Below are 55,804 nucleotides of genomic sequence, written 5' to 3' on the forward strand. Positions count from 1 at the left end.
CGCTGCAACCAGCCGAGCTCCGGCCTGCTGATGTTCGGCATCGGCGAGATAGACCTCACGCGCCTCAGCGTCGGCAAGGTCCATGATGAAACCGTCATTGAAGCCCTGCCCGGCTCCCTCGGGCGAAGTGTTGGGGCCGAACTTTGCCGAAAGCAGCCCGGGAATGCGACCGACCAGGGCGCCCAGCCCCGCATAGATGGCGGCGCGCTCGGCCTGTGGCACTTCAGGGCGGAAGCGGAAGAACACGCAGTGGCGGATCATGTGAGAGCTTTCAGAAGCAGATCGGACAGGGTTAGCCAACGAACTTGTTGTTGCGCGGAAAGCCGTTTGGCGGCTGGCGACCGGCGGCGGCGCGATCGCCGATCCAGTCCGTCAGCTCTTCGGCTGGCTTGGTGAAGGTGCGGCCCGAGCTGTTGGTCCAGGTGAGGCCCGTGGCGGCAAAGAAGCATTTGAGGTCGGAAATGCCGCCATCCTTGTAGCGCTGCAGGCGCACGCCGCGGCCGCGACTCATGGTGGCGAGCTGGCTGAGCGGGAACACCAGCATCTTGCGGTTCTCGCCGATCACTGCCACGCGGTCGCCTTCGCAAGGCACGAGCAGTCGCGCTTCCTCGGGCGCAGTGACATTGAGGATCTGCTTGCCCTTGCGGGTATTGGCGATCATTTCGTCTTCCGAAACGATGAAGCCATAACCGGCGGCGGAGGCGATGATGCGCTTGGTGCCGGGGCGATAGAGGAACAGGTCGAGGATATCCTGGCCTTCCTCGATATCGACCATGATGCGCACGGGTTCGCCCTGACCACGGCCGCCGGGCAGCTTGTCGCCGCCCAGGGTATAGACCTTGCCGCCGGTGGTCAGCAGCAGGAGTTTGTCGGTGGTCTGGGCATTCAGGCTGAGCTTGAGGCGATCTCCGGCCTTGAAGCCCTTCTCGTCGACCTCGGCATTGTGGCCCTTGAGGGCACGAATCCAGCCTTTTTCGGAGAGCACGACGGTGATCGGCTCGCGTTCGATGAAGGCTTCGGTGACTTCGGCGTGGTCGGCGCTAGGCATGTCGCCGAACATGGAGCGACGGCCCCCGAGCGGATGCAGCGCGCCATTGGCGTCGAACATCGGATAGGCTTTTTTGAGTGCCTCGACCTGCTTGGAGATTTCGCCCCATTGGCGCTTGTCGGAGGCCAGCAGCAGCTCGAGACGGCCCTTTTCATCGGTCAGGTCGCTGTGCTCCTTGCGAAGCTCGATTTCCTCCAGCTTGCGCAAGGAGCGCAGGCGCATGTTGAGGATGGCCTCGGCCTGGTTGTCGGTGAGCGAGAAGGTGCTCATCAACATGGGCTTGACCTCATCCTCCTCGCGGATGATGCGGATCACCTCGTCGAGGTTGAGATAGGCGATGATGTAGCCTTCGAGCACTTCGAGGCGGTTGGCGATCTGTTCGAGACGATGGCTGGTGCGGCGCTGCAGCACGATTTTGCGGTGATCGAGCCAGGCGCGCAGGGCATCGCCGAGACTCATGACGCGGGGCACGGTGCCCTTGTCGAGCACGTTGAGGTTGAGCGGGAACCGCACCTCGAGATCGGTGGTGCGGAACAATTGCTCCATCAGGATATTGGCGTCGACCGTGCCGGCGCGCGGCTCCAGCACCAGGCGGATGTCGTCGGCGCTTTCGTCGCGCACGTCCTTGAGCAGCGGCAGCTTTTTGGCAAGCAGGAGTTCGGCGATCTTTTCGACCAGGCGCGACTTCTGGATGCCGTAGGGAATCTGGGTAACGACGATCTGATAGACGCCGCGGCCCTTTTCTTCTTTTTCCCAGACGGCGCGCAAGCGGAACGAGCCGCGGCCAGTTTCGTAGGCATTGACGATCGCAGAGCGGGTTTCGACCAATTGCCCACCGGTGGGGAAATCGGGGCCGCGCACCAGATCGTCGGCGCTGAGCGGGCTCGACAGGTCCTGATGGATCAGTTCCTCGGTGGTCGCGGCGGGATTGTAGATCAGCTTGAGCGCGGCATTGCAGAGCTCGACGAGATTGTGCGGCGGCACAGAGGTGGCCATGCCCACGGCGATGCCGGTGGAGCCGTTGGCGAGCAGGTTTGGGAAGTTGGAGGGCAGGACGACGGGCTCTTCGTCCTCGCCATCATAGGTGGGTTTGAAATCGATGGCGTCTTCGGTGATGCCTTCGAGCAGGCGCGTGGCCACGTCGGTCATGCGGCTTTCGGTGTAGCGCATGGCGGCGGCGCTATCGCCGTCGATATTGCCGAAATTGCCCTGGCCATCGACCAGCGGGTAGCGCAGGGCGAAATCCTGGGCGAGGCGGACCAAGGCGTCATAGATCGACTGGTCGCCGTGCGGGTGGAATTTACCGATTACGTCGCCGACGATGCGGGCCGATTTCTTGTAGCCCTGGTTCGGATCGAGCTTGAGTAGGCGCATGGCATGGATGATGCGGCGATGGACCGGCTTGAGGCCGTCACGGGCATCGGGGAGCGCGCGCTGGGTGATGGTGGAGAGCGCATAGGACAGATACCGCTCTTCCAACGCCGCGCGCAGATCGACGATGCGCTGATCGTCGGCGGGAGGAAGGGTATCGGATGCGGCCATGGGGAGAGGTCTCGTGAGAACGAATCAGGATTGGACTATAGCGGACGGGGCGTTGAGATACACGCCAAACGCCCGGATTATGGGGAGTTTCCCCCATTCTAAAGCGAGTTTGGACGGCTCAATCGTGGTGCTTGGTCAGGCTGACGATCAGTGCGTCGCGCACTGAAGGGGCCGCGATATCGCGAGGGCCCCAGACGTGCATCTCGAGGAAATGGCCGGTGAGGCGGAAGGCATTGCTGATGTCGTCGGGGGAGGCGTTGCCGCGGTGGGTGAGGCAGGCGGCGAGTGGCAGGAGGCGGTCGAGGTAAGGCTGGGCGGCGCCGCGGGAGACGGCGCGGCCGGATTTGGGGGAGACGTGGGTCAGGTCGGTGGTGACACCGGTGGCGGCGCAGCTGGTGAGATCAAGGCCGAAGCCCAGTTCGTCGAGCACGGCGAGTTCGAAGCGGGCGATGGCGGCGCCGTCGGGGGCCGAATCCAGCAGGTTAAGGGCCATGCCGAGGAGGCGGTCGTGGGGATCGCGTTCGGGGAGCAGGTGAAGGAGTTCGCAGATCAGCTGGCTGGCGTAGAGGCGGGTCCGGTCGGCAATGAGGTCGGCGGCCCGGGCGGTGAGCAGTTCGGTTGAAAAGGTGCCGAGGTGATCTTCGAGGCGGGCGCGCCAAACCAGTTGGACAGTGTTGCCGGGCTGGAAGATGGCGGCGGTCTTGGGGGCGCGGCCACCGCGCACGAGGCCGAGCCAGCGGCCGCGGCCAACCACCATGGCCTCGGCGATAAGGCTGGTTTCACCGTGGCGGCGCACACCGATCAGCAGGCCTTCGCCGGTCCATTCCATTCAGTCTTGCTCGAGCGTTCCGTCAACGCCCGGCTCCTCATCCAGCCGGTTCCACAGTGCTTTTAGGACCTCGGCGGCAATTGCGATCTTGCCCGCATCAAGGTCTGCGGCGAGGTCGTCCACCCACGGCCTCTGCACCTTGGCCGCCGCGGCCATGATCGCTTTTCCGTCGGCGGTAAGCTGGACGAGCTTGGCGCGCCGATGGCGCGGATTATCCTCAAAGGCGAGCAAGCCCTGGTCGGCCAATTCATTGACGATCCGCTGCACACCCTGCCGAGCCAATCCCATATCGCCGGCAAGGTGGGCGACCGGCTGCGGGGCGCTAGACATGGCTACCGCCCCGAGCACTTGCCACCGTGCGCTGGTCAGACCCAGAGGGGAGACCAGCTTGTCGCCCGCAGCAACAAGCCTTCCATTGGCACGGAAGATTTCCAGAAACAGACCACTCAAGGCCATCGATGTTGCATGCGCTGCATCGGATTTCATATTGACAATATATTACCAATAAGACAACTTGTTGTCAATTAAATACTCTTGGGGACGGTATCGAACTGCCCAAGTGCCACTTTAACGGATGGAGACACCATGAAGACGCCCTCACAACTACACTACGGCTCGATCTATCGCATCGACAAGTTCAGCGTGCCAGACGCCGCGCGCCAGCAATTCCTCAACCAGCTCAACGAGACCAAGGATTTCCTCGATGGCCAGGCCGGATGCCGACAAAACCTGGTGCTGGAGGTTCAATCAGGGTCCGACCGCTTCAACTTCGTTACAATAGTGGAATGGGACAATGTCGAGGCTTTCCAGAACGCCAAGGCGGCAATGCAGGAGGAGCGCCGTGCCAGCGGGTTCAACCCGCAAGAGTTTATCGCCCGGTTGGGAATTGAGGCCGATATGGCCAATTACGGACCAGTCGGGACGATATGAGGGGCGGCACACCGGTCAACAGGCTTTCGCCGGTCCATTCCATCTATTCTTCTCCCCATCGGGGAGAAGGTGGCGCGAAGCGCCGGATGAGGGGGAGCGTGGGGCACTCACAGGGTTTATGGGTGTGGAGAGATTCCCCCTCACCCAGATCGGCTGTGCCGATCCGACCTCTCCCCGATGGGGAGAGGAATAGGAAGAGCAGCTCGCTCAATTCTTTCCGTGTGGGTATTCAAGCCCCATTTCGCGGTAGCGTTCGGGGTCGTCGCCCCACTTTTCGCGGACCTTGACGAAGAGGAAGAGGTGGATGGGGACTTCGTACATCTCCATCAGTTCCTTGCGGGATTCCTGGCCTATGGTTTTGATGGTCTGGCCGCCGGCGCCGAGCACGATCTTTTTGTGAGTGTCGCGGGTGACGTAGATGACCTGGTCGATCTTGTAGGAGCCGTCCTTCTGGATCTTGAAGCTCTCGGTCTCGACGGTGGAATTGTAGGGAATTTCGTCGTGGATGCGCAGGAACAGCTTTTCGCGCGTAATCTCGGCGGCGGTGATGGCCATGGTGAGATCGGTCAGGTGATCCTCGGGGAAATGCCAGGGGCCGGGCGGGATGTGCTTGACGCACCAATCCATGAAGTCCGGCACGCCGTCGCCCTTGAGCGCCGAAATCATGAAGGTGGCTTCGAAGCGCAGCTTGGCATTGATGGTCTCGGAGAGCTTGAGCAGGTGCTCGCGCTTGACCGCATCGACCTTGTTGAGGATGAGAATTTTGGGATGGTTGACGTTGGCCAGACCTTCCAGAAGAGATTCCAGATCCGGGCCCAAACCCCTTTCGGCATCAAGGATAAAGGCGACGATGTCGGCATCCCCTGCCCCACCCCAGGCGCTATCCACCATGGCGCGATCGAGCCGCCGCTTGGGCGCGAAAATGCCGGGCGTGTCGATGAAGACGAGCTGGGCCTTTTTGTCCTCAAGGGTGACGACGCCGCGGACCTGGCTGCGGGTGGTCTGCGCCTTGTGGGTGACGATCGAGACCTTGGTGCCCACGAGAGAATTGAGCAGCGTCGACTTGCCGGCATTGGGCGCCCCGACGAGGGCGATAAAGCCACAGGAGGTTTCGACGAGAGGTAATTGGTTCATGCGGGGGTTTTCCAGACGTTTTGAGCGATGAGGAAGGCCTCGGCGGCCTTGTGTTCGGCAATCTTCTTGGACGGACCGCTGGCGCTGAGCGGGGGAAACTCGCCGAGCGCTACGGTAATGGTGAATTCGGGCGCGTGGTCGGGGCCGGTGCGGGCCGACTGGATATAGGCGGGCGGTTCGAGACCGCGGGCCTGGGCCCATTCCTGCAGCGTGGTCTTGGCATCGGCGCGGTCGGGCTGGCCTTCAAGCAGCTGGTCGCCGAACATGCGCTCGACGAACTCATAGGCCTTGCCCAGACCACCATCGCAATAGATGGCCCCGATGACGGCTTCGGCCACGTCGCCCAGAATGGCTTCCTTTTCGGCGCCGCCGGTGCGTGCTTCGCTGGTACCGAGGATCATGGCCGCGCCGAGATTGAGCTGGCGGGCGATGATGGCGCAGGTTTCCTTGCGCACCAGGGTGTTGAGGGTGCGCGAGAGTTCGCCCTCATTGGCCTTGGGCAGGCGGCGATAGAGCATATCGGCGACGACGAGGCCAAGCACGCGGTCGCCGAGGAATTCGAGGCGCTGGTAGGAGCGCTCGATGCGCTTGGCGGGCGAGAGAGCGCTGGAATGGGTCAGCGCGCGGTCAAGCAGGTCCGGGTCGGCAAAGCGATAGCCTAGCCGTTGTTCCAGACCTGAATGGGACCGGGCGCGCTGGCTCACTGCCCGGTAACGCGTGGGGTGTAGTTGTTGACGTTCTGGAACATACGGTCCCAGCGGACGTTGGCGGGCCACTGCCAGATCTGCCAGGGTGGAATATTGTTGGTGATGGAGAAGAAGGTGGCTTCGGCTTTCGCGATCAGGTTGGTGGCGGGGACATAGCCAACCGACTGCAGCACGCGGCTATCGGCGGAGCGGTCCCGATTGTCGCCCATCATGAAGAAATGGCCGGCGGGGACGACGTATTCCTGGGTATTGTCGAGCTGAGCGTCGTCGGAGATTTCCTGGATGATGTGGGTCGTGCCTTCCGGGAAGGTTTCCTTATAAACGGTCACTTGGCGGTCGTCGCCGGTGCTATCGGTATCGATGATGGTGCCGACCTTCTCGCGCTCGACCATGACGTCGTTGATGTAGAGACGGCCGGCCTTCATCTGGATGCGATCGCCGGGAAGGCCGACAACGCGCTTGATGTATTCGATGTTCTGCGGCACCGGGCGGAACACGGCGACGTCGCCGCGGTTTGGGTCGCGGCCAAAGATGCGCCCATTGATGGGGAGTTCAAAATCCAGCAGCGTGAAATCGCCGTAGCGGCCGAGCGAGAACGAGTGCTTGCCATAGCCCCAGACCCACTTATTGGCGACGAAGTAGTCGCCGATCATCAGGGTCTGCTGCATCGAGCCGGTGGGGATCGAGAACGGCTGGTAGAGGAAGGAGCGCAGCACGATGGCGATCAGCAGCGCCTCGACCACGACCACGATGGTATCCCACCACTCGTTAGTCGCGGACTTCTTGCTGGTTTTTGGTGCGGACTGGCTCATTGATATCCCCGAAACGGTGCTTGCAGACGGTTAGAGCGTTGCGGGGGTCTGGTCAATTGGCAGCGCTTCGATGATCACGAACGCTTGCGCGAGGCCGGCGTCGTCGGTGATGGTCAGGTGAATGTGGGGAACATGGCCGGGCGGCACAAGGCGGGCGAGCGCTTTGGCCGCGCCATTGGTCAGATGCATGGTCGGTTTGCCCGATGGCAGGTTTACGACGCCCATGTCGCGCCAATAAACGCCAAAACTAAGGCCGGTGCCGAGGGCCTTGGAGCAGGCCTCCTTGGCGGCGAAGCGCTTGGCATAGGAGGCGGCGCGCTGGGCGCGGCGATCGGACTTGCGGCGCTCGATCTCGGTAAAGCAGCGCTGAGTGAAGCGCTCGCCGTAGCGTTCGAGCGTTTTTTCCACGCGGCCGATCTGGCAGAGGTCGGAGCCGAAGCCGATGATCATTTGACCCCCTGAATGCCGCGACTGCCGGGTTTGACGGGGGGGATGGCGGCGAGTTCGGGTGGGAGCTGGTCGGCGGGGTAAGCGGGGACCTTGAACTGGATCAGTGAGACCAGCGGCACACCGACATCGGCTTCGCCGCCGGAGCGGTCGATGAGGCAGGCGGCGGCGATGACGTTGGCGCCGATGGCACGCAGGGCCGCGACGCATTCGCGGATGGACAGGCCGGTGGAGACGATATCCTCGACGACGATAACCTTGTCATCGGCGGAGATTTCGAAGCCGCGACGCAGCTCGAACTTGCCGTCGACGCGCTCGGTGTAGAGCGCGGGGACATTGAGGTGGCGGGAGGTTTCGTAGCCGGGGATGATGCCGCCGATGGCGGGGGAGACGACTTTGGTGACGTCGCCGTAGCCTTCGGCATGGATTTTTTCGGCCAGTGCCTTGCAGAGCTTTTCGGTCTGGGCGGCGTATTGGAAAACCTTGGCCTTTTGCAGGAAGACCGGCGAGCGCAGGCCGGACGACAGGATGAAGTGACCCTCCAGCATGGCGCCGCAGTCGCGGAAGATGGCGAGCACTTCGTCTTTATTCATTGTCGTCTCTCCGTTCGACCTGACCGTCCCATTCCAGCGTCGAAATCATGCCGGCTTCGCGCACGCCGGCACGTTGGACGGAGGAAAGGCCGGGGCTGCGCTTGAGCGTTGCCAGAACATCGGTCAGTTGCGCAAGGTCGCGGACCTCGATTTCAAAGATCATCTGGTGGAAATCGGGCGAAATCATCCGCATCACTAGATTATTGATGTTGGCGTCGCAGGCGGCGATGGCGGAAGTGATCTGCGCTAGTGAGCCGGGCTTGTTGACGGACTCCATGGTGATGACGGTGGCATAGAGCTTGTCCTCACTGCTCGGATGCCAGCGGACATCGACCCAGGCGACGTCCTGGTCGTGCATCTCGTTGAGGGCGTCCGAATGGATCGGATAGACCAGCATGGGCATATCCGGCTGCATGATGCCGACGAGGCGATCACCGGGAACGACGCCCTCGCTGGAGACCTGCACCTCGGTGTGGAAATCGAGCTGGCGCATGGCCAGCTTGGCGCGCGGACCGGGCTTCTGGCCGCCGGGAACCCGGAAGCGAAACAGGTCGGTCGAGCGCAACGCGAACCAGCCGTCGGCGGTGTCGGCGACGGGTAGTTCCAGCTTGCGGCGGCGCTTGCGCAGGCCCTTGATGCGCGCCAGCTCATTGGCCAGTGGCTCGCTGCCGATCTTGCCCTCGCCAACGGCCATCAGCAGTTCGCGGCGGCTGGTGACGCCGAGCGACTCGGCGAGCGCTTTGGCCTCGCTGTCGTCGAGGGAAACGCCTTCGCGCTCTAGCATCATCGAGAGGACGTGCTCGCCCAGAGCAAAAGCGCGCTGATTGGCGGCGTTGCGGACCGAGCGGCGGATGGCGGCGCGGGCCTTGCCGGTGGCGGCGATGCCGATCCAGTTGCTGGGGGGCAAGTGGTTCTGGTCGCGGATGATTTCGACTTCGTCGCCGCTGCGGAGCTGGGTGACCAGCGGCAGGATAGCGCCGTTGATCTTGGCGCCGACGGTGGTGTCGCCGATATCAGTGTGCAGGGCGTAGGCGAAATCGATGGGCGTGGCGCCGCGTGGCAGCGCAATGAGGCGGCCGCGCGGGGTGAAGCAGAACACCTGGTCCTGGAACAGCTCCAGCTTGGTATATTCGAGGAAATCCTCGGTGGATGAGCCGGCGGTCAGGTGGCCGATGGTGGTGCGCAGCGAGCCGTAGGCTTGGGATTCGTTCTCAAGGCGATTAAGATCGGCGGAGGCGCCGTCCTTGTAGAGGGCGTGGGCGGCGATGCCGTATTCGGCGATCTTGTCCATTTCCTCGGTGCGAATCTGCAGTTCGGCGCGCTGGCGGCCGGGGCCGACGATCGTCGTGTGAATGGAGCGGTAATCGTTGTGCTTGGGGACCGAGATATAGTCCTTGAAGCGGTTGGGCACGACTTTCCACTTGGTGTGGACGACGCCGACAGTGCGGTAGCATTCCTCGACCGAGCCGACGATGACGCGGAAACCGATCATGTCGGAGAGTTGTTCCAGCGCGATGGATTTGCGCTCGATCTTGTTGAAGATGGAATAGGGCGACTTCACGCGCGCCTTGACCCGGGCCGAGATGCCTTCGGTAGCGAGGCGTTCACTGAGTTCGGTCGAAATTGTCGAGATGGTTTCGCGATATTCGGCCTGCATCTCGTCGAGACGCTCGGTGATGGCATTGTAGTGATCGGGCTGCAGGATCCTGAAGGAGATGTCCTCAAGCTCGTTGCGCATGTCCTGCATACCCATGCGGCCGGCGAGCGGGGCATAGATATCCATGGTTTCCTGGGCAATGCGGGTGCGCTTTTCGGGCGGCATGTATTGCAGGGTGCGCATGTTGTGGAGGCGATCGGCGAGCTTGACCAGGAGGACGCGGACATCCTGGGAAATGGCCAGCAGCAGCTTGCGCAAGTTCTCGGCCTGGGCCTCCTCGCGGGAGACCAGGTTGAGGCGCTCGATCTTGGTCAGGCCATCGACGATGGCGCCGATCTCGGGGCCGAAGAGCTGGTCGATTTCGGCGCGGGTGGCGTCGGTGTCCTCGATGGTGTCGTGCAGCAGGCCCACGGCGATGGAGGCGTCATCGAGTTTCAGCTCGGTTAGAATGGCGGCAACTTCAAGGGGATGGTTGAAGTAGGGGTCGCCCGAGGCACGCTTTTGCGAGCCATGCTTCTGCATGGCGTAAACATAGGCTTTGTTCAAAAGGTCTTCGTCGACGTCCGGGTTATACGCCTGGACGCGTTCGACGAGTTCGTACTGACGCATCATGGGATTGGGTGCCGCTCACTCTTGGAACGAGCTTAGCGCTTTGGGAAAACAGTGGGAAGGGCGGGAATTGAGTTAGCCGCCCTGTGGGGTGTTACGGGTGGATTGTAGCTAACCGGTCACCCCCTCCCTGCCTCCCCCATCAAGGGGGAGGTGTCTCTCCACACTAGTGACTCTATGGAGTTCAACACGCCAGACGGCACCTCCCCCATGATGGGGGAGGATGGGTGGGGGTGCGCGGAGCAACCGGCCAAAAACAAAACACCCCCGGCCGAGGCCGAGGGTGTTGATTTCAACAGACTGCAAAAAATCAGTCGTCGCGACGTTCCGGTGGCGCGAGGCTTTCGATGCCGCGCAGGAGTTCGTCTTCGCTCATGGTGTCGAAGCTCAGCGAATCGTCGTTGCTGTCGTTTTCGATCATTGGCGCGGCGTGCTGTTCGGGCTCATCGACCTCGACATATTTCTGCAGCGAGTGGATCAGATCCTCGTGCAGGTCATCGGGGGAAATGGCGCCATCGCCGATTTCGCGCAGGGCGACAACGGGATTCTTGTCGTTATCGCGCGACACGGTGATCTGGGCGCCGGACGAAATCATGCGCGCGCGATGGGCGGCCATGAGTACGAGATCGAAACGGTTTTCGATCTTTTCAATGCAGTCTTCAACGGTGACGCGGGCCACGGACGTCTCCACACTTTGGGGGATGAAGGGTTCCCTTACACGAGGGAGCCGACAGACACAAGGTTTGGCTTAACCGGTGATGATGCCCCTGCCCTGCGTCAGAGGCGTGACACCCTATCGCGGAGTTAACTTGCGTAGAATGGTTCAAATGTGCCAATACCAATAGCCAGTTAAAGTCTTCTGCGGAATTTATTACGGCACAAGGCATTGTTGCCATTGAGTTTTTGGACCCGCAGGGCCGTTTAGGAGTTCGTATGGCGATCGATCCCCGCGAAAAAATCGTGTTATTCATCGATGGGGCCAATCTGTACGCGACCTCCAAGGCCATCGGCGTGGACATCGACTATCGCCGACTTCTGGCCGAATTCAGCGCTAAGGCGTATCTGCTGCGGGCCAATTATTACACCGCGCTGGTCGAAGACCAGGAATACTCGTCAATTCGCCCGCTGATCGACTGGCTGGATTATAACGGCTTCACCGTAGTGACCAAGCCTGCCAAGGAATTCACCGACGCCAGTGGCCGCCGCAAGATCAAGGGCAATATGGACATCGAACTGTGTGTCGATGCCTTGGAGCTGGCCCCGTTCTACGATCACATGGTGTTGTTTTCGGGCGATGGCGACTTCACTGCGCTGGTGGCGGCGCTGCAGCGCAAGGGCAAGCGCGTGACCGTGGTGTCGACGCTGACCAGCTCGACGCCGATGATTTCCGATGACCTGCGGCGGCAGGCGGACTTTTTCATGGATGTCGCGGAACTGGCGAAATCTGTGGGGCGGCCGCCGAGCACGCGGCCGGTGGTGGCGCCGGTCTCGCCTGTAGCGCCTGTGGTTCCGGACGAGGAATAAACTTTCCTCTTCGCGGCTTCTACGATTTGATACTCCATCCACCCACGGACTTGATCCGCGGGTCTCTCGCAACACAATGCGAATGGAGAAAGGCCCGCGGATCAAGTCCGCGGGAAGGGCCGGTGGTGGGAAAGCGGGTTGGCTCGTTAATGTCTCAGGGTGACATGCAAGCGTTGCGAGCCTCTAGCCACGAGAGTAAGTCCCCTACTCCCGCGCACCATTCTTCATGATGCGGGATTTGTCGCGATTCCAGTCGCGGTCGCGTTCGGTTTAGCGCTTGTCGTAGTTCTTCTTGCCCTTGCCGATGCCGATCAGGACCTTGGCGCGGCCCTGGTCGTTGAAGAACAGCTTGAGCGGCACGATGGTGTTGCCGGCACGCGAAACTTCCTCGCCCAGCTGGGCGAGTTGCTTCTTGGAAACAAGGAGTTTGCGCGGACGCCTTTCCTCGTGGTTGAAGCGATTGGCCTGCAGATATTCCGGGATATGGGCGTTGATCAGCCACAACTCGCCCTTTTCGGGCGAGGCATAGGACTCGGTGATCTGCGCCTTGCCCAGGCGCAGGGATTTGACCTCGGTGCCGGTCAGCACGAGACCGGCTTCCATGGTCTCGCCGATGGCATAATCGTAGCGCGAGCGGCGGTTTTCAGCCACGAGACCGTGGCTGATGACGCCGTTCTTGGCTTTGTCGTTCTTGGGACCGGCCATACTCTACCTAGATCAGCCCCGCATGGGCCATTGCAAAATCCATCGCGTCGCGAGTCGCCTTGCCAATCGGCACCAGCGGCAGGCGCAGTTCGTTGGCACACAGGTTCAACCGGTTGGCGACGTACTTTGCCGGCGCCGGATTGGGCTCCATGAACAAGTCCTTGTGCAGGTAGGCCAGCTTGTCATTGATGGCGCGCGCACCGACGAAGTCACCGGCCAGCGACAGCTCCTGCAGCTGCGAGCACAAGCGTGGCGCCACGTTGGCGGTCACCGAGATACAGCCATGGCCGCCATGGGCGTTGAAACCCAGGGCGGTACTGTCGTCGCCGGACAGCAGGATGAAGTCCTTGCCCAGCTTGTTGCGCTGCGCGGTCGTCCGCTCAAGGCTGCCGGTGGCGTCCTTGACGCCAACAATGTTGTCATGCGCTTCGGCCAGACGCGCAATGGTATCGACGGTGAGATCGACGATGGTGCGGCTCGGGACGCTATAGAGAATGATCGGAATGCCCACGGCGCCGGCGATGGCCGAGAAGTGCTGGAACAGCCCTTCTTGGTTGGGCTTGTTGTAGTAGGGCACGACGGACAGCACGGCATCGGCACCGGTCTCTTCGGCGAAGCGGGCCAGCGCGACGGCTTCTGCAGTGGAATTGGAGCCGGCCCCGGCGATCACCGGAACGCGCTTGTTGGTGACTTCGACGCAGATTTCGACGACGCGGCGATGCTCCTCATGGGACACGGTGGGGCTTTCGCCCGTCGTTCCCATTGGCACGAGGCCATGGCTGCCTTCGGTGATCTGCCAATCGACAAAGGCCGAGAAGGCTTTCTCATCCACCGCTCCGTTGACGAAGGGGGTCATGAGCGCCGTGATAGAGCCTCTCAGCATGGTCGGAAAATCCTCATTGAATATGCCACAGTTCAGCCGTGGCGGGATGGCAGAACCCAGTGATGGGCCGCCGATTAACGCGGCGCACCATACTTTTTGTTGGACGCCATCACAAGGACAAGCACGCCACAGCCAGCACGGATCATCGGCGCGAAACCTATTGTTCACCTAGATAGGGTAACTTTGGGTTAACCGCAAGGATGGGGCCCTTGCTGGATGACGTAACGAGTACCAGCAGGACGGCACTATGGACACTCGCCTTCGGGCCAGCGTGTTCGCTGCGGTTTTGGGCTTCCTGAGTATTGCCCCACTCACGCATGCGGTCACTGACGACCCTGTCGACATGACCACCACCGGCTCGATCAGGGCCGCGAGCGTCGTTGTGCCCGACGCTGCGGGATCGCCGGAATTCAGGGCGGCGCTGGCCGTGTTGGATGGTGGCAAGGCGGCGGATGCCTATGTGCTGGCGCGGGCATTGCCCAATGACACCGAGCGCCGGGCGCTGCAGTGGGCGGCGATCTATTTTCATGGCGGGGACATTGATTATTCCAGCATTGCGCGCTTTGCCGCGGATGCGCCGGGCTTTGCCTCGGCCGAGATCTACAAGACGCGGCTGGAGCAGTCGCTAACCAAGGCGAAGCCGGCGGGCGCAGAGGTCATTGCGCAACTGGGTGGGGCGGTGCCCAATACGGTCGATGCGCAGATCATGCTGGCGCAGGCCTATGTCGCCAGCGGGCAGACGGCGCGGGCCACGACGCTAGCGCGCAGCCTGTGGGTGGATAATTTCCTGACGGTGGAACAGGAAAAACTGGCGCTGGATAGCCTGGGCGGCCTGTTGGATCGCGACACGCATTGGGCGCGGGCGGTGCACCTGATGATGAATGATCGGGCGGCGGCCAGCGAGCGGCTGTTGCCGTTCCTGACGGCGGCGCAAAAGAGCTTGGTGGTGGCGCGGGCGGCGGTATCGCGCAACGACGCGGACGCCAAGAAGCTGCTGGATAATGTCGATCCGGCAATGCAAAGCCACCCGGTGTTCATTTTTTCGCGGGCGCAAAGAGCGCGGCAGTTCGAGCTGTGGGACAGCGCGGTGGACTGGCTCGCCAAGGCCAAGGGCGAACTGCCCGACGCCGCCGAGTGGTGGTATGAGCGGCGGACGCTGACGCGGGCACTGCTCAATGTGGGCAAGCCGGAACTCGCCTACAAAGCGGCGGCGGGGTACACGAACGGGCCTGAGGGCCGAATGGTTGAAGCGCATTTCCACGCGGGCTTCATCGCCCTGTCCTTTCTCAAGGATGCGGCGAGCGCCAAGGCGCATTTTACCCAGATGGCGTCGCATTCGACGCTGCCCGATACGGTGTCGCAGGCCAATTACTGGCTGGCGCGGGCCGATCTGGCGCTGGGCGATGCCATTGGCGCCAAGGCGGCGTATGCCGCGGCGGCGGAGCATGGCACGGTTTATTACGGTTTGCTGGCGCGGACGGCTTTGGGCGAAACCGGGGCGGGCATCAGGCCCCTGCCCGCCTGGCAGGATAGCGAGACACTGTTTTCGGCCAACGAGGTGGTGCGGGCCGTGAAGCTGCTGGCGGCCAATGGGCACGGCATCTGGGCGGTGCCGCTGTTGCGCAACCATGCGGCGGGGCTGAAAAGCGGCGGCGAATTGCTGCTGGCGGCGCGGCTGGCCCAGGAAATCGGCGCGCATCATCTGGCCATCGCCATAGCCAGTGATGCTGACAAGCAAGGCTTTGCCCTCGACCTGTTCAGCTTTCCCAAGGATGGGTTGGCGGCAGACGTTCCCCTAAACGCTGATCGGGCGGCGGTTTACGCGATTACCCGGCAAGAATCGATGTTCCAGATCGATGCGGTTTCGGTATCGGGAGCGATGGGGCTGATGCAATTAATGCCGGGCACCGCCAAGGACACGGCCCGCGATGTCGGCGTCGACTACTCGGCGGCGCGGCTGACCAGCGATCCGGCCTACAATGCGCTGCTGGGATCGACCTATCTCGGCAAGCAATTGCAGCGCTATGAGGGATCGCTGCTATTGGCGGCGGCGGCCTATAATGCCGGGCCGGGCAATGCCAGCAAATGGATTGCCGCCTATGGCGACCCGCGCGCCGACAATGTCGATCCGGTGGTCTGGGTTGAGCTGATCCCGTTCCAGGAAACGCGCAAATATGTGCAGCGGGTGCTGGGGAATTATCTGGTGTACCGGCAGCGGCTTGGCGACACCGGGATGACGATGACGCAGGCGTTGCGGACGATTGAGTGAAGGTGGGTTCCTCGGCTGGCTGAACGGTCTGCTGCTTCGCCTATTTGCTTAATTCACCGTGGCTTTATCCCTCCCCATCCACCGACCTTCCCGCGGGCCACGGGCCGCTTGTGCCATGCTGATAGTGGCCCGCGGATCAAGTCCGCGGGAAGGACAGCGGGGTGAGAGGCCCGTGCGTCCAACATCGGGTATGAGAAGAGCTTGCAAACACAGTTTGCGCTTGAGGACCGATGCCCGCTGCCGGTAAATGGCGGGGCAATCGAGTGTTCGCCTATGTTCAAGACACGCAAATTTCCGGCCGATCATCCGAGCTTTGCGGCACTGCCGGTGCGGATGGTGACGCTGGGGGACGGCGGCCTGCAGGCGGCCGTGCATGTGAGCGGGACGCTGTCGAGCCGGCGAATACCGGTGATCTGCGTGCCGGGCTATCAGCGAAATATGACGGATTTTGCCGAATTTACCGACTATTTTCAGCGTGTTGGCGGTGGCAACTGGCCGGTCGTGTTGATCGACCTGCCCGGACGCGGGCGCAGCAGCGACCGGGCCAGCGCCGACGATTACGGCTCCCCGCGCGATTCTCGCAATGTGGCATCAGTGCTGATGGCGCTGGGTATCGAGCGGGCAACGTTCATCGGCCAGGGCTATGGTGGGCAGGTGACCATGACCCTCGCGGCGGCGCATCCGCTACTGGTCGCGGGCGTGGTACTGCTCGATGCTGGGCCGGTCACAGATTCACGCGGCATCGTGCGGCTGCGCAATAATCTCAAGCATGTCGAGAGCCTGCGGGGCGCCAAGGCGGTGACGGCGGGGTTCCGCAAAATGCTGCTGGGCGATTATCCCGGCAGCAGTGAAAGCCAGCTCGATAGAATGATGGCGCGCAGCCATTTTCTCGACAAGCGCGGTCGGGCATGGCCGTTGCACGATCAACGGCTGATCGACGCGCTCGAGGCTTTCAGTTTCGACGATGTGCTGACGGCGCAATGGCCATTGTTCGACGCGCTCGAAGGGACGCCGCTGATGCTGCTGCGCACGCAACTGACCGATCAAGTGCGACGCGAGACTTTTGAGGAAATGGTGCGGCGCCGGCCGGACGCGGTAGCCCTGACCATCGCCGGCCAAGGCTCGCCGGCACTGTTCGACCAGCATGAAGAAATCGAGGCCGTGGCGGAATTCGCCATGGCGGTCAGCAGCAAGAGGCTGGGCAAGGCGGCCTAGCCGCCGCCTTGCCTTCATCATTAATCCACGTGGTGCTCGAGCACCTTGATGACGATGCGGCGGTTCAGCCGTTTGCCCGCGCTGGTGTCGTTATCGGCGATGGGTTGGGATTCGCCATAGCCAACTGCGTAGAGCCGCTCGGGCGCGATCTTGCGGGCGATCAGCGCATCGATCACCGCCTCGGCGCGAGCCACCGATAGCGCCAGATTGAGCTGATCGTCGCCATCGGCATCGGTGTGACCCTCGATATCGACATCTGCCGCTGGGCAAAGGGCCAGGTAACCGGCCAATTCGTCCAGAGGCGCGGAGGATTCAGGCGCAAGCACGGCGGCGCCGGACTGGAACAGGATGGCGTTGCGCGTCGAGAATTCGGCGACGCTGGCCTGGCAGGCATCGAGTGGCGGTGGCGCGGAAATGTTCAACGTCCAGGATGCGCCGGCGGGCAATGCGGCAACGCTGGCCATGACGGCATCGCGGGCGGCATTGGTCTGGGCCTTGCCGGACAGGCTCCACTTGCCGGTGGCGAAGCTCAACTGCCCGTTTTCCAGCTCCATCAGGCCGCGAATGCCCGTCTCGGCGTTGATGATGAAGTCATCGGGTGCACCGACGGCAATGGTGACGCCGGTGGTCGGCGCGCCGGTGATGACGCCGAAGAAGCGCAAAGCCGGATCGGCAGGGAGCTGGCCGCTGAGCGTAACGGCTCCCCCTGCTCCGCGACTAGCGGCGAAAGTGTAGGCGGGGTCGACCTTGGCGGTGACGGGTTCGGTGACCGGTGGCTTGGTGACTTCAGGCGCGGCGACGGGGGGCGTCAGTTCGCTCGGCTCGGGCTTTGCGACGGGCTCAACGGGTTTGGGCTCGGCGGGTGTCGTTTCGGCGGGCAGCGGCAGCGGCTTGGTGGTGTCCGGCTCCACGGCAGGCTCGGTGACAGTCGCCGCCGGCTTGGTTTTTGGGGGCGGGTTGGCGGCGGCAGCGACGTCGACATTAAGCGTCCAGCCGGACGCCGAGAGCCGCCTGGTGGTGAAGGCGGCCTCGATCGCGGTTTTGGCGGCAGCCGTGGCGGCGGTGCCGGACACGGTCCAGTCGGTGCCGTTAAAGGCTGCGGTGCCGGTGTCCAGCCATTTCAGCAGCCCCAGCGCTGTGGTGGCGGAGACGATGAGGTCGTCGGGCTCGCCAGAGGCATAAGTCACTGCGGCGACAGAGGGATTTCCTTCCGCAACGGCCAGGCTGGCCTTGGCGGCGACGTTGGGCAGCATGCCGGTCAGGGCGACCGAGCCATCTGCCGTTTTGGTTGCCGACAGCAGGTAGGGCGCGGCGGGCGGCGCCTGGATTTCGTTGCGGGCCAGAAGGAGGCCTTGGGGCGAACCGGCGGCAATCAGTTCGGATAGCGCTGTGTAATCCGCGCTGGAACGGGCGACGCCAGCCAGAGTGACGTTCTGGCCATCCAGGGCGAAGCGGCCTTCGCTCAAACGCGCGAGTATCGCGAGGCCAAAGTCGACAGCGGCCTGGTAATTTTCAGGCGCGCCGCGGCCCAGCTTGAGGAAATTGGTATCAGCGCCCTCGGTCTCAGAGAGGCGCTTGCGGGTGGCGTCGTCGGGGGCATAGCCATCGAAGACGATGACACCACCGGACTGTCGGGTGGCGCTCATCCAGTAATCGGAGATCATGGGCGACTGGACCGTGACGATGGAGCCGGCCTGGGCCAGTTCGAGGGTCGCCGGTGCCGCGATTGTTCGCGCATCGCCATCCGACGCAGCATTGGCGCCGCTGATGGTAGCGGCAAGCGCGGCTCCACCCAGAACCGTTATCAGGCCAGGCGTAACCCACTTCACAACGAGCTTGATCATTCCGATTCCAGGCCTTTTCCGCACTGGCCGGAAGCTAGAGCATTTCGGGCCGCGATGGAACGGAAATGGACGGGTTAAAGCATCGCAGATTCATGGATTGCCGGGCTTGTCCGGGCAATTCAACGATCTCGCAAAGACCCTGGAGGGCCCGGTGGTGACGGTGGGGAGCGAACGGGATTCAACGGAAAGTGCCGTGCCCAAAATCCGGCTTCAGAACAAAAGAAAAGGCCCGGCGTGAGCCGGGCCTTTCCGTAGAAGGAGCTTTAGAAGACTTATTCGAAGGTCTTCGCAGCCTTGTAGGTTGCGCGGTAAGCGCCTTCCGAAGTGGCCTGGCCCTTGATCGAGGAGGTGAAACCACCGCCCGGAGCCCAAGCCAGTTCAGCCGAACCGTAAACCACTGCATCGTTGAAATCGAACACGGTGACAGCAGTCGTATCGCGCCAGTAAGCGCCAACTTCGCCGGTGACCTTGATGGTCTCGGAGACAGCAGCGACCAGCTGAGCAGCAACCTGGAGGGTGTTCTCATCACCAACGGTGAGGTCGTTGTTGAAGTAACGAGCGCCGAGGTTGATCTTTACGCCATCAGTGATAGCAGCACCGATCGAGCCACCGATACCGAAGCCGTTGCTTTCAGTGCCAGCAGTCGTGTTCTCGGCGCGAGCATATTCACCCGACAGAGCAACGGTGAACATGTCGAAGGTTGCTTCGCCAGTCAGCATTGCGTGAAGGGTGTTGGACTCATCACCGCCGAAGCTGGTGTAGTCCTTGCCGAGGTAGCCAACAGCCGCACGGACGCGGAAGTTGTCGAAGGTGCCGGTTGCGCCAGCGTGGACGCCCCAAGCATCAACCTGACCGTCGAGAACGCCGATAGCAAGACCAGTGACGTGGGCAGTGATGCCTTCGCCAGCATAGCTCAGCACGCCAACCAGGGTGCCAGCGCCATGTGCGTTGGTCAGAAGGCCATCAGCATCCGCGCCATTGAGGTTTTCGAGGCCAACGCCAACGTTCAGGCCATTGCCGAGGTCGGAAACGACCTGGATGACATGCTCGCCAGTGAAGTTAACACGATCGCCATCGGCGTCGAAGCCAACGCCGTCATCGACAGCGTCCCAAGCAAACAGCTTGGTGAAGTTGAAGGGCTCGCTGTCGCCGAAGTTAGCAATCGAGGACTTCTTACCAGCCATGATGACGGTCGAGTCACCGATGGAGACGTAACCTTCGTCGATGTAGAAGTCGCGGTTGTCGACTTCGCCAATGCTCGTTGCGGTCAGGGCAGCGCCGCCAAGCTGAACGCCATCGGCACCAACTTCGCCTTCGTTGATGTAACGGGTCTGGCTAACCGACTTGATCTTGAGAACTGCCTTGGCAGGACCGAAGTCGCTGTCGGCGGTGCCAACAAACTTCAGCCAAGCTTCGACCTTGCTGTCATAGTCGGTCTCAAAACCATCGGCACCGACAACGTCGCCGCTCGAACCAATGATGCCATAGGAACCAACTGGCGTCACAGCAACGATCAGATCGCTACCGATAGTATTGCCCTGGCGGTAGTCGCCCCAGTTGAATTCATACGAAACGCCGCCCGAGATCTGCAGGCAGTTGGTGTCGGACGAGATCGTCAGGCCGGAAATGCCAAGCGCGTCGCAAACGTCAAGCGACGTCAGCACGCCCAGATCGGCAGCGAAAGCACCGGTCGAGAGACCAGCGGCAGCAACGGTACCGAGGATAAGGCTCTTGAGTTTCATTATTTGACCTCCAAAGTCAGTCATTCTTGGTGCCGGTTACCCGGCGGTTTGTCGAAACGCGACCACACTATCGTGGTGCAGTGTGTTGCCGTCGCGTTGCGACCGACAAACGATCCCATGCATGGATTCGCAAGACCCACTCTACGCATGCCTACCGAGGACGCAATCATGCAAAAGCCCTTTTGGCGCCGCCACAATATGGTTGCAGGGTTGTTGTTGCAGATTCAGCACAGGTTTCGAAACCTCTTGTTAACCCGGCTGAACGAGGGGTTAAATATTGCGCGTTCGCAAGGCCTTAGCAGTTAACCAGCACGGTAAACACACGGTTTTGCCGCGCATTATCGAATTCTGATGCTATGGCATTGGTGGCGACAAACGGCGCAATTGCGTCGGGATAGTGGACCGAAAGCGGCGAAAAGCGCCCAAGGGAGAGACAAGAATGACAGCGACCAAGGTGGCGGTAATAACAGGCGGCGGCTCGGGAATCGGCCGTGCGGCGGCGCTGGGTTTCGCGGGCGCGGGCTACAAAACCGCCATTTGCGGGCGCCGCACCGAGGCACTGGAAGCGGTCAGCGCAGAGACCGGCGGATATTGGGGACAGTGCGACGTCACCGATCCGGCCGAGGTCGCCAAGTTTTTCGCGGGCGTAAAGGCGGAGTTCGGCCAGATCGACGTGGTGTTCAACAATGCGGGGCGATCGGCGCCGGCGGTGTCGTTTGGCGATGTCGACGTGGTGACCTGGCGGGACATGATCGATACCAATCTCAACGGCGCCTTCTATGTGGCGCGCGAGGCGTTCCGGATCATGCGGGACCAGACGCCACAGGGCGGCCGCATCATCAACAATGGCTCGATCTCGGCCGATGTGCCCCGGCCGGGCGCCGCCGCCTATAATGCATCCAAGCACGCGATCACGGGGCTGACCAAGACCATCTCGCTGGACGGACGCGCCTTCAATATCGCCTGCGGGCAGATCGATATCGGCAATGCGGCGACGGATATGACCAGCAAGATGAGCGGCGGCGTGCTGCAGGCCAATGGCACGATCATGCCGGAGCCGCGCATGGACGTGGTTAATGTGGTGGATGGGTTGTTGTATATGGCCGGGTTGCCGCTGAGCGCCAATGTGCAGTTCATGACAGTCATGGCCACCACCATGCCCTACATCGGTCGCGGCTAACCAATTGGCTGAGGCCGGTCTGCAAACGGCGGTTCTCTCCGCTTCCGGTCCTCACGTACAGAAGTACGCTCCGGTCCGGTTCTCGAACACCGACATTTTCGACTCGGCCTGAGCTGATCTCGATCGCACCTAACTAGGCGCGGAAAACCTCGACGCCGTCGATCCAGGTGGCGCGGACTTTTCGGTCGTCGGACAGGTGCACGAAGCTGGCTGAGGCATTGGCCATCAGGTGTCCGTGGCTCGCTGTCAGGCCCATGGCTTCGGCGGGATAGAACGAGGCCATGCGGATCGCTTCGTCCAGCTCGAGGCCGATGCGGTCCACCATGAAATTGACGGCGTCGATCATGTCGAGATCGGCGCCGGCCAGCGTTCCATCGGCGGTGCGCAGGGCGCCGTCGCTGCGGGTAATGGTGCGGCCATTCAGGGTGAAGGATGTCAGGTCGGTGCCAGTCTGCGACATGGCGTCGGTGACGAGGAAGATCCGGCCGGGACCACGCTTGGCGCGCAGGGCGCTGCCGATGGTGGCTGGGTGGACATGGATGCCATCGGCGATCAAGCCGGCAAAGACCGCGGGCCGATCCAGTACGGCGCCAGCCACGCCGGGCTCGCGGTTGCCCAATTGGCTCATGGCGTTGAAAAGGTGCGTTGCCATGCTGGCGCCGGCATCGAAGGCACGTGATGCGACGTCATAGGACGCGTCCGAGTGGCCAATGCTGACGACGATGCCGGCGGCAGTGAGTTTGGCGATCTGTGCGGGCGTGACGGTTTCCGGTGCAATCGTGCAAATGAGATTGGGCACGAGGTCTTTGGCGGCGATGATGCGGGCCATGTCGGCGTCGTCCATGGGGCGGATCAAGGCGGGGTCGTGCGTGCCCTTGCGGGCAACCGACAGGTGCGGACCCTCCAGATGCAGGCCGATGAAGCCGGGGACGCGCTCGCGATAAGCCGCCGCGCCCGCCGCTATGGCGGCAATGTTGACCTCGACGGTGTCGGTAATCAGCGTGGGCAGGAGTGCAGTCGTGCCGAATTGCGCGTGGGCGGCGCAGATGGTGCGGATGCCGTCGAGCGACGGATCGTTATTGAACAGGACGCCGCCGCCGCCATTGACCTGCAGGTCGACAAAGCCGGGGACGATCATGCCGCCGTCGAGCACGACACGGCGGGCATTGTCCGGCACTGCATCGGCCGGGGAGATGCCGGTGACGTAGCCGAACTCGGCTAGCAGCGCCGCATCGTCGTGCCAGGCTTGCCCGTCAAAGATGCGGGCGCCGGAAATGGCGAGAAGATCGCTCATATGGTTTCCGTGACTTTCTTGAGGGCCGGTGGAACGTCGGGGTTGAGGCCGCGATGGCGCGACAGCGCCTCGACAAATCCATAGAATGACACGATCAGCGCCAGCGGATCGGTTATCGGGTGGCCAGTGGCAGCAAAGGGTAGCGCCTTGGCGGCGCCAGGACGCTCGCTGGTCAGGAAGGCCAGGGCGCCCTGCCCGGCCAGCTTGTGGGCCATGTCGGCCACCGATGCCTCGGCGGCATCACGCGCGGCCAGACCCAGAACCGGGTAGCCGGGCGTCACAATGGCCACGGGTCCGTGCATCACTTCGGCGGCGCTGTAGGACTCGGCCTGGATGTTGCACGTTTCCTTGAACTTGAGTGCAGCTTCGTTGGCAATGGCCCAGCCGGGACCGCGGCCGAGGACGTAAAGGGCGTTGTGGCCATCGAGCGCGGTGACCATCTCGGACCAGTCGCAGGCAACGGCTTTGGCCAGAGATTCGGGGAGCGCATGGACGGCAGTATTCAAGGCCTTGTCGCCGCTCCATTCGGCGAGCAGGGCCAGCCCCGCAACGATCGAAGTGGCAAAGGTTTTGGTGGCGGCGACGCTCTTTTCGAGGCCGGCATGCAGGTCGATGGTGAAATCCGAGGCTTCAGCCAAGGGCGAGGCGGCGGTGTTGGTGATGCTGATCAGGGTGGCGCCGCTGCGGCGGGCGGACTGCGCCATGCCGACGATATCGGGGCTTTTGCCGGATTGAGAGATGGCTATGGCGGCGGCGCTATCGAGCTTGAGGTCGCGGCCATAGATCGAGGCTATGGAGGGGCCGATGGAGGCGACCGGTAGGCCCAGGGTCAGCTCGATGGCGTATTTGAGATAGGCGCAGGCGTGGTCGGACGAACCGCGCGCGACAGTGACCACGATGGAGGGGTCTTTTTCGCGCAACGCCGCGGCCGCGGCGGACAACGTGCCGGCGCTCTGGGTGAGGAAGTTGGCGACGACGTGGGGGATCTGCTCGATCTCGGCGCGCATATGGGTCTGGTTGGTCAGGGTCAAGGCTTGGTGCCTCCGGAACTGTCGCCGAGCCGCAACTCGGCGACGAAATCATAGGTATCGCCGCGATAAATCGAGCGGGTGAATTCGATGACACGACCGGACGCCAGATAGGACGTCCGCTCGATATTGAGGCCGGCCGAGCCCTCGGGGACCTGGAGCAGGCCGGCATCCTCTGCGCCGAGATTGGCGGCGCGAATGCGCTGGATGGCGCGAACCGGGCGATTGCCGCTTTTGTCGAGATGCTTATAGAGCGAGTCGACGATGGCGAGGGGTTCGGGCAGAATTTCGCTGGAGAGACTGGCGCGCTCGATGGCAAGCGGCGTATCGCCGGTGAGGCGCAGGCGCGAAATGCGGGCGACGCGGTCAGACGCGGTCAGGCCCAGAATCAGCATTTCATCGGGCGATGGCAGATAGAGCCCGCGATCCAGCCATTGGGCGCGAACAACCATGCCGCGCCGGGCCATGTCGTCGGTGAATGAAGTGAGCTGCGACAGCGATTGTTCGACACGCTGCGTGCGTGGGGCGACGAAGGTGCCTGAGCCGTGGCGCTGCACCAGGATGCCATCGCGCACCAATTGCAGCACGGCCTTGCGCACCGTCACGCGGGAGACATCGACTTTTTGCGCGAGATCGCGCTCGGAGGGCAGCGCATCGCCGGGATTGATCTGGCCTGAGTGGATGGCGTCTTCGATCCAGCGCTTGAGCTGCAGATATAGGGGCCCGCCGGAGGGCAGAACCACACTCTGATCGGCAAAAAAACGCTCGGACAGATCAGCCAAAACTCTTCAACCCCGCTCCAACGCCAAACTACTAAGAGGCGTAACCGTCGCATGGCAATGCGTCCAATGGAAAATTGGGCGCCACTTATAATACCAATAAAATACCATTCACCAAGTGCAAAAGGAAGATTTCTGCACAGCGTCACAAAGCATGGGCCGCCTCACATTTCTGGAGAGTTTGGTCGGATTATCGCACCGAAAAGCGGCAGCCGGTGGACAAGTGGTATTTTTTTGGCATTATCGGCGAGAAGGAGTTTCGCATGGCCACAGCACAAACGGAAATGACCCATGGCAGCGCCAAGGGGCTAGATTTGCTCGCCCCGCATGACGCTTTGCGGATTCTGGCCGTGGCACAAGCCGAGGCGGCTCGCGTCGTGGAAACAGCAATCCCCGAGATCGCCGCTGCGGCGCAATTGGCGGCTGATTGCGTGGCGGCCGGCGGGCAGTTGATTTATGCGGCGGCTGGCAGTTCGGGTTTGATGGCACTGGCGGACGGGCTGGAATTGCCGGGGACTTACGGCATCCCCAACGCGCGGATCAAGATTCTGCTGGCGGGCGGCGTTGCCGGGCTATCCGACATGGCGGGCGCGCCGGAGGATGACGAAGACGAGGCGCGGGCAGCCATGGAAGGCGCCGGCGTCAAGGCCGGCGACTGCGTGATCGCGGTGACGGCGAGTGGGCGGACACCGTTTCCGCTGACGGCGGTGCGGGTGGCGCGGGCGGCAGGCGCGAAAACCATCGGTATCGCCAACAATGCTGGTGCGGCGCTGTTCGAACTGGTGGACGTGGCGATTTGCCTGCCGACGCCGCCGGAGGTGATCGCCGGCTCGACGCGCATGGGCGCGGGCACGGCACAGAAGATCGCGCTCAATATGCTGTCGACCATGATGGCGATCCATCTCGGCCATGTGCATGACGGCTATATGGTCAACGTACTGGCGGACAATATCAAGCTGAAGGATCGGGCCAGGCGGATTGTGATGGCGGTGACCGGGGTTTCGGAGGACGTAGCCGCGCAAGCGTTGGACGCGGCGGATGGGCGCGTGAAGGTGGCGATAGTGTTGGCTGCTGGAGCGGAGAATGTGTCGAGGGCGGCCGGGCTGTTGGCACAGAGCGAAGGCAAGTTACGGCCAGCACTTGCAATTCTGGGCAAGCGGTAAGAATCCCCCTCACCCGGCCTCCGCTTCGCTCGGCCACCCTCTCCCCGACGGGGAGAGGAATCCTGAGAAATCGGCGCTTCTTATTCTTCTCGCCGTCGGGGAGAAGGTGGCCCGGCGCAGCCGGGACGGATGAGGGCGTCTGCCCGTCAGTCCACCCTGCCCCGCGCGGCCACCGGCGCGCGCTCAACGAGCTTGCCACCCGAAATCAAATTGACCTCGTCAAACAGGTTGCTGACTACGCAGGCGTGGTTGGGGATGACTCGGAGTTTTTCGCCGATGGCGGGCTTTTGGGCGCAGTTGGTCAGGTCGATATGGCCGTGCTCTTCGCTGAGGCCGGTGATGACGGCGTCGGGATAGGCTTCGATATAGCCGAAGCCGACCATGCCGAGGGTGTCGCTGGTGAGGGATTTGGAGCCGGCGTCGATGATGGCGCGGTTTTCGGTGGGGCGGCTGACGACGGTGGCGAGAACGGTCAGCGCGCAGTCGTCGAAGGTGCCGACGTTCCGCGCCACTTGGGAGCGGTCCATGTAGATGTAGGTGCCGGGGCGGTGCTCGGTGGCGGCGGTCACTTCGTGGGCGCGCCATAGATCGGGCGAGCCGCCATTGGAGATGATGCGGGCGGGCAGATTGGCGGCGATCAGCGCATCGCGCGCGGAGGCCAGCCAGGCGGCGTTGGCTTCGACCTGGCCGGCGGCCGGATAGGTCATCAGGCCGTCGAAGACGAGGCCGGGCGCGGCGGAGATGTATTGGGCGAGAATGACGGCGTCCGCAGGTGACTGGACGCCGCAGCGGCCCATGCCGGTGTCGCATTCGACTAGGACGCGGAGCGGTTTTTCGGCATTGGCGAAGGTGGCGGACAGGCCATCGACGGTGATGGTGCTATCGGCTGTGGCAGCGATAGTGATGCGCTCGTTGAGGGCGCGCAGGCGGGCGAGTTTTTCGGCGCCGAGAATGTTGTAGGGCAGGAAGATATCGGTGATGCCGGCATCGGCCATGACTTCGGCTTCGCCGAGCTTTTGCACGGTGATGCCGATGGCGCCGAGTTCGATCGCGCGCTTGGCGAAGCGCGGCAGCTTGTGGGTTTTGATGTGGGGGCGTAGCGGCAGGCCATGTGCATCGGCATAGGCTTGGGCGCGGGACAGATTGGCCTCGACGCGATCTATATCGATGAGGACGGCGGGGGTGTCGATGTCGGTGAAATCGGTCATTTTGGAGCTTTCAGCACATCATTGACGAAGCGGAGATTGCCGGCGGTGAGGCCTGCATCGACCGGGAGCACGGTGCCGGTAATGCCGGAGGCGGCGGGCGAGGCAAGGAAGGCTACGGCGTCGGCGACCTCCGTGGGCGAGACCAGGCGGCCGAGCGGATAGTGGGGCAGCACGTTATCCAGCAGGTTCGGATTGGCGGCGAGGCGGTGATCCCAGGCGGGAGTGCGGACCGAGCCGGGGGCGACGACATTGGCGCGGACGCCTTGCCCGCCGCGCTCAAGCGCGATGGCCTTGGCATAGGCGATGAGGCCGGCCTTGGCAGCGGAATAGGCCGGATTGCCGTAATGCGCGATTCCATTGACCGAGGAGATGAACACCAAGCTGCCGGAGCCGCGGGCCGCCATGGCTTCGATGATCGGGGCAGTCAGCGCGTAGGCGCCGTTGAGGTTGATGGCGACTTCGGATGCCCAGACTGCGGGATCGACCTGATCGAGGATTTCGGCGCGGGTGAAGCCGGCATTGGAGACGACGACGTCAGGGACGCCGTGTTCGGCGATGTAGGCGGTGACCGCCGCGGTGGTCGCGGCCATGTCGGCGAGGTCGCAGACCAGGGTGTGGTCGAGGCCGAGGTCGGCGAGCAGAGCCGGATCGCGATCGGCGCCGGAGACCTGGGCGCCAGCGGCCTTGAAGGCAGCGACCAGAGCGTGGCCGATGCCGCCGCCGGCGCCGGTGATGAGGACGGTCTGGCCGTCGAGGCGGAGGAACGCGTTCATATCATGGTGCCTTATAGGCGGTGCATTCGATCTCGACCTTGCAGTCGACCATCATGTGGGCCTGAACGGCAGCGCGGGCCGGCGGGTTCTCGCCAAAATAGCTCTTGTAGACGGCATTGAAGCTCCAGAAATCGCGCGGATCATCGAGCCAGACGCCGCAGCGGACGACGTGTTCGAGGCCGTAGCCGGCTTCCTCGAGGATGGCGACGAGGTTGGCGATGGTCTTGTGGGTCTGCTCGACAATGCCGCCATTGATGATCTCGCCGTTTTCCATAGCTACCTGCCCGGAAACGAAGAGAAAGCCGCCGGCTTCGACGGCGCGGGCAAAGGGCAAGTTCTGGCCGCCGGCACCGGATTTTTCGGCTCCATAACGCTTGATCGACATCGGACCTCCATGGGATTTCTGAAAGGGAATTTCGTAGATGATAGCTATATCGTGGCTTGGCTGGCTTTTCTTCCCCAAAATGGGGTGATTTTTGTAAATTCCTTACGTGATTGGCCTAGTTTGGCTGTGGTATCGTGACGCCACGACGCATTGTCGCCAAGCTCTATTTGATCCCCAATTGTGAGTTCATCCGTTGCGCATTTTTACCGCCGCCCTGGCCACGGAAACCAATACGTTTTCACCCATCAGCATCGACAAGCGCGCGTTCGAGGCGTCGCTGTATGCGCGGCCGGGCGAGCACCCCGCGACGCCGACACTGTGCACGGCGCCGATCACGGTGGGGCGCGAAGTTTGCGCTCGCGAGGGGTGGGAGCTAATTGAGGGAACCGCGACTTGGGCCGATCCAGCGGGGCTGATCAACCGGGCGACCTATGAGGAATTGCGTGACGAGATTCTCGGGCAGTTGCGCGCGGCCATGCCGGTGGATGGCGTAGTGCTGGGCCTGCATGGGGCGATGGTGGCGCAGGGGTACGATGACCCCGAGGGCGATTTTCTGAGCCAAGTGCGGGAAATTGTCGGGCCGGATGTGCTGGTGTGCGCGGAGCTTGATCCGCACAGTCATCTGACGGCCAAGCGGGTGGCGGCGGCGAATTTCTTCGTGGTGTTCAAGGAGTTTCCGCATACGGACTTCGTGGATCGGGCGCGGGACTTGTGGGCCATCGCGGTGCGGGCGCTGAAGGGCGAGATCAAGCCGGTGATGTCTGTGTTCGATTGCCGGATGATCGATGTGTTTCCGACGAGCAAGGACCCAATGCGCAGCTTTGTGGACCGATTGTTCGTGCTGGAGAAGAGCGATCCGGCGATCCTGTCGATTTCGGTAATCCATGGCTTCATGGCGGCGGACGTACCGGAGCTGGGCACGCGGATGCTGGTGGTCACGGATGACCGTGCGGATCTAGGCGATGCACTGGCGGAAAAGCTGGGGCGTGAGCTGTTCGCGATGCGCGGCACGTTCATGGTCAAGCAGGTGGACGAGGTTGTGGCGGTCGAGCAGGCGATGGCGGCGAGCGCTGGGCCGGTGGTGATCGCGGATGTGTGGGACAATCCGGGCGGCGGGACGGCGGGCGATGCGACGGTGTTGCTGGCGGAACTGATCCGGCGCGGGGCGACGGATGTCGCGGTGGGGACAATCTGGGACCCGATTGCGGTGCAGATCTGTTTTGCCGCTGGAGAGGGCGGGGAAATTCCGCTGAGGTTCGGGGCGAAGTCAGCGCCGGAGACGGGGTCGCCGATCGACAAGCGCGTGACTGTGCGCAAGCTGGTCAAGGATGCGCAGATGCGGTTTGGGGAGAGCTTTGCGCCGTTCGGGGATGCGGCTTGGGTGAGTTTTGATGGGATCGATGTGATCTTGAATTCAACACGGGCGCAGAGTTTTGACCCGAGCCTGTTTTCGGCGCTGGGGATCGATCCGAAATCGCGCAAGATTTTGCTGATTAAATCGACGAACCATTTTTATGACTCGTTTTCGAAGATCGCGAGCGAGATTGTGTATTGCTCGGCGGGGCGGCCCTATCCCAATACGCCGGCGACGACGGATTATCGCAAGGCAAGACGGACGATCTGGCCGATGGTGGAGAATCCTTGGGCGGACTGAAGGCGGCTAGTGGTTGATGAAGTTCACGTACTGAATGATTTCCCCAGCACGAACCAAAGCCACTCCCCTGTGTCCATATAGGGGGCCGATTCGACGGCTTCGGCAGAGCCATAATTCATCTTGGCCCAGCATCTGATCCGTCAGTGGCAGCAGCTTTTTAGGCGTCTCGCGTGTAATAAGTTCGGCCTCGAAGTTCCGAGTGAGCTCCAATAGCCACGTAATCACACCGTCGACGGACGTGCGCTCAAGAAGCACCAAATTATCGGTCTGCGGTTCCAAGAGTACGGTCCGTTGTATCCTTCCGATAGACTAGCACAGTCGATTGAGCGCGGATATCGTGGCTCCGAACACCCCCACCCCGCCTCCCCCGTCAAGGGGGAGGAGTCGGTGCGGTGGATGTGGCGAGTAGGGCGCCCTACTCCGCGGCCCAGTTGCCGTACATGATGGGCATCATGCCGGCGAAGGCCTTGAACCGGGTCCAGGACTTGCGTTCCGGGAGCGTCCACCCGGCTTCGGCGATGGCGGAGATGCGGGGGAAGACCAGGCGGTCGAAGATGGCGCGGTCGGTCATGGATTCGGACCAGATGCACGACTGCACGCCCAGCAGGTGCTGGAGCGCCTCGGTCGTCATGCCCTCGCGAGCTTCGAACATGTAGGTTTCCTCGGGGCCGGACCAGCCGGCCCAGCCGGCGCCGGGCTCGGACCAAGACACGGAATTGGCCATGTCGAGGTAGTAACGCTGGGCCGGCGAGGCGACGATGTCGTAGCCTTGCGCTGCCAGGGCGGCGTTGATTTCAACATTGCGCCAGCCGACGAGATAGGAACTGGCCTTGTCGACGGCGTCGCCATGGGCGGCTTCTTCCCAGCCGCCGGTGATGGCGCCCTTGGACGCGATGATGGCGTGGACGCGCTTGACGAAATAGCCCTGCAGGATCGCGGTGGGGGAGTCTTCGATTTCGTCGGCGCCACCGTGATTACCGAGCTGGTTGAGCTGGGCCTCATGCTTCTTGCGCATTTCGGGGCCGGCGAGCTTTTCGAGCAGGTCGAGCGCCAAAGGTGAACCGGACCAGGCGGCAAGCGGGACTTCATCGGCGCCGAGGTGAAAAATGCCGCCGGGGAAGAGTTCCAACATCTCGGTGATGACGGTTTCCAGGAAGGTGTAGGTCGCTTCCATGGCGGGGTTCAGGCAGTTGTTCGGGAAGCCCTGAACCGACTGGTATTCGCCGATCTCGTTGGGATCGCGCAGTTGCGGCAGCGATTGCAGCAGGGCGTAGCAATGGCCGGGCATGTCGATTTCGGGGACGACCTGAATGCCCAGGCTATCGGCCAGGGCGACGATCTGGCGGATCACCGGCTTGGAGTAATAGCCGCCGGTGGGGTGCGGGCCGCTGCCGAGCATGGGCGGAAGGGCCTTGCCATGGCCGCGCCAGGCGCCGATTTCGGTCAGCTCAGGATAGGCGTCGATTTCGACGCGCCAGGCCTCGTCCTCCGACAGGTGCCAGTGGAAGCGGTTCATCTTGTTCCAGGCGATCAGCTTGAGCAGGCGACTGACTTCGGCGCCGGTATAGAACTGGCGGGCGACGTCGAGATGGGTGCCGCGCCAGACCAGGCCGGGCTCGTCGCTGATGGTGCCGCCGGACGGGAAGACGAGGGTGTTCGGATGTTGCTTGGCGCCGCGCAGAATTTGGCCGGTGGTGATCAAGCCGTAGAGGAAGCCGGCGCGGGCGGTGGCGGAGATGGTGACGGCGTCTTCGGCGAAGGCGATTTCGTAGGCTTCGGCGCCGAGGCCGGATTTGGCCCTCAAGTAAACTGGTATGCCGCCTTCGGAGGCGGGGCGGACGAGGGCTTCGACGGGGAAGAGATCGTCGACCAGCTTGGCGAAAGCTGCTGCGGCCTTGGTGGCATCGTCGCCTTCAGGGAGCGGGTTGAGGCCTTGCGGAACGGCGCGGGCGCCGGTGACGGAGACGTTTTTGGGCCAGGGAATGATCGAGACCGAGACGGGTGCCTTGGCGGGCATTGGGAAGCGTGCGGCGCCCTTCAGCAGCGGGGCATTGCCGGCGGTGGAATGGGTTGGCGTGGTGATGACGGACAGAATAGTGCCGTCGGCCAGGGTCACATACGACGAATTGGCGCCATCGCTCCAGTGGCGCAGGCCGTAGGACAGGCCGCGGGCGGTGACGGTCCAGGTTTCGCCGGGGGCGAGGACGTAGCCGGCTGGTGGGGCAAACAGCGAATGGTTGGAGAGGCGCTTTTCGAGCACGCCGCCCTCGACTTCCGCCTGTGGATCGATGCGGGCGGGGCCGCTGAGGCCGAGCTTGAAATTGCTGATCGGGGCCGTGCCGTTGTTGGTCAGCTTGATCGTATAGGACAAAGGCTCGGTAGCGGTAGCCGGGGTCCAGATGGTGGCGAGATTCAACACGGGGACGGTCATGATCGAATTCCTGGATAAGGTTTTAGTCAGTCCCCGAGGGGCTGGGAGTCGTCGCCGTCGCGGTTGACGACGAGCTGGTGCTTGATGCGCCGCATGCTGGCGACGGCGGGAGGGCCGAGGCGGGTGGCGATGGTCTGGGACAGGATATCGACCATGGACAGGAACGCGTAGCGGCCGGTGGTGGGCTGGAAAATGTCGGCGTTTTCGGCGCGGTCGATCGGCAGGAGCACGTCGGCGCGCTCAGCCATGGGTGAGCGCGAGCGGGTGATCACGATGCGCGGCAGGCCATATTCACCGGCCGCCGTGAGCGCCTTGACTAGCGGCAGGTTATTGCCGCTGAGCGAGAAGGCGATGATCACGGTGCCGGCAGGGGCGCTGGCGGCGCGCATCAACTGGGCCTGGTGATCGATCGACGAGGCCACCTTGAGGCCGAGGCGGAACAGGCGCATTTCCGTCTCCGTGGCCACCATCGAGGACGAGCCGCCAGAGCCGAAGGTGAGCACGAAGCTGGATTTGATGATGGTTTCGGCGGCGCGTTCGATGGCGTCGAAATCGAGGTGGTCGAAGGTGTCGTAAATGGTGGACTGGATACCGTTGACTACGCCCTGGGCGATTTCGCGCACGCTTTTGGGGCCGTTGGCGGGCACAACATAGCGTTGGCCGACGAAGCGGCTCTGCGCCAAGCGGACCTTGAAATCAGCATAGCTATCGCAACCGAGCCGGCGGCAGAAACGGGTGACGGTGGGCGGGGAGACTTCGGCCTGAGCGGCGAGGTCGACGATGGACATTTTCAGCACGGATTCGACATCGAGCAAGATGATGTCGGTCAGCACACGCTCGGACCGGGTGAACTCGCTCTTTTCGGACTGCAGGACGCCGACGATATCGAGCATGGTTTTGGTCTCTGAAACTGGGATCGATACCATAGTCTACAAAGCCGCCCACCCCGGCCCTCCCCGGAGAGGGAGGGATAGATCGGGACTCTCGAAACGAGGGCGTCTAGTCTCTGCTCGCGTTAATAGACCGCCAGGCCGGCCGTGTCGAACAGGTGGGCGGAGGAGAGTTTGAAGCCGAGTTCAAGGGGAACGCCTTCGGAGATATCGGGCGCGCCTTCGAACAGCGCGATGAAGGTCTCGCCGCCGGGGAGATCGGCGTAGAGCACGGTGTGGATGCCCAGGTGTTCAACGATCTTGGGGGTGACAGTGAGGGTGAAATCGCTCTTGCCGAGGACGAGATGCTCGGGGCGAATGCCCAGGGTGACAGTGTCGCCGGCAACACGCTTGGTGGCGCGCGGCAGGGTGATGGTGCCGAGACTGCCGAGATCAACGGTGACATTGGTGCCGTCGGAGGTCGTGGCCTTGCCGCTGATGAAATTCATCTTGGGGCTGCCGATGAAGCTGGCGACGAACTTGTTGTCGGGCTTGTGGTAGAGCTCGAGCGGCGAGCCGATCTGCTCGATCAGGCCGGCATTCATCACCACGATCTTGTCGGCCATGGTCATGGCTTCGACCTGGTCATGGGTGACGTAGATCATGGTGGAGCCGAGCTTTTTGTGCAGTTCCATCAGCTCGATGCGCATCTCGGAGCGGAGCGCGGCGTCGAGGTTGGACAGGGGCTCGTCGAACAGGAAAATCTGGGGCTGGCGCACGATGGCGCGGCCGATGGCGACGCGCTGGCGCTGACCACCGCTGAGGGTGCCGGGGCGCTGTTCGAGGCGGGCATCGAGCTGCAGGACCTTGGCGGCGCGGGCGACGCGCTCCTTGACCTGGTCATTGGGCAGCTTCTCGACGCGCAGCGGGAAGGCGATATTTTCGAACACGGTCATATGCGGATAGAGCGCATAAGACTGGAACACCATGGCTATGCCGCGCTTGACGGGTGGCAGGTCGTTGACCACCTTGCCCGCAATGTTGATCTCGCCGCTGGTGACATCTTCCAGCCCAGCAATCATGCGCAGCAGGGTGGACTTGCCGCAGCCGGAGGGCCCGACAAAGACCACGAACTCACCCTGGGACACTTCCAGGTCGATGCCCTTGATGATCTGGGTATCGCCGAAGGATTTTTCGAGGTGCTTGAGGCTGAGCTGGGACATGGGCGCAGAGTCTCCGGTCGGGTGTGCCGACAGTTCAAAATGAGGTCCGCTGCCGCCCGGAGGCGGCAGCGGGAAGCGAAAGGCTTACTTGTACTGCTCGAGATCGGCAGCGGCCTTGGTGAGGGCAGCCTGAGGTTCGGCAGCGCCGGTGACGACGGACTGAACCATTTCGATCATGACGTTCTGCAGGCCGAGATAGTCGGTCAGCAGCGGCTCTGGGCCACCATAAGCGATGCCGTCGAAGAACGGCTTCCAGTTGGGATCGGCAGCGACGATGGCGTCGGCAGCGGCACCCGGACGCAGCGGGGTCAGACCCTGCTCGGCTTCATAGGCGGTCTGGTTTTCATCGTTGGTGATGAACTTGGCCAGATCGATGGCCTTTTCTTCAACGCCAGTGCCCTTGAACACAGCCATCGAGTCGGTGATCAGCAGCGTGCCGGGACCCTTGGCAGATGGGCCCTGGGGCAGAGTGGTGACACCCCACTTGAAGGGCGAGTCCTTGAGCAGGTTGATCGCGCCGGAGGCGGCCTGGATCATGCCCAGCTTGCCATCGAGGAAGATGGCGCGCACTTCGTTCTGTTCGTAGGCGGTCGGGCCTTCTTCGGCATAAGGAACGATGTCCTTGAGCGCGGTGAGGGCTTCCAGGTTCTGCGGGCTGTCCAGAACGATCTTGCCATCGGCATCGATGACCTGGCCGTTATTGGAATAAACCCAATGGAGGAACTGGTGCATGGTGTTGTCGAAGGTCTTGGCGACAACGCCAAAGCCGGCTGCGTCGGTCTTTTCGGAGATTGCCTTGGCGTCGGCGATTTCCTCGGCGAACGTGGTCGGTGGCTTCTCGGGATCGAGGCCCGCTGCGGTGAACAGGTCCTTGTTCCAGTACAGGGCCTTGGTGGAGAATGCGACCGGACGGCCCCACTGCTTACCATCGAACGTCACCGTGTCGGCGACGTAAGGATAGTAGCCGGCCTTTTCTTCGTCGGTCATCGGAATGTCGACGATGAGATCGTTCGAAGCGAGCTGCTTGAGCGCGCGCGAACCGATATAGGCGAGACCCACGGGGGTGCCGGCAACGGCAAGCGTGGTCACCTTATCCTGGCACTGGCCCCAGCCAACGACCTCGGGAGCAACCTTCCAACCTGGATTGGCGGCTTCCCACTTGGCGATGGTGGCGACGTGGACGGCGCTGAGCGTATCGCCGCATTCCACGAAGCTGATGGTCTGGTCCTGCGCGGCGGCATAAGCCGTCGACGCAAGCAGTGCGAGCATCGCACCACCCAGAATCCTGGTATTTTTCATTGTTATTACCTTCCCTTGCTTTACTGGCTCCCGAAGGAGCGAGTCCTTTGTCGAACGCGGCTTTGACACCACGCCCTATGTCTTGACGGCACCGGCGGTGAGGCCAGCGACGAGATAGCGCTGTAGAAATACGATCAGAATGAGCACTGGGCTGATGCCAACGAAGCTGGCAGCCATGAGCTCGTTCCACACTACTTCCTGTCGGCCAAAATAGGCGAACAGCCCGATCGGAAGCGGCATGAACTCGGTCTTGGAGTTGAATGTCAGCGCGAAGATGAACTGCTGCGCGTAGGCTCCAATGAATGTGGTGATGGCGACGACGGAAATGCCGGGCATGGCGATCGGCAGGATGACGCGGCGCAGAGTGTAAAGGCGGCTGGCGCCATCGACCCATGCGGCTTCATCCAGTTCGCGCGGAATGCGCATCATGTAGGTGCGCAGCAGCCAGATGGCCGAGGGGATGAGGAAGGCCACGCCGGGCACGATCATGGCGAAGTAGGTATTGAGAAAGCCCAGCGAGCGCATCAGCCGGTAGAGCGGGATGAGCAGCACGGCGCCGGAGAACATGTTCACCGCCAGGAACCCGGCCAGCATGATGCCACGGCCTTTGAACGGGAAGCGGGCGAAAGCGTAGGCGGCGGGGACCACCATGATCAGCACGACGACGGTGATGACGGTGGAAAGGCCGAGCGAGTTGAGAATGTAGCGCCAGAAGCCCGGCACGCTCTGCCACATGGTGAAATAGGCGGTGAGTGAGCCTTGCTCCGGCCAGAAGCTGTAGGGCGTCGAGAACAGGCGCGACAGCGGCTTCAGCGAGACCATGAAGCCTTCGATGAAGGGCGCCAGCACGAAAAACAGGAAGACGAAGATGCCGGCGTAGATCGCGACGTATTCGTACCACGTATAGCGGTCGATCATCGCCCGGACGGCCTTGGCAGGCTTCTTGACGGCGGGAACCACGGCCAGATCGTCGGCAGGATGGGCGGTCTTTTCGGCAGCTATGTTGAGGGGCTGGTCGGTCATGCCTTTTCTCCCGTGTTAATCTTTCCGACGACGCGGAAATAGGCCAGGCAGAACAGGGACAGGAAGATGCAGATCATCACCGCGCGGGCGGCGCCTTCACCGTATTTGTAGGAGCCGATGGCGGTCTTGTAGGTGTCAATGATCATGGTGGTGGTGGAGCCCGAGGGACCACCGCGGGTCAGGATCCAGATGATGTCGAACGAATTGAAGGTGGCGATCAGCGACAGCAGCGACATGGTCACCAAAGCTGGGATGATCATGGGGAAGGTGATGCGGCGGAAGCGGTAGAAGCGCCCTGCCCCATCGGTCCAGGCGGCTTCGTAGAGATCGCGCGGGATCGATTGCATGGCGGCCAGCAGGTAGATGGTGACCAGCGGGACGCCGATCCATACGTCGGTGACGATGGTGGCCCAGAACGCGGTATTGCCATAGGCCAACCATGCAATGGGGCCGTCCACGATGTGGAAATTCTGCAGCAGGCCGGAAATCATGCCGAACTGGCCATTATACATCCAGCCCCACATGAAAATGCCGATGGCCATGGGCACGACCCAAGGCGGCATGGTCAGGATGCGGAACAGCGCGCGACCGGGCACGGCGGCATTGAGCAACACGGCGCCGAAGGTGCCGACGATCATCTTGATGGAGACCGAAAAGAAGGTCCAGACGAACGTGCGGACGATCACATCGTTGAAGTTGTTCTTGAAGATTTTTTCGTAGTTCGCCCAGCCGACGAACTCGTAAGTCTTTTTCAACGCCGCATTGGTGAAGCTGAGATTGATGGTATCGACCAGCGGATAGGCGACGATTCCGATGATATAGAGAAGGGCCGGAGCCAGCAGAGCGAGAGCGAACAGGGTAGCGTTTCGAGTGCTGGTCATGGTCTATCCCCTCAGCTGGTTCGGCCGAGCGCAGCATCGAACTGCTGCCAGATCGGGGCCATGTCGATGACCGATTTGGTGCGCATGGCCTGGTCCATGGTGAGAGCCAGCAGGCCTGCTTCGAGCGCATCGACCACCGAAACCGGCAGCGGAACGCCATCAACCATGTGGCTGAGGATATCGGCGGCCATCTGCTCGTCGGCGCCGTAATGCTGGCTGAGGCCGCTTGTTTTGTAAGTGGTGTCGACCAGGCGGTCCGACGTACGACTATCGGTGACGCGCAGGAAATTGCGGATGAAGTCGCCCTCGGCCATGCCCTTGGCACCCATCACCGCAAAGCGGCGGAAATCGTCAGGAACGTTGAGATTGGTGTGGAAGGTGAGCGCGGCGCCGTTTTCGTACTGCACCATGGCGGTCTGGAAATCGATGATGTCGCCGTCGCTGTCGAACACCTTTTCGCTGCCCATCCAGCCGCTCGGCTTGCGATGGTAGACTTCCATATCGTTGATGCCGGTGGCAGCGGGGGCATTCTTGGGCACGAAGGTGCGTCGGCCGCCGAAGCTGGAAACGTAGCGGGGGCGACAGCCCATTACGCCGTTATAGAGATCCAGATCGTGGCAGCATTTTTCGAGCATGAAGCTGCCCGAATACTTCTCGTAGCGGCGCCAATCGCGCATGAAGAAAGCGCCGTGATAGGGCGGGATATGCTCTGAAGCCTCGATCGAGGTGATGTCGCCAAGCTGGCCTTCGGCCTGGGCTTTGCGCAGATCGACATAGAGCGGGGCGTAGCGCAGCACCAGGCCAACCATGAGGTTGTCCGAGCCGTATTGAGCGATCAACTCGGCCAGCGCCATGGTGTCCTCGACGGAGGTCACGACCGGCTTTTCGGTGAAAATCTTGAGGCCGCGTTCCAGCCCGATGCGGATGTATTCGAGGTGGGTGTGGTTGGGCGAGCCCACCATCAGCAGGTCGAGCTGTTCGCCATCCAGCATGGTTTCGAGCGTCGGGTATTCCTTACCGACAGAAACGCCATGTTCCTTGGTGTAGTCGAGGCCCGCAGGCGCGTCATCGACGTAAGCGACGACAGAAAAGTCATCCCGGGCAGCGGAGAACACCCGCGCCAGATAACCAAGACGATAGCCGAGGCCAATAATGCCAACCCGCATGAATGCCGTAACCCTGTTGCCCCGCCATTCTCTTAAACGGAATGGTAAGGAATTCTGTAAACTATTTTCAAGACTAGGATTGTCTCAAGTGTCATGTCAACACGAAAACAAACCAACTTCAATACCAATTTAAGCCACCCCGAAAAACGGCGCACTTTTGCGCAAAGTGCCGAAAAACTGGGCGGTTTTTGACGCTTCATTGCACAAATGGATGTGGACAAGTCGGCGACGACGCCGAATGATGCTTGAATTGGTATCGATGTGGGCTCTTCATCGGGAGACGACGATGCTGTCACTAATGAAAATTTGCAACACAACGGCCGGGCCGGCGACGCTGCAGGCGCGCCGGAGAATTGTGGTTTCCGAAGCCTACCGGCCATTCAACTCCAAACATGCGTGAAAGCCCAGTCAGATCGTGCTCGCTGGAAATGCAGGGATAAGTAGATGTCGTTCTTGAGTGTCCAGCGCCTGACCATGCTGGTGTTTTTCCTGCAGCCGGTGGCATTCGGCAGTTGGCTGCCGCGGATTCCAGATGTGCAGGAAATGCTGGGACTAGGGCCGGCGGGACTGGCCTGGGCGCTGTTGGGATTGCCGTGTGGCACGCTGCTGACGCTGCCATTCGCCGGACCGATCGTCGGCAAGATCGGGCCGCGCCGGACACTGCTGATCGGCTTCGTGCTCTATACCATTGCGGTGAGCCTACCGGCGTTGGCGATGACGCCGATCATCCTGTTCCTCTGCCTGATGCTGGCGGGCGGGGCGATTTCCTTCACCGAGCTGGGACTGAATGTTCAGGCCGACGCGGTGGAGAAATCCACCGGCTCGCTGATCATGAGCACGTCGCATGGTTTCTGGTCGCTCGGCATCATGACCGGCAGCCTGATCGGTTCGGCGCTGGCGGCGATTGGGCTGGAAGCGCGCTGGGCGATTCCACTGGTGGCGATTGTCGTGCTGCCGATTGCGCTGCTGGCGTCGCGGCAATTGCCGGATGCGGCGCCGGAGCCGCATCACAGCGAGACCGGCAAGCGCTCGGCCTGGAGCCTGCCGAGCCTGGCCCTGTTGGGAATATGCTTCTTTGTATTCGGCATCACCATGACCGAGGGGGCGATGGCCGATTGGTCGGCGGTATTCCTGCGCAAGGTGTTCGGCGCCGATGGCGGCACGGCGGGGCTGGGCTATTCGGTGTTCGCCATGATGGTGGCGGCCGGCCGGTTTGGCGGCGATCGGCTCAAAGCGCGATTCGGCGCGGTGCCGCTGGCGCGTGGCGCGGGCCTGCTGGGGCTGCTCGGCGTTGCCATCCTGCTCGTGGCATCCAATACGGCCCTGGCGCTGGTCGGCTTTGCGGTGATTGGCCTCGGCGTATCGGTGGGCTTCCCGCTGGCGGTGACGGCGGCCGCGAGCCTGACCGACCGGTCGAGTTCGGCCAATGTGGCGATCCTGAGTTTCGTGGCGCTGCTGGGTTTTCTGATCGGGCCGCCGGTGATCGGCTTCATCGCTGAGCATGTGGAAATGCGGATCGGGCTGGCGGCGCTGCTGCCGGTACTGGCAATTAGCCTGGCGCTGACAGGCCGACTGGCGATCAAGCCCACGGCCAAACGAGTGGGCGATCCGGAAGCTGAAATTCCAGGAGTGTATTGAATGCGCATTGCCGTTGCCGGACTACACACCGAATGCAGCACCTATAATCCGGTGCTGGCGCGCGAGGCCGATTTCCGCGTACTGCGCGGGCCGAGGATGCTCAAGGATGCCTATTTCGATTTCCTGACCCATTTTCCGGCCGAGTTCGTCACCATCCTGCATGCCAGGGCGATTGCCGGCGGGCCGGTGGAGCGGGCGATCTACGAGCGCTGGAAAGCGGAAATACTCGATGGCCTCAAGGCCGCGGGAAAGCTGGACGGGGTTTATCTGGCGCTGCATGGCGCGATGTATGTGGAAGGCATGTTCGACGCCGAGGGCGACTTGATCGCGGCGGTGCGCGGCGTGGTCGGGCCGGATGTGCTGATCGCGGCAAGCTACGATCTGCATGGCAATATCAGCCAGCGGATCGTCGACAACCTCGACATGTTCTCGACCTATCGGACGGCGCCGCATATCGACATCCAGGACACGATGCGGCGCTCCGTGACCATGCTGGTGCGGGCGCTGCGGACAGGCGTGCGGCCGTTCCTGGTGTGGGCGCCGGTGCCGGTGCTGCTGCCAGGCGAGCGGACCAGCACTCAGGATGAACCGGCGCGGACGTTTTACACCACCATTCACGAGGCTGAAGAGCCGACCGGCATCTGGGATGCGTCGTTTCAGGTGGGTTATGTGTGGGCGGACGAGCCGCGCGCGACAGCCTGTGCGCTGGTGACGGGGACGGATCGTGCGGCGATGGACGCGGCGGCGAAGCGGCTGGCGCAGGGCTATTGGGATGTCCGGGAGCAGTTTGTGTTCGGGCCCCAGACCGGTACCATTGAGGAATGCGTGGATTGGGCGATGGCGGCAGCTACGGGGCCGGCGGTGATTGCCGAATCGGGGGACAATCCGACGGGTGGCGGAGTCGGTGATCGGGCCGAGGTGCTGAGCACACTGCTGGCCAAGGGCGCGCAGGGCGTGGTGTTCGCCGGGATCATGGATGCGGCGGCGACCGAGGCGGCTTATGCCGCTGGAGTCGGCGGGACCATTGAGGCGAGCATCGGGGGGAGTCTGGATCCATCGAGTACGCCTGCACAGGTGACGGCGGAGGTGGTGTTCCTGCTGGATGCGCCGGAGCCGCGACTGCGCGAGGCGGTGTTGCGCATCGACGGTGTCGAGCTGGTGGTGACAGCGCGACGGCGGCCGTTTCACAATCTGGTGGACTTTGCCCGGCTGGGGCTCGATCCGAAAGCGGCGAAAATCCTCGTGGTCAAATCGGGCTATCTGTCGCCGGACCTGGGGCCACTAGCCAATCCGAGCCTGATGGCGCTGTCGCCGGGCGTTGTGGATCAGTTCGTCGAGCGGCTGGAGCGCCAGCACAAGTCCGTGCCGCAATATCCGTTCGACAAGGATTTCGCCTGGTCGCCGGCGGTGATTGGCTCGGCGCGAGCGAAGGGCTGAAAATTTTGACTGGCGTGTCGAATGGCACTTGGCCTGTTCGTTGTAAGGATGAAACAACGATCCAGCGAACAGGAAAGCCAAAATGACCGATACTGAAGACGAAAGCCGCGAACTCAGCCTCACCCGCCTGATCGATGCTCCGCGCGAGAAAGTCTATCGCGCCTGGACGCAGCCGGACCTGCTGGTGCAATGGTTTACGCCCAAGCCTTGGACTACGCTGCGAGCAGATATGGACGTGCGGCCCGGCGGCGCCAGTATGGTGGTGATGGCCGACCCCGACGGCAACGAATACCCCAATCCGGGGCAGTATCTGGAAGTGGTGCCGAACGAGAAACTGGTGTTCACCGATGCCTATATCGGCGGCTGGGTGCCCTCCCCCAAGCCTTTCATGACTGGAACTCTCACCTTCGCGGATGAAGGCGGCAAGACGCGCTACACGGCCGTAGTGCGACACTGGACAGTTGAAGATCGCAAGGCGCATGAAGCCATGGGCTTTTACACAGGCTGGGGCTTGGCGACCGATCAACTGGAAGCGTTGGTCAAGACGCTCTGAGCGCCCTACCCGCACGCATCAAAGGCTGGCGCCAAGGCGCCAGCTTTTTCGTTTATGTGCAGTGACTTGGGCGCCTGGGTAACACCGCAGCGAGAACCGAATTGTGGTCGACCGGTTCGCTGGGGTGAATGGCGGAGAAGAAGGGATTCGAACCCTCGAGACAGTTTTTGACCATCTGCGCCCTTAGCAGGGGCGTGCCTTCGACCACTCGGCCACCTCTCCAAGACGGGCTGGTACATGAGAACCTAGCGGGTGTGCAAGAGCTTTTCTCGGGGCAAGGTGTTTTCCTTGGGAGACGGGGCGGTGGAGCGCCGGATTGCTGGTGCTGTGCGTCGTGGATCGGCGCGGCAGGAGACCTGCTGCTGCAATTTTCTTTGTTCCGAGGCGATCCTGGGCATAATCGCGGGACAATATTCACGCGGTCGAATCGGCGTGGTCCGGCAAGGGGGGGGTTGGCATGGCGCACACGGGACTTCTGGCCGGGTTGAGGGTGGCGGCGCTGGCGCTGCTCATTCAGGCCGTGGGAATGGCAGGCGCCATGGCGCAAGCGCCAACCGAGGGCGTGGTTGCGCCGGACCCGATCGAGGGGGCGTGGCAGACCGTGCTGCTCTCGGAAATCACCATTGCGGCCTGTCCCGAGGGCTTTTGCGGCGCGCTGAGCAAGATTATCGTGCCGAGCGAGGGGCTGACGCCGGAAGAGCTGGCGGCGGCGCAGGCGATGGACCCCGCGACGTTTACCGACATGCGCAACAAGGATCCGGAATTGCGAAATCGGCCGATGCTGGGGCTGCAAATCCTGACGCTGTTGCCCAGCACCAAGCCGAATATCTATGACGGGGAAATCTATAACCCTCAGGACGGAAACATGTATTCGGGCTATGTCGAGATGACCGGCCCGGACGTGGCGCGGCTCAATGGCTGCGTGCTGTTCAACGTGGTGTGCAAGGGCGAAGACTGGGTGCGAGTGCCGCCGGTCGCAGAGGAATAAAAGCCGCGCCCGTAGGCGCGGCGACTGGACTAGCGAGCGCGTTGATTAAAAAGGATTTTCTGGGCTTCCTTGTCGTCGGCCAAGCTGGTGGCCTGTGGGATTTTGCCGATCTCGAGGCCTTTGGCGACTGCGGGGCGGGCGTTGAGGCGATCGAACCAGGCATAGAAATGAGGGAACTCGGTGCGGGTAATGCCGTAGCGTTCGGCGCTCTGGGCCCAGCCGATGGCGGCGATATCGGCGATGGAATAGTCGTCGGCAATGTAGTCGCGACCGGCGAGGCGCTTGTCGAGAACGCCGAAAAGGCGATGCGTTTCATCGCTGTAGCGCTTGATGGCGTAGGGAATTTTCTCGGGGGCGTAGACCGAGAAGTGATTGTTTTGTCCCAGCATGGGACCGAAACCGCCGACCTGCCAGAACAGCCATTCATCGACCGTGACCTGCTGGCGCGGATCGGTGGGGTAGAGTTTGCCGAACTTGAGGGCGAGGTATTTGAGGATGGCGCCGGATTCGAAGACCGAGATCGGAGTGCCGCCGGGGCCTTCGGGATCGACGATGGCGGGGATCTTGTTGTTCGGCGAAATGGCGAGGAACTCGGGCGTGAATTGTTCGCCCTTGCCGATGTCGATGCGGTGGTAAGTGTACGGAACGCCTAGCTCTTCCAGCATGATATGCAGCTTTTGCCCGTTCGGCGTCGGCAGGGAATAGGCTTCTATCGGCTTGGTCTGGGTGGTCATGGCGCGGTCCAATTCGGTGGGAGTGCAGGCAGTCTATCGGCAAATGACGATGGAGGGCAAGGCGGGTGCCCTGCCCGCCGGTTTCTACTCCCGCGTGAGCCGCATTTGGGGCTGGCCATCGCCGGTGCGCGCGGGAGAAACGCCATAGATATCAAGGGTTGAGGTTAGTCTTTTGCGGAAGGCGGAGAAAAGCTGGGAGGTGACGACGTCGACGGGTTCGTCCAGTTTCACGCTGACCTTGTGGTGTTGCATGTCGGACATGAGCTGCACGGCGACGACGAGGCCCTTGATGGGATGGCTGAGATAGGTGCCTTTGACGCGCCAGCCGACCTGGAACGGGGTGGCGACGCGCTCGGGCAGCATGGCGCGGGCGGTGTTCCAATCGCAAAATCCGTGAGCTTTTGCAATGACTTCGAGGGCGGCGCCGTGGGTCAGCGGGGTGCCGGCCTTGGCGCGTTCGTCGCGCAGGGCCTTGGCTTCGGATTTGAGGGTGAGAATGCTTGGGGTGTCGAGGGAAAACGACATGACGAGGTCCTTCACAATGCGTGAGGCGTCAAATCCATGGGGCTCGCCTTGCCATGAAACGCCTCGCAAAGGGAACCAGCATGCTGGACTTCTTGCTCAACGAACTGGCTTCACCATCGGGATTGCTCCCGGCGAGCGGCGGGTGCCAGTAACCTGGGTGGGGTAATGAGCGCGGCGACGGAATTTGTCAACGGGGCGGTATCAGGGTGGGTGATGGGGCAATCAGGGAAATGCGTTGGGCGGGGGGTGGATTAAAAGGATAAGCAGTTGAGGCGTTTCGGACCAGCCGAACAACCCCCACCCCCGCCCCTCAAGGGGGAGGGGAGCCGACGAGCGGCGCTTAAGGATAAGAGATGACTGAACTGCTGTTGCTGATCGCGGGGTTGTTGGGTGGGGCGGTGAACTCGCTCGCTGGGGGCGGCTCGTTCATCGTGTTTCCGGCGCTGCTGGCGGTGGGCGTGCCGCCGGTGATCGCCAATGCGTCCAATACATATGCCGCCCTGCCCGGCTATGTCAGCGGGGCGGCGGGCTACTGGTCGGGGATCTGGGCGCACAAGCATCTGCTGCCGCTCTATTCCATCGTGGCGCTGATCTTCGGCTATGTCGGGGCGGAACTGCTGCTGGTGGTTTCGGACGCGCAGTTTTCGGTGATCGTGCCGTGGCTGATGCTGTTCGCAGTGGTGCTGTTCGCGTTCGGCAACCGGATCAATGCGTGGATGGCGCAGCGCGGTGGTGGACGGCGCGGCATGAAGCTGGTGGGCGGCGTGCTGCTGCTGGCGTTCCTGGCGCTGGTTTGCATCTATGGCGGGTTCTTCAATGCGGGGCTGGGGATTTTGACGCTGGCGTTCCTGGCAACGGCGGGGCTGAGCGATATTCACGCCATGAACGGGCTCAAGATGTGGATCGCCGCCGTTGTGGCGATCGTGGCGGTGGCGCGGTTTGCGCTGAGCGGGTCGATCGACTGGTATCATGGCTCGATTGCCATGGTGGGCGTGACGGTGGGCGCCTATGTGGCGGCGCGGAATGCGCACCGGTTTCCGAGGGAGGCGATCCGGGCGGGCGTGATTATTTATGGGATCGGGATGACGGGGTGGTTTTTCTGGAAGGCTTATGCGGCCTAGCCCCTAGTCCGGTGCGTCACCCCCTCCTACCTCCCCCATCAAGGGGGAGGTTTCTCTCCACTCGTTAAACTCGAGCCAGTCCACCCACCGGCCTTCCCGCGGGAAGATCGAGTGGGGGGACAGTGCGGGGCAAGCATAAGTGGGCGGCGAGCGGTAAGCGGTGCTCGCTTCCCCTCAGTCGGCCTTCCTTAGCCACACCGCGGCATCATGAAACGACGCCCCACCAAACGGTGGCGCGGGGGCGGCGCTTGTTAGCGTGTTGATGCCTTGGCCGCGGCGGTGGGCTTTGTTGGGGTGGAGGCCTTCGGCGACGAGGACGCCGAGCGACATGCCGGTGGAGATGCGGGCGATCAGGTCGACGGAGCCGCGAGCGTTGCCGAGGGTAACGTAGTCGCCGTCGGCGATGGCATTGGCTGCCGCGTCGTCGGGGTGGATGAAGACCGAGGGTGGGCCCTCGCGGCGCTGGCTGCCGGGGGTTTCGTTGAAGGTTGAGTTGAGGAAGCCGCGCGCCGGGCTGGTGGCGAGGCGGAAGGGATGCTCGGGGGTGGCGTTCTCGATGATGTCCCAGTGGTCGGCGAAGCGGGGCATGTCGGCCGGGTCGCAGGTCCAGAGATAGCCCTTCTTGTCGGCGGTGCCTTGCCAGTTGGGGGCAAAGCGATAGCGCTTGTCGGGCCAGGCGAAGCCGGTGGCGAAGCGGGCAACATCGTCGGGGCGCTCGCGATCGACGAAGCCGACTTTTTCGATGTCGTCGAGATTGCCGTAATTGGAGCGGCGGAAGGTTTCGGCGACGACGTCGCGGTCGACGGTGCGGAAAATGTCGTCGTCGAGGCCGAGGCGCAAGGCCAGGGCGTTGATGACTTCATGGTTGGACCAGGTCTGGCCGGGGCGTTCGATGACCTTTGGGCCGTAGAGCACGCGGGTGTGGCCGCCACGGGTGTAATAATCGTTGTGTTCAAGGAACATGGTGGCGGGCAGGACGATATCGGCCATTTCGGCCGTTTCGGTCATGAACTGCTCGTGGACGACGAGGAACAGGTCCTCGCGGGCGAAGCCTTGACGGGTCAGGTTCTGGTTGGGGGCGACGCTGGCGGGATTGGTGTTTTGCACGATCATCGCCTTGACCGGGCCGCCATGCTTGAGGGCCTTGGCGTCGCCGGTCAGGATGGGGCCGATCTCGGACATGTCGAGTTCGCGCGGCGCGCCCTTTTGCAGGTGGGGGCCAGTGATGCGGGATTTGTCTAGCGCCCAGGTGCCGGAATTGGAATGGAAAGCGCCACCGCCGCGATGCTGCCAGGCGCCGGTCATGGCGGGGATGCTCAGCGCCGCATGCATGGCGGTGGCGCCGTTGCGCTGGCGGGTAAAGCCATAGCCAAGGCGGAAATAGGTGCGCGGCGTGGTGCCGACGAGGCGGGCGAAGGTTTCGATTTCGATTGTGGTGAGGCCCGTGATGGCGGCGGCCCATTCTGGGGTTTTGGTCGCCAGATGGGCTTCGAAGTCGGTGCCGAAATCGGTGTATTTTTCCATGTAGGCGCGGTCGGCCAGATTATCGCGTAGCAGCACGTGCATGACGGCGACGGCGAGCGCGCCATCGGTGCCGGGGCGCAGGATGAGGCCGAGATCGGCCTGGGCCATGGTGGCGGTGCGGTAGATGTCGATGACGACGATCTTGGCGCTGCGCTCCTTTTTGGCGCGCATGGCGTGGGTCATGACGTTGACCTGGGTGTGCACGGCATTGGTGCCCCAGATGACGACGCAGTCGCTTTCGGCCATCTGTTCGGGATTGACGCCGCCGAGCATGCCGGTGCCGGCGATGTAGCCGGGCCATGACGTGCCGGTGCAGATGGTGTCGTATTGGTTGGAATAGCCTTTAGCGGCGCGCAGGCGATCGATGCCGTCGCGGTGCACGTGGCCCATGGTGCCGGCGTAGTAGTAGGGCCAGATGGCTTCGGCGCCGTGTTCGGCTTCGATGGCGGTGAAGCGGGCGGCGATCTCGTCGAGGGCGTCGTCCCATGAGATGGGGGCCCACTGCCCTGCCCCTTTGGGGCCGATGCGGCGGAGCGGCTGGGTCAGGCGGTCTGGGTGGTGAACGCGCTCGGCGTAGCGGGCGACTTTTTCGCAGATGACGCCGGCGGTGTAGGGATCGTCCTTGGCGCCACGGACGCGGCCGATGGTGTGGTTGTCGATGATTTCAACATCGAGGGCACAGGCCGACGGGCAATCGTGCGGACAGACCGAACGGGCGATGCGGGCGACGACGGGCTTGTTCATGGGCGGCGGCTCGGGGCTTGCTGTGGGGGCAAGGTACGCGAGGGCGGTCAGGGGGTAAATGTGATTGTGGTGATGGGTGGGATGAAGAGGAGTGATGGGCCGGGCTTATCGACAGATCGGGGCTAAACGGTCACCCCCTCCCAGCCTCCCCCATCAAGGGGGAGGTGTCTGCCGGTGGGTTGAACTGGATCGAGTCCAAAGAGTGGAGAGACACCTCCCCCTTGATGGGGGAGGCTGGGAGGGGGTGGGCAGGCGGTGACCGATGGGCTAAAGCGCGAAAGCCTTCGTTGCCGTCTCGGCATTCCGCCGGGCCCGATTGGCCGCGTGCTTGGCCAATGCGGCCGCGCCCGAGTGGAACTGCGAGAAGGTGACCTTCTGGCGGTCGTGGGTCGCGACGGTGATGCCGCGCCAGTTGGGGCGGACGGAGCGGACGTCGGACCAGGCAATGGTGGTGGTCTTGCCGAAGGCGTTTTGGCGTTCGAGGGCGGAGTTGTTCCAGCGCACTTTTACGAAGAGGCCGCCAAGCCCGATGGAGACCGCGCCGGAGCCGAGGCTGATCGAGGCGATGAAAGCGGCGATCATCTGGGTGGGCGGGACGACACGGGTGCCGCCGATAACGATGACGGCGGACATCAGCACGATGGCAAGGGCAGCGGCGCCATAGCAGGCGAAATATTCGACCATGGAGGGGCGCAATTCGGCCCAGCCCTCGACCTGGATGGCCTCTTCGGACTGCACGATGCGCAGCGCCAGAAAGGCCGCATAGGCGAAGGCGACAACGCCGGCAGCGCGTGCCAGAGGCAGAGTTTCAAGGCCCGGAATGTGTTTGAGAATGAGAAGGGAAACGATCACGATCAGTGGCACAGCCACTTCCTGCCAGCGCAAGGGCACTATCTGCTCTCCAAAAATGAGGGCCGGTGACGCGAACACGGCATTCCAATGGACTGGAGGCTAACAAACTTTTTGAATCGGCCTACTAACATTTTCGGGAGCAGCGCAGATGGCGCGGAACCCGTACTTTTTTGTCACACCTTGGTGGCTCAGGTTTTGAATCAACTGGCTCGCGCAGTGATTCAACTGCCGCCGGAGTTGAATCCGACGGCCGCGCTAAGTCATTGTCAGGAAAACAGTTTTAGGCCCGCAATACCGGCAATGATCAGACCGATCGACACCAAGCGGGCCACGGTGGCGGCATCGCCGAACAGCATCATGCCGAGGATGGCGGTGCCGACTGTGCCGATGCCGGTCCAGACGGCGTAGCCGGTGCCGACGGGCAGGTCGCGCAGGGCGATGCCGAGCAGCACCACGCTGATGATCATGGCACCGACGGTCAGGACGGTGGGGGTAAGGCGGGTAAAGCCGTCGGTATATTTGAGGCCGATCGCCCAGCCCATTTCAAACAGGCCGGCGATAACGAGATAGACCCAGGCCATTGGATTGCTCCGTGGTTTCGGGTCGTCCCGAGGAAAAGATGAAAGTGCCTGGCCGTCCAGACAGGTGCTAGATAGTCGCCATCGGGCCCATTGTGAAGAGGCGGCGAGGACCAGCAGATGGTCCCTGTTCGCATGACCGCGCGACCCCGGCAGCTTGACCGGGACGGGAGGAGCCGCAATGAATGGCCATAGAACGAGGGGGTAACGCCATGGATGCGGCGGTGGCGGCAGTATTGGACGGATATCCGATTGCAACGCGGGAACGGCTGCTGCGGTTGCGGGAGCTGATCATTGAGACGGCGGCCAGTACGGCTGGTGTCGGGGCGCTGGAGGAGACGCTGAAATGGGGTCAGGTGAGTTACCTGACGCCGCAGAGCGGCAGCGGGACGACGGTGCGGATCGATGTGGACAAGGCGAGCGGTCAGCCGGCGATTTATGTGAACTGCCAGACCAATCTGGTGGATGAGTATCGGCAGATTTATCCCGAGGCGTTCGCGTATCAGGGAACGCGGGCGGTGGTGATTGGGGATGCGCCGGACGAGGCGGCGTTGCGGCATGTGATTGCGCAGGCGCTGACGTATCATTTGCGCAAGAAGCGGGTGGTGTGATGGCTGAGGTCGAGGGGAGTTGCCATTGCGGCGCGGTGCATTTTACGGCGGCCTATGCGCCGACCGATATCAACGATTGCCAATGTGATCATTGCCAGAAGCGCGGCGTGCTGTGGGCATATTACACGCCTAAGGACGTGACGGTGACGGGCGCCGGCTCCAGCTATGTGTGGGGCCACGAGCATACCCGTTTCCACTTTTGCACGGTGTGCGGATGCACGACGCATTGGACGGCGGTGGACCCGAAGCGGGATCGCATGGCCATCAATGCAAGGTTATTGCCGCGCGAGGCGGTGGCCGGGGCGAGTGTGAGGAAGTCGCCCGGGCCACGGTGAGCCGAGGACTATGTTCGCCCGTAGGCGGCGAGCAGATCGCTGACCAGGATGCCGTTGATACGCATGCCGGTCAGGTCGGCGTCGTTGATCGAGGCATTGACCAGTGAGACGCCGGCGAAAGTGGCGTTGGACAGGTTGGCGTCCGTTACCACGATGCCGGAGAGATTGACGTTATTGAACGTCGCGCCGGCCAGATTGACGTCATCGAATACGGCATCGCCGAGGTTGGTATCGGTGAATGCCGCCCTCGTCAGCAGAGCGTGGAACCGGGCTTCGGTGAGGTTGACTGCGTCGAAGTTGGAGCCGGTCATGTCAGCGCGGCGGTAGTGGGTGTCGCGCAGGACCTGGCCGTCGAAAGGGGTGGCGTTCTCGCTCATCAGTGATCCTCCAGAATGGCCAAGGCGATTAGCGATGGCCATTCTGGTCGGTTGTCCGGCTGATGGCAACTAGACCTGCGGCTTGCGCTTGGCCTTGTGGTCCTTGGGCTTGAAGACCTTTTCCTTTTTCGGCGGGGCACCGGCAGCTTTGTCGGCGCTCCACTTTGGCTTGCCCTTGTCCTTGCTCGGCGGGGCCTTGGTCACCTTGGGGGGACGGGGCTTGTCGAAGTCGGGCTTGGGCGCACGCGGAGCTGCCGTTTCGGCGGCGGGGTTCCAGGCGCCAGTGGCGGGGGCAGCAAAATCGTCAGGCTGCAGGCCGCCCGAGCCGTAGCGGGACTGACGATCGGCACGCTCTGGGCGTGGCGCGGACGGATCAAACCGCTCGATCGGACCTTCAGGGCGACGCTGGGCGGCCGGTGGGCGCGTGCGGCCTTCGGTGCGTTCGCCGGGGCCATCGATGGCGGTGATGAAGACGCCGCGTTCGCCGGAGCCATTCTTTTCAACGCTCTTGGCGAAGGCATCGGCCTTGCCGGCGGCGACTTCGAAGTGGCTTTCGGTATCGAAGATGCGGATCGAGCCGATGGCGACCTTGGTGACGTTGCCGGCCTTGCACAGCATGGGAAGGAGCCAGCGGGGTTCGGCCTTGTGCTTGCGGCCAACGGAGACCTTGAACCAGGTGCCGCCTTCGAATTTTTCACGGACGCGGGGATCGCTGTCGCCGGGCTTGCCGGGCTGAGCGTTTTCGGTGACTTCCTCGGGGGTTGGACGGGCGGCGAGCTGTTGGCGGAGGTAGGCCGCGGCGATGGCTTCCGGGGTGTAGCGCGACAGCAGTTCGGCGACGAAGGGTGCCTCCTCTTCGCCGATGGCGGCAGTCAGGGCGACGTCAGTCAGGATGGATTCGCGGTAGCGGGCATCGATATCGGCGCTGGTCGGGGGCGCCATATTGGTGACGTCGAGCTTGGCGAGCTTGAGGGTGCGCTGGACCGCGTTGCGGCGGTGCATTGGCACTATCAGAACGCAGGTGCCCTTGCGCCCTGCCCGGCCAGTGCGGCCCGAACGATGCAGGAGGGTATCGGGATTGGTGGGCATGTCGGCGTGGATGACGAGATCGAGATTGGGCAGATCGATACCGCGGGCAGCCACGTCGGTGGCGACGCAGATGCGGGCGCGACCATCGCGCATGGACTGTAGCGCGTTGGTGCGCTCGGCCTGGCTGAGTTCGCCCGAGAGGGTGACGACGTCGAAGCCACGATTGTGCAGGCGCGAGGAGAGGTGTTTGACGCCTTCACGGGTCGAGGCGAAGACCAGGGTATTGGCGCTATCGAAATAGAGCAACGTGTTGATGATGGCGTTTTCGCGCTCGGCGGCGGGAACCAGCATCAGCTTGTAGTCGATGTCGGCATGCTGTTCGGCCGAGTTGGTGGCCGAGATGCGCAGGGCGTCGTTCTGGAAGGTTTTCGCCAGTTGGGCGATCTGCTTGGGAACGGTCGCGGAAAACAGCAGGGTGCGGCGATCTTCGGGGGCGGCGTCGAGGATGAATTCGAGGTCTTCGCGGAAGCCGAGGTCGAGCATTTCGTCGGCTTCGTCAAGGACGACAGCGCGCAGGGCGGACATGTCGAGCACGCCCTTGGTGATGTGATCGCGCAGACGGCCGGGCGTGCCGACGACGATGTGGGCACCGCGTTCGAGAGCACGGCGCTCGGTGCGCATATCCATGCCGCCAACGCAGGACGCGGTCTTGGCGCCGGCTTCGGCATAGAGCCAATCGAGTTCGCGCTGAACCTGGAGCGCCAGTTCGCGGGTGGGCGCGATGATCAACGCAAGGGGGGCGCCGAGTTCGGTGAAGCGTTCAGCGTCGCCCAGCAGCGTCGGGGCGATGGCCATGCCGAAGGCGACGGTCTTGCCGGAGCCGGTCTGGGCGGAAACGAGCAGATCGCGGCCAGCGGCGTCATCGGCGATGACAGCGTCCTGCACGGCGGTCAGGGTTTCATACCCCTTGGCGGCAAGGGCGCGGGCGAGTGGGGCGATGATAGTGTCGGGAAGTGACAATGCAGTTCTTTCAGGTGGGGTGAGAACCCCTACCCGGCCCTCCCCTTTGTCGTCGGGAGGCAGCGAAGGAGCTCTGGATTGGGTGCAGTATAGCACAAACAAGCAAAAAGGCCGCCCGGCGGGCGGCCTTCCAAATTCAGCAGGTGAAATTAGTCAGGCCTTGGGCTGCTTCCGCAATTCGGCGATGGACTTGCCCTTGTGGCCCCAGTTTTCCAACGGCACTTCATCGATGACGACGAAGGTGCTGTCGGGGTTCTTGCCGAGCACCTTGACCAGCACGTCAGTGATGCCGGCGATCACGTCCGACTTCTGCTGGGCGGTGACGTTGTCATCGAGGATGCGAACGTTGACGTAGGGCATGATCAGCCGACGATTTCGGCGTCGGTGAAGAAGAACTTGATCTCTTCGGCAGCGGTCTCGGGAGCGTCCGAACCGTGAACCGAGTTTTCGCCGATCGAGAGGGCGAATTCCTTGCGGATGGTGCCGTCAGCGGCGTTGGCCGGGTTGGTAGCGCCCATGACTTCGCGGTTCTTGAGAATGGCGTTTTCGCCTTCCAGGACCTGAACGACAACCGGCGAGGCGATCATCTGCTCGACCAGTTCGCCGAAGAAGGGGCGATCCTTATGGACGGCATAGAAGCCTTCGGCCTGAGCGCGGGTCATGTGGATTTTCTTGAGCGCGACGGGGCGCAGACCGGCTTCCTCGAACTTGGCGAGAACCTTGCCGATCAGATTGCGGCGGACGACGTCGGGCTTCAGAATGGAAAAGGTGCGTTCGAGAGCCATTGAAACTGGTCCTTGATTTTGGATTGATTTTTGTAAGGGTCGCGCCTTGTAGCGTCAGAGTTTGACAGAGGCAAGACTGGTGGATCGCATGGCTCACCGGCATAGGCCGCTAAAATTGTGTTCAACAGCGGTCTTGCCAAAATCGCGCGGGCAATGGGATGGCTGTCTCCATTGTCCGGTTTTCAATGGTCGAGTCTTTTCATGAGCGATATTTCAAGCGCCTTTCCGACGCGGCCCCTGATGGTGGCGAAAAGCGGCATCGGATCGGCAAGGCCACTGTGGTGCTGGCGCTGTTCATGTTTGCGTTGGTGGTCGGTGGGGCCATCTGGGTTGGGCCCAATCTGGTGCGCGATTTCATTATCCAGGCCGACCCCGTGGAAGTGCCGGAGGCCGATATTCGCAATGGCGAGTGCTCGACCTATCGCGGCTTCATGGAAAGCTGTGGCGCCGATATTTCTTATGAGATCAAGGGCAAGCACTTCGAGGCGTCACTGCATTATCTGTTTCTCGATCCGTCCAATGGGGACTATCAGGTCAGCGTCGTGCGCTCGGCCAGCCATCCGAGCATGGCCACGCTCAGCCTGGGGCTCGACATGCTGTGGAATCGCGCCATCGTGGCGGCGGCCATCGGCGCCGGCTTCCTGGCATTGGGGCTGGGGCTGTTGAACAAGGCGCGACGCGATTCTCGTTTTGCGCGGACGCTGAGGGTGCCGGTGCAACTGGTGCCGGTGCCGGCGACAGTCGCCATTGCGCGCAAGCTGTTCTTCGGGCTGATGGGCACGACCTACACGGTCAAATACACGCTGGATGGTAAAAAGTACCAGGACGCCCATAGTGGGTTCAAGCGGGGCGAGCGGCCGTTCGTGCTGGGGATGAATGGCAAGAAGAGCGTGCTGTTGGGGGCCGTGCCCAGGCAGGGTGGGATGATGATCCTGCTGGATGCGGCGCTGGAGCGAGTCGAGTTCACGACCGCGGAACGGCAGGCGTTGGGCGCGGCGGTCAACGCGGCTTGAATTTGCCGCCCTGCCCCGCCGGCGCGCATCTTGAGCAATGCGCCGGCTGGCAAATGAACCGCCCCTGAAAAGCATGCTAGGCATAAACGAAATGGAGGGCGGTTGTGGCTTTGGAAGCGGTGAGCCTGTCAGGCCAGTGGGCGGAGCTTGTTCCGCTGACGGCGGAACATCACGACGCTCTGGTCGAGGTGGTGCAGGACGGCAATCTTTGGGAGCTGTGGTATACGGGCGTGCCCAGGCCTGAGGCGGTGTCCGCCCATATCGATCGCCTGTTGGACCTTCAGGCGAAAGGGGCGGTGCTGCCGTTTGCGGTTTTCGACAAAGCGCGAAACCGGGTGGCGGGCATGACGACGTATATGAATATCGATCTCGACGCGCCGCGCCTTGAGATCGGCGGCACCTGGTATGCGAAAAGCTCGCAGCGAAGCCCGTTGAATACGGAGGCCAAGCTGCTGTTGCTCAGCCATGCGTTCGAGCGGGTAAACTGCCTGGCCGTGGAATTTCGCACCCACTTCATGAACCACCAAAGCCGCCGCGCCATCGAGCGCCTGGGCGCCAAGCTCGACGGCGTCTTGCGCCAGCATATGCGGATGCGTGATGGCACGCTGCGCGACACCTGCGTCTACAGCATTATCGCATCGGAATGGCCCGCCGTGCGGTCCAACCTGACATGGAAGTTGGCGCAGCCGCCAGCCTAGCCTCGGCGCTGACCCGGTCGAACGAAGCAGCCATGTGCGGCGGGCGGTTGCCAAGGGCGCGTTGAAACTCTATCCAGCACGGTAATTCGCGAGCACGCGCGCTTTTTCGCTGCGGCTTCACCAATTTCCTCGTTTTCAGATCGTCTCGCCATGCTGACCATCAATAATCTCATCTATCGCATCCAGGGCCGTGAATTGTTCGACGGCGCGTCGGTGACGCTGCCGACTGGCTCCAAGACCGGGTTCGTGGGCAAGAACGGCACGGGCAAGACCACGCTGTTCCACCTGATCCAGAACCATCTGGCGCCGGACGCGGGCAGTATCGAGCTGGTCAAGAAGGCGCGCATCGGCGCGGTGGCGCAGGAAGCGCCGGCCGGCAATGAGACCGTGCTGGAA

54 protein-coding genes and 1 tRNA gene (1 of these 55 cut by a window edge) are annotated in these 55,804 nt (G+C 62.5%); 17 read left to right on the forward strand and 38 right to left on the reverse strand.

Annotated features, from left to right (window positions below; translation table 11 throughout):
• From JWP26_RS11800 to JWP26_RS11815, 4 genes are all read right to left on the reverse strand, one after another.
• Nucleotides 1–261, reverse strand: a 261-nt coding sequence (locus JWP26_RS11800; protein WP_299727560.1) for a Dabb family protein, incomplete at its 3' end; no start/stop codon positions are given.
• Nucleotides 262–292: 31 nt separating this feature from the next.
• Nucleotides 293–2,590, reverse strand: coding sequence for a DNA topoisomerase IV subunit A (gene parC, locus JWP26_RS11805; RefSeq protein ID WP_299727563.1), 2,298 nt, complete (start codon nt 2,588–2,590; stop codon nt 293–295).
• A 118-nt stretch (nt 2,591–2,708) separates the two neighbouring features.
• Nucleotides 2,709–3,419 carry a DNA repair protein RecO gene (recO, locus tag JWP26_RS11810; RefSeq protein WP_299727566.1) on the reverse strand — a complete coding sequence of 237 codons (711 nt, stop codon included), beginning with the start codon at nt 3,417–3,419 and terminating at the stop codon, nt 2,709–2,711.
• Nucleotides 3,420–3,905, reverse strand: a complete 486-nt coding sequence (locus JWP26_RS11815; protein WP_299727569.1) for a MarR family transcriptional regulator — start codon at nt 3,903–3,905, stop codon at nt 3,420–3,422. It abuts the gene before it with no gap.
• A 99-nt stretch (nt 3,906–4,004) separates the two neighbouring features.
• Between JWP26_RS11815 and JWP26_RS11820 the strand changes: the two genes are divergently transcribed.
• Complete coding sequence (locus tag JWP26_RS11820) at nt 4,005–4,349, forward strand: antibiotic biosynthesis monooxygenase (protein WP_299727572.1); 345 nt, start codon at nt 4,005–4,007, stop codon at nt 4,347–4,349.
• Nucleotides 4,350–4,556: 207 nt separating this feature from the next.
• Here the strand turns inward: JWP26_RS11820 and era are convergent, their stop codons facing one another.
• From era to rpoZ, 7 genes are all read right to left on the reverse strand, one after another.
• Nucleotides 4,557–5,483 (reverse strand): GTPase Era, encoded by a 927-nt coding sequence (era, locus tag JWP26_RS11825; protein ID WP_299727575.1) that lies wholly within the window; start codon nt 5,481–5,483, stop codon nt 4,557–4,559.
• Complete coding sequence (gene rnc, locus JWP26_RS11830) at nt 5,480–6,187, reverse strand: ribonuclease III (protein ID WP_299727578.1); 708 nt, start codon at nt 6,185–6,187, stop codon at nt 5,480–5,482. Before rnc ends, era begins: the two co-directional genes overlap by 4 nt.
• Nucleotides 6,184–7,002: a signal peptidase I gene (lepB, locus tag JWP26_RS11835; protein WP_299727580.1), complete on the reverse strand. Its 819-nt coding sequence runs from the start codon at nt 7,000–7,002 to the stop codon at nt 6,184–6,186. Before lepB ends, rnc begins: the two co-directional genes overlap by 4 nt.
• A 30-nt stretch (nt 7,003–7,032) precedes the next feature.
• Nucleotides 7,033–7,452 carry a holo-ACP synthase gene (acpS, locus tag JWP26_RS11840; protein ID WP_299727583.1) on the reverse strand — a complete coding sequence of 140 codons (420 nt, stop codon included), beginning with the start codon at nt 7,450–7,452 and terminating at the stop codon, nt 7,033–7,035.
• A complete protein-coding gene (pyrE, locus tag JWP26_RS11845; RefSeq protein WP_299727586.1) occupies nt 7,449–8,042 on the reverse strand; it encodes an orotate phosphoribosyltransferase in 594 nt (197 codons plus the stop codon). Before pyrE ends, acpS begins: the two co-directional genes overlap by 4 nt.
• Nucleotides 8,035–10,311: a bifunctional (p)ppGpp synthetase/guanosine-3',5'-bis(diphosphate) 3'-pyrophosphohydrolase gene (locus JWP26_RS11850; protein WP_299727589.1), complete on the reverse strand. Its 2,277-nt coding sequence runs from the start codon at nt 10,309–10,311 to the stop codon at nt 8,035–8,037. Before JWP26_RS11850 ends, pyrE begins: the two co-directional genes overlap by 8 nt.
• Before the next feature lie 307 nt (nt 10,312–10,618).
• Entirely contained in the window at nt 10,619–10,987 is a 369-nt protein-coding gene (gene rpoZ / locus JWP26_RS11855) for a DNA-directed RNA polymerase subunit omega (RefSeq protein WP_299727592.1), read from the reverse strand.
• Between the two features lie 254 nt (nt 10,988–11,241).
• Here rpoZ and JWP26_RS11860 point away from each other — a divergent pair, with 254 nt between their 5' ends.
• Nucleotides 11,242–11,832, forward strand: a complete 591-nt coding sequence (locus tag JWP26_RS11860; RefSeq protein WP_299727595.1) for an NYN domain-containing protein — start codon at nt 11,242–11,244, stop codon at nt 11,830–11,832.
• 270 nt (nt 11,833–12,102) lie between these two features.
• On the opposite strand, the gene smpB is transcribed toward JWP26_RS11860, so the two are convergent.
• Both smpB and dapA read right to left on the reverse strand, forming a co-directional pair.
• The gene (gene smpB / locus JWP26_RS11865) at nt 12,103–12,537 is read right to left on the reverse strand and encodes an SsrA-binding protein SmpB (protein WP_299727598.1); all 435 of its coding nucleotides are present in this window, start codon (nt 12,535–12,537) and stop codon (nt 12,103–12,105) included.
• Nucleotides 12,538–12,544: 7 nt separating this feature from the next.
• Entirely contained in the window at nt 12,545–13,420 is an 876-nt protein-coding gene (gene dapA / locus JWP26_RS11870; protein WP_299727601.1) for a 4-hydroxy-tetrahydrodipicolinate synthase, read from the reverse strand.
• 247 nt (nt 13,421–13,667) lie between these two features.
• Here dapA and JWP26_RS11875 point away from each other — a divergent pair, with 247 nt between their 5' ends.
• Nucleotides 13,668–15,689, forward strand: a complete 2,022-nt coding sequence (locus JWP26_RS11875; RefSeq protein ID WP_299727604.1) for a lytic transglycosylase domain-containing protein — start codon at nt 13,668–13,670, stop codon at nt 15,687–15,689.
• A gap of 273 nt (nt 15,690–15,962) precedes the next feature.
• The gene (locus JWP26_RS11880) at nt 15,963–16,904 is read left to right on the forward strand and encodes an alpha/beta hydrolase (RefSeq protein ID WP_299727607.1); all 942 of its coding nucleotides are present in this window, start codon (nt 15,963–15,965) and stop codon (nt 16,902–16,904) included.
• Between the two features lie 20 nt (nt 16,905–16,924).
• Here the strand turns inward: JWP26_RS11880 and JWP26_RS11885 are convergent, their stop codons facing one another.
• Nucleotides 16,925–18,748, reverse strand: coding sequence for an OmpA family protein (locus JWP26_RS11885; RefSeq protein WP_299727610.1), 1,824 nt, complete (start codon nt 18,746–18,748; stop codon nt 16,925–16,927).
• A 272-nt stretch (nt 18,749–19,020) separates the two neighbouring features.
• Nucleotides 19,021–20,490 carry a hypothetical protein gene (locus tag JWP26_RS11890; RefSeq protein ID WP_299727613.1) on the reverse strand — a complete coding sequence of 490 codons (1,470 nt, stop codon included), beginning with the start codon at nt 20,488–20,490 and terminating at the stop codon, nt 19,021–19,023.
• Between the two features lie 439 nt (nt 20,491–20,929).
• Here JWP26_RS11890 and JWP26_RS11895 point away from each other — a divergent pair, with 439 nt between their 5' ends.
• The gene (locus JWP26_RS11895; RefSeq protein WP_299727616.1) at nt 20,930–21,670 is read left to right on the forward strand and encodes an SDR family oxidoreductase; all 741 of its coding nucleotides are present in this window, start codon (nt 20,930–20,932) and stop codon (nt 21,668–21,670) included.
• A 133-nt stretch (nt 21,671–21,803) separates the two neighbouring features.
• Here JWP26_RS11895 and nagA read toward each other — a convergent pair whose 3' ends face one another.
• Genes nagA through JWP26_RS11910 form a run of 3 tightly spaced genes read right to left on the reverse strand, consistent with a single transcriptional unit; the run spans nt 21,804 to nt 24,774 of the window.
• Complete coding sequence (gene nagA, locus JWP26_RS11900) at nt 21,804–22,964, reverse strand: N-acetylglucosamine-6-phosphate deacetylase (RefSeq protein WP_299727619.1); 1,161 nt, start codon at nt 22,962–22,964, stop codon at nt 21,804–21,806.
• Nucleotides 22,961–23,971 (reverse strand): SIS domain-containing protein, encoded by a 1,011-nt coding sequence (locus JWP26_RS11905; RefSeq protein ID WP_299727748.1) that lies wholly within the window; start codon nt 23,969–23,971, stop codon nt 22,961–22,963. Before JWP26_RS11905 ends, nagA begins: the two co-directional genes overlap by 4 nt.
• Nucleotides 23,972–23,991: 20 nt before the next feature.
• On the reverse strand, nt 23,992–24,774 hold the full coding sequence (locus JWP26_RS11910) for a GntR family transcriptional regulator (protein WP_299727622.1): 783 nt from the start codon (nt 24,772–24,774) through the stop codon (nt 23,992–23,994).
• Between the two features lie 260 nt (nt 24,775–25,034).
• On the opposite strand from JWP26_RS11910, the gene JWP26_RS11915 reads away from it, so the two are divergent.
• Entirely contained in the window at nt 25,035–25,934 is a 900-nt protein-coding gene (locus JWP26_RS11915; protein WP_299727625.1) for an N-acetylmuramic acid 6-phosphate etherase, read from the forward strand.
• 146 nt (nt 25,935–26,080) lie between these two features.
• On the opposite strand, the gene JWP26_RS11920 is transcribed toward JWP26_RS11915, so the two are convergent.
• From JWP26_RS11920 to JWP26_RS11930, 3 genes are read right to left on the reverse strand one after another with little or no spacing between them, the layout of a single operon-like run.
• On the reverse strand, nt 26,081–27,142 hold the full coding sequence (locus tag JWP26_RS11920; protein ID WP_299727627.1) for a D-TA family PLP-dependent enzyme: 1,062 nt from the start codon (nt 27,140–27,142) through the stop codon (nt 26,081–26,083).
• Nucleotides 27,139–27,915: an SDR family oxidoreductase gene (locus tag JWP26_RS11925; RefSeq protein WP_299727630.1), complete on the reverse strand. Its 777-nt coding sequence runs from the start codon at nt 27,913–27,915 to the stop codon at nt 27,139–27,141. Before JWP26_RS11925 ends, JWP26_RS11920 begins: the two co-directional genes overlap by 4 nt.
• A 1-nt stretch (nt 27,916) precedes the next feature.
• On the reverse strand, nt 27,917–28,300 hold the full coding sequence (locus tag JWP26_RS11930; protein WP_299727633.1) for a RidA family protein: 384 nt from the start codon (nt 28,298–28,300) through the stop codon (nt 27,917–27,919).
• Between the two features lie 193 nt (nt 28,301–28,493).
• Here JWP26_RS11930 and JWP26_RS11935 point away from each other — a divergent pair, with 193 nt between their 5' ends.
• The gene (locus JWP26_RS11935) at nt 28,494–29,954 is read left to right on the forward strand and encodes a M81 family metallopeptidase (protein ID WP_299727636.1); all 1,461 of its coding nucleotides are present in this window, start codon (nt 28,494–28,496) and stop codon (nt 29,952–29,954) included.
• A gap of 415 nt (nt 29,955–30,369) precedes the next feature.
• On the opposite strand, the gene JWP26_RS11940 is transcribed toward JWP26_RS11935, so the two are convergent.
• From JWP26_RS11940 to JWP26_RS11970, 7 genes are all read right to left on the reverse strand, one after another.
• Entirely contained in the window at nt 30,370–32,385 is a 2,016-nt protein-coding gene (locus JWP26_RS11940; protein ID WP_299727639.1) for a beta-N-acetylhexosaminidase, read from the reverse strand.
• Between the two features lie 26 nt (nt 32,386–32,411).
• Nucleotides 32,412–33,278: a MurR/RpiR family transcriptional regulator gene (locus tag JWP26_RS11945; protein WP_299727642.1), complete on the reverse strand. Its 867-nt coding sequence runs from the start codon at nt 33,276–33,278 to the stop codon at nt 32,412–32,414.
• Between the two features lie 122 nt (nt 33,279–33,400).
• Nucleotides 33,401–34,477: an ABC transporter ATP-binding protein gene (locus JWP26_RS11950; protein WP_299727644.1), complete on the reverse strand. Its 1,077-nt coding sequence runs from the start codon at nt 34,475–34,477 to the stop codon at nt 33,401–33,403.
• An 84-nt stretch (nt 34,478–34,561) separates the two neighbouring features.
• Nucleotides 34,562–35,776, reverse strand: a complete 1,215-nt coding sequence (locus tag JWP26_RS11955) for an extracellular solute-binding protein (RefSeq protein WP_299727647.1) — start codon at nt 35,774–35,776, stop codon at nt 34,562–34,564.
• Nucleotides 35,777–35,851: 75 nt separating this feature from the next.
• A complete protein-coding gene (locus JWP26_RS11960) occupies nt 35,852–36,694 on the reverse strand; it encodes a carbohydrate ABC transporter permease (RefSeq protein ID WP_299727750.1) in 843 nt (280 codons plus the stop codon).
• A gap of 101 nt (nt 36,695–36,795) precedes the next feature.
• Nucleotides 36,796–37,680, reverse strand: a complete 885-nt coding sequence (locus JWP26_RS11965) for a carbohydrate ABC transporter permease (RefSeq protein ID WP_299727650.1) — start codon at nt 37,678–37,680, stop codon at nt 36,796–36,798.
• Nucleotides 37,681–37,691: 11 nt separating this feature from the next.
• Nucleotides 37,692–38,846: a Gfo/Idh/MocA family oxidoreductase gene (locus JWP26_RS11970; RefSeq protein WP_299727653.1), complete on the reverse strand. Its 1,155-nt coding sequence runs from the start codon at nt 38,844–38,846 to the stop codon at nt 37,692–37,694.
• A 453-nt stretch (nt 38,847–39,299) separates the two neighbouring features.
• Here JWP26_RS11970 and JWP26_RS11975 point away from each other — a divergent pair, with 453 nt between their 5' ends.
• The 3 genes from JWP26_RS11975 to JWP26_RS11985 all read left to right on the forward strand — a co-directional run bounded on the left by JWP26_RS11975 (nt 39,300) and on the right by JWP26_RS11985 (nt 42,474).
• On the forward strand, nt 39,300–40,484 hold the full coding sequence (locus JWP26_RS11975) for an MFS transporter (protein WP_299727752.1): 1,185 nt from the start codon (nt 39,300–39,302) through the stop codon (nt 40,482–40,484).
• Nucleotides 40,485–41,921 (forward strand): M81 family metallopeptidase, encoded by a 1,437-nt coding sequence (locus JWP26_RS11980; RefSeq protein ID WP_299727656.1) that lies wholly within the window; start codon nt 40,485–40,487, stop codon nt 41,919–41,921.
• A gap of 82 nt (nt 41,922–42,003) precedes the next feature.
• On the forward strand, nt 42,004–42,474 hold the full coding sequence (locus JWP26_RS11985) for an SRPBCC family protein (RefSeq protein WP_299727659.1): 471 nt from the start codon (nt 42,004–42,006) through the stop codon (nt 42,472–42,474).
• A 129-nt stretch (nt 42,475–42,603) separates the two neighbouring features.
• Here JWP26_RS11985 and JWP26_RS11990 read toward each other — a convergent pair.
• Nucleotides 42,604–42,696: transfer RNA gene (locus JWP26_RS11990), tRNA-Ser, on the reverse strand.
• A gap of 235 nt (nt 42,697–42,931) precedes the next feature.
• On the opposite strand from JWP26_RS11990, the gene JWP26_RS11995 reads away from it, so the two are divergent.
• Nucleotides 42,932–43,462, forward strand: a complete 531-nt coding sequence (locus JWP26_RS11995; protein ID WP_299727661.1) for a DUF2147 domain-containing protein — start codon at nt 42,932–42,934, stop codon at nt 43,460–43,462.
• Nucleotides 43,463–43,491: 29 nt separating this feature from the next.
• On the opposite strand, the gene JWP26_RS12000 is transcribed toward JWP26_RS11995, so the two are convergent.
• Nucleotides 43,492–44,196 carry a glutathione binding-like protein gene (locus tag JWP26_RS12000; protein WP_299727664.1) on the reverse strand — a complete coding sequence of 235 codons (705 nt, stop codon included), beginning with the start codon at nt 44,194–44,196 and terminating at the stop codon, nt 43,492–43,494.
• An 84-nt stretch (nt 44,197–44,280) separates the two neighbouring features.
• Nucleotides 44,281–44,721, reverse strand: coding sequence for a glyoxalase superfamily protein (locus JWP26_RS12005; RefSeq protein WP_299727666.1), 441 nt, complete (start codon nt 44,719–44,721; stop codon nt 44,281–44,283).
• 353 nt (nt 44,722–45,074) lie between these two features.
• Between JWP26_RS12005 and JWP26_RS12010 the strand changes: the two genes are divergently transcribed.
• A complete protein-coding gene (locus tag JWP26_RS12010; RefSeq protein ID WP_299727669.1) occupies nt 45,075–45,842 on the forward strand; it encodes a sulfite exporter TauE/SafE family protein in 768 nt (255 codons plus the stop codon).
• A gap of 174 nt (nt 45,843–46,016) precedes the next feature.
• On the opposite strand, the gene JWP26_RS12015 is transcribed toward JWP26_RS12010, so the two are convergent.
• The 3 genes from JWP26_RS12015 to sugE all read right to left on the reverse strand — a co-directional run bounded on the left by JWP26_RS12015 (nt 46,017) and on the right by sugE (nt 49,543).
• On the reverse strand, nt 46,017–48,110 hold the full coding sequence (locus JWP26_RS12015) for a molybdopterin-dependent oxidoreductase (RefSeq protein ID WP_299727672.1): 2,094 nt from the start codon (nt 48,108–48,110) through the stop codon (nt 46,017–46,019).
• Between the two features lie 267 nt (nt 48,111–48,377).
• Nucleotides 48,378–49,001 carry a hypothetical protein gene (locus JWP26_RS12020; RefSeq protein WP_299727675.1) on the reverse strand — a complete coding sequence of 208 codons (624 nt, stop codon included), beginning with the start codon at nt 48,999–49,001 and terminating at the stop codon, nt 48,378–48,380.
• Between the two features lie 227 nt (nt 49,002–49,228).
• Nucleotides 49,229–49,543, reverse strand: a complete 315-nt coding sequence (gene sugE / locus JWP26_RS12025) for a quaternary ammonium compound efflux SMR transporter SugE (protein ID WP_299727678.1) — start codon at nt 49,541–49,543, stop codon at nt 49,229–49,231.
• Nucleotides 49,544–49,725: 182 nt separating this feature from the next.
• Here sugE and JWP26_RS12030 point away from each other — a divergent pair, with 182 nt between their 5' ends.
• Together JWP26_RS12030 and JWP26_RS12035 are read left to right on the forward strand one after the other, a co-directional pair.
• Nucleotides 49,726–50,151, forward strand: a complete 426-nt coding sequence (locus JWP26_RS12030) for a DUF1801 domain-containing protein (RefSeq protein ID WP_299727681.1) — start codon at nt 49,726–49,728, stop codon at nt 50,149–50,151.
• The gene (locus tag JWP26_RS12035) at nt 50,151–50,486 is read left to right on the forward strand and encodes a GFA family protein (protein ID WP_299727684.1); all 336 of its coding nucleotides are present in this window, start codon (nt 50,151–50,153) and stop codon (nt 50,484–50,486) included. Before JWP26_RS12030 ends, JWP26_RS12035 begins: the two co-directional genes overlap by 1 nt.
• 8 nt (nt 50,487–50,494) lie before the next feature.
• Here JWP26_RS12035 and JWP26_RS12040 read toward each other — a convergent pair whose 3' ends face one another.
• The 4 genes from JWP26_RS12040 to ndk all read right to left on the reverse strand — a co-directional run bounded on the left by JWP26_RS12040 (nt 50,495) and on the right by ndk (nt 53,697).
• Nucleotides 50,495–50,863, reverse strand: coding sequence for a pentapeptide repeat-containing protein (locus JWP26_RS12040; protein ID WP_299727686.1), 369 nt, complete (start codon nt 50,861–50,863; stop codon nt 50,495–50,497).
• Nucleotides 50,864–50,932: 69 nt separating this feature from the next.
• Entirely contained in the window at nt 50,933–52,912 is a 1,980-nt protein-coding gene (locus JWP26_RS12045; RefSeq protein WP_299727688.1) for a DEAD/DEAH box helicase, read from the reverse strand.
• A 153-nt stretch (nt 52,913–53,065) separates the two neighbouring features.
• Nucleotides 53,066–53,272: a 4-oxalocrotonate tautomerase family protein gene (locus JWP26_RS12050; RefSeq protein WP_299727690.1), complete on the reverse strand. Its 207-nt coding sequence runs from the start codon at nt 53,270–53,272 to the stop codon at nt 53,066–53,068.
• A 2-nt stretch (nt 53,273–53,274) separates the two neighbouring features.
• The gene (ndk, locus tag JWP26_RS12055; protein WP_299727692.1) at nt 53,275–53,697 is read right to left on the reverse strand and encodes a nucleoside-diphosphate kinase; all 423 of its coding nucleotides are present in this window, start codon (nt 53,695–53,697) and stop codon (nt 53,275–53,277) included.
• A gap of 185 nt (nt 53,698–53,882) precedes the next feature.
• On the opposite strand from ndk, the gene JWP26_RS12060 reads away from it, so the two are divergent.
• From JWP26_RS12060 to JWP26_RS12070, 3 genes are all read left to right on the forward strand, one after another.
• Nucleotides 53,883–54,710 (forward strand): hypothetical protein, encoded by an 828-nt coding sequence (locus JWP26_RS12060; protein WP_299727694.1) that lies wholly within the window; start codon nt 53,883–53,885, stop codon nt 54,708–54,710.
• A 104-nt stretch (nt 54,711–54,814) separates the two neighbouring features.
• Complete coding sequence (locus JWP26_RS12065; protein ID WP_299727696.1) at nt 54,815–55,408, forward strand: GNAT family protein; 594 nt, start codon at nt 54,815–54,817, stop codon at nt 55,406–55,408.
• Nucleotides 55,409–55,558: 150 nt separating this feature from the next.
• A protein-coding gene (locus tag JWP26_RS12070; RefSeq protein ID WP_299727698.1) for an ABC-F family ATP-binding cassette domain-containing protein crosses the window boundary here: on the forward strand, nt 55,559–55,804 show its 5' end (the start). 1,614 nt of this gene lie beyond the right edge of the window; the window shows 246 of its 1,860 coding nt (coding positions 1–246); it begins with the start codon at nt 55,559–55,561; the stop codon falls past the right edge of the window.

The organism is Devosia sp., from assembly GCF_028290435.1.
Lineage (GTDB): Bacteria > Pseudomonadota > Alphaproteobacteria > Rhizobiales > Devosiaceae > Devosia.

What these genes read in the sequence shown, in the direction of transcription:
- parC (WP_299727563.1), bottom strand. Translation starts at nt 2,590, where the DNA reads ATGGCCGCATCCGATACCCTTCCTCCCGCCGACGATCAGCGCATCGTC.
- recO (WP_299727566.1), bottom strand. Translation starts at nt 3,419, where the DNA reads ATGGAATGGACCGGCGAAGGCCTGCTGATCGGTGTGCGCCGCCACGGT.
- JWP26_RS11815 (WP_299727569.1), bottom strand. Translation starts at nt 3,905, where the DNA reads ATGAAATCCGATGCAGCGCATGCAACATCGATGGCCTTGAGTGGTCTG.
- JWP26_RS11820 (WP_299727572.1), top strand. Translation starts at nt 4,005, where the DNA reads ATGAAGACGCCCTCACAACTACACTACGGCTCGATCTATCGCATCGAC.
- era (WP_299727575.1), bottom strand. Translation starts at nt 5,483, where the DNA reads ATGAACCAATTACCTCTCGTCGAAACCTCCTGTGGCTTTATCGCCCTC.
- lepB (WP_299727580.1), bottom strand. Translation starts at nt 7,002, where the DNA reads ATGAGCCAGTCCGCACCAAAAACCAGCAAGAAGTCCGCGACTAACGAG.
- acpS (WP_299727583.1), bottom strand. Translation starts at nt 7,452, where the DNA reads ATGATCATCGGCTTCGGCTCCGACCTCTGCCAGATCGGCCGCGTGGAA.
- pyrE (WP_299727586.1), bottom strand. Translation starts at nt 8,042, where the DNA reads ATGAATAAAGACGAAGTGCTCGCCATCTTCCGCGACTGCGGCGCCATG.
- JWP26_RS11850 (WP_299727589.1), bottom strand. Translation starts at nt 10,311, where the DNA reads ATGATGCGTCAGTACGAACTCGTCGAACGCGTCCAGGCGTATAACCCG.
- JWP26_RS11860 (WP_299727595.1), top strand. Translation starts at nt 11,242, where the DNA reads ATGGCGATCGATCCCCGCGAAAAAATCGTGTTATTCATCGATGGGGCC.
- smpB (WP_299727598.1), bottom strand. Translation starts at nt 12,537, where the DNA reads ATGGCCGGTCCCAAGAACGACAAAGCCAAGAACGGCGTCATCAGCCAC.
- dapA (WP_299727601.1), bottom strand. Translation starts at nt 13,420, where the DNA reads ATGCTGAGAGGCTCTATCACGGCGCTCATGACCCCCTTCGTCAACGGA.
- JWP26_RS11875 (WP_299727604.1), top strand. Translation starts at nt 13,668, where the DNA reads ATGGACACTCGCCTTCGGGCCAGCGTGTTCGCTGCGGTTTTGGGCTTC.
- JWP26_RS11880 (WP_299727607.1), top strand. Translation starts at nt 15,963, where the DNA reads ATGTTCAAGACACGCAAATTTCCGGCCGATCATCCGAGCTTTGCGGCA.
- JWP26_RS11885 (WP_299727610.1), bottom strand. Translation starts at nt 18,748, where the DNA reads ATGATCAAGCTCGTTGTGAAGTGGGTTACGCCTGGCCTGATAACGGTT.
- JWP26_RS11890 (WP_299727613.1), bottom strand. Translation starts at nt 20,490, where the DNA reads ATGAAACTCAAGAGCCTTATCCTCGGTACCGTTGCTGCCGCTGGTCTC.
- JWP26_RS11895 (WP_299727616.1), top strand. Translation starts at nt 20,930, where the DNA reads ATGACAGCGACCAAGGTGGCGGTAATAACAGGCGGCGGCTCGGGAATC.
- nagA (WP_299727619.1), bottom strand. Translation starts at nt 22,964, where the DNA reads ATGAGCGATCTTCTCGCCATTTCCGGCGCCCGCATCTTTGACGGGCAA.
- JWP26_RS11905 (WP_299727748.1), bottom strand. Translation starts at nt 23,971, where the DNA reads ATGCGCGCCGAGATCGAGCAGATCCCCCACGTCGTCGCCAACTTCCTC.
- JWP26_RS11915 (WP_299727625.1), top strand. Translation starts at nt 25,035, where the DNA reads ATGGCCACAGCACAAACGGAAATGACCCATGGCAGCGCCAAGGGGCTA.
- JWP26_RS11920 (WP_299727627.1), bottom strand. Translation starts at nt 27,142, where the DNA reads ATGACCGATTTCACCGACATCGACACCCCCGCCGTCCTCATCGATATA.
- JWP26_RS11925 (WP_299727630.1), bottom strand. Translation starts at nt 27,915, where the DNA reads ATGAACGCGTTCCTCCGCCTCGACGGCCAGACCGTCCTCATCACCGGC.
- JWP26_RS11930 (WP_299727633.1), bottom strand. Translation starts at nt 28,300, where the DNA reads ATGTCGATCAAGCGTTATGGAGCCGAAAAATCCGGTGCCGGCGGCCAG.
- JWP26_RS11940 (WP_299727639.1), bottom strand. Translation starts at nt 32,385, where the DNA reads ATGACCGTCCCCGTGTTGAATCTCGCCACCATCTGGACCCCGGCTACC.
- JWP26_RS11945 (WP_299727642.1), bottom strand. Translation starts at nt 33,278, where the DNA reads ATGCTCGATATCGTCGGCGTCCTGCAGTCCGAAAAGAGCGAGTTCACC.
- JWP26_RS11950 (WP_299727644.1), bottom strand. Translation starts at nt 34,477, where the DNA reads ATGTCCCAGCTCAGCCTCAAGCACCTCGAAAAATCCTTCGGCGATACC.
- JWP26_RS11955 (WP_299727647.1), bottom strand. Translation starts at nt 35,776, where the DNA reads ATGAAAAATACCAGGATTCTGGGTGGTGCGATGCTCGCACTGCTTGCG.
- JWP26_RS11960 (WP_299727750.1), bottom strand. Translation starts at nt 36,694, where the DNA reads ATGATCGACCGCTATACGTGGTACGAATACGTCGCGATCTACGCCGGC.
- JWP26_RS11965 (WP_299727650.1), bottom strand. Translation starts at nt 37,680, where the DNA reads ATGACCAGCACTCGAAACGCTACCCTGTTCGCTCTCGCTCTGCTGGCT.
- JWP26_RS11970 (WP_299727653.1), bottom strand. Translation starts at nt 38,846, where the DNA reads ATGCGGGTTGGCATTATTGGCCTCGGCTATCGTCTTGGTTATCTGGCG.
- JWP26_RS11980 (WP_299727656.1), top strand. Translation starts at nt 40,485, where the DNA reads ATGCGCATTGCCGTTGCCGGACTACACACCGAATGCAGCACCTATAAT.
- JWP26_RS11985 (WP_299727659.1), top strand. Translation starts at nt 42,004, where the DNA reads ATGACCGATACTGAAGACGAAAGCCGCGAACTCAGCCTCACCCGCCTG.
- JWP26_RS11995 (WP_299727661.1), top strand. Translation starts at nt 42,932, where the DNA reads ATGGCGCACACGGGACTTCTGGCCGGGTTGAGGGTGGCGGCGCTGGCG.
- JWP26_RS12000 (WP_299727664.1), bottom strand. Translation starts at nt 44,196, where the DNA reads ATGACCACCCAGACCAAGCCGATAGAAGCCTATTCCCTGCCGACGCCG.
- JWP26_RS12005 (WP_299727666.1), bottom strand. Translation starts at nt 44,721, where the DNA reads ATGTCGTTTTCCCTCGACACCCCAAGCATTCTCACCCTCAAATCCGAA.
- JWP26_RS12010 (WP_299727669.1), top strand. Translation starts at nt 45,075, where the DNA reads ATGACTGAACTGCTGTTGCTGATCGCGGGGTTGTTGGGTGGGGCGGTG.
- JWP26_RS12015 (WP_299727672.1), bottom strand. Translation starts at nt 48,110, where the DNA reads ATGAACAAGCCCGTCGTCGCCCGCATCGCCCGTTCGGTCTGTCCGCAC.
- sugE (WP_299727678.1), bottom strand. Translation starts at nt 49,543, where the DNA reads ATGGCCTGGGTCTATCTCGTTATCGCCGGCCTGTTTGAAATGGGCTGG.
- JWP26_RS12030 (WP_299727681.1), top strand. Translation starts at nt 49,726, where the DNA reads ATGGCCATAGAACGAGGGGGTAACGCCATGGATGCGGCGGTGGCGGCA.
- JWP26_RS12035 (WP_299727684.1), top strand. Translation starts at nt 50,151, where the DNA reads ATGGCTGAGGTCGAGGGGAGTTGCCATTGCGGCGCGGTGCATTTTACG.
- JWP26_RS12040 (WP_299727686.1), bottom strand. Translation starts at nt 50,863, where the DNA reads ATGAGCGAGAACGCCACCCCTTTCGACGGCCAGGTCCTGCGCGACACC.
- JWP26_RS12050 (WP_299727690.1), bottom strand. Translation starts at nt 53,272, where the DNA reads ATGCCCTACGTCAACGTTCGCATCCTCGATGACAACGTCACCGCCCAG.
- ndk (WP_299727692.1), bottom strand. Translation starts at nt 53,697, where the DNA reads ATGGCTCTCGAACGCACCTTTTCCATTCTGAAGCCCGACGTCGTCCGC.
- JWP26_RS12060 (WP_299727694.1), top strand. Translation starts at nt 53,883, where the DNA reads ATGGTCGAGTCTTTTCATGAGCGATATTTCAAGCGCCTTTCCGACGCG.